At 66.8% G+C, this 47,373-nt stretch carries 46 protein-coding genes, 1 tRNA gene and 1 pseudogene; 28 read left to right on the top strand and 20 right to left on the bottom strand.

Annotation, left to right across the window (positions count from 1 at the left end):
- The 3 genes from ACPEH1_RS16055 to ACPEH1_RS16045 all read left to right on the top strand — a co-directional run.
- A partial coding sequence (locus ACPEH1_RS16055) for a sigma-70 family RNA polymerase sigma factor (RefSeq protein WP_423716050.1) occupies window positions 1-237 on the top strand: 237 nt, incomplete at its 5' end.
- Between the two features lie 339 nt (window positions 238-576).
- Window positions 577-1,977 carry a type II toxin-antitoxin system HipA family toxin YjjJ gene (gene yjjJ, locus ACPEH1_RS16050; RefSeq protein ID WP_423716049.1) on the top strand — a complete coding sequence of 467 codons (1,401 nt, stop codon included), beginning with the start codon at window positions 577-579 and terminating at the stop codon, window positions 1,975-1,977.
- Window positions 1,978-2,045: 68 nt separating this feature from the next.
- Window positions 2,046-2,121 (top strand) — tRNA-Ile (locus ACPEH1_RS16045).
- Window positions 2,122-2,236: 115 nt separating this feature from the next.
- Here the strand turns inward: ACPEH1_RS16045 and ACPEH1_RS16040 are convergent.
- The 9 genes from ACPEH1_RS16040 to ACPEH1_RS16000 form a co-directional block, all read right to left on the bottom strand.
- Entirely contained in the window at window positions 2,237-2,920 is a 684-nt protein-coding gene (locus ACPEH1_RS16040) for a GAD-like domain-containing protein (protein WP_423716048.1), read from the bottom strand.
- Window positions 2,917-3,465, bottom strand: coding sequence for a polymorphic toxin type 15 domain-containing protein (locus tag ACPEH1_RS16035; protein ID WP_423716047.1), 549 nt, complete (start codon window positions 3,463-3,465; stop codon window positions 2,917-2,919). Before ACPEH1_RS16035 ends, ACPEH1_RS16040 begins: the two co-directional genes overlap by 4 nt.
- A gap of 195 nt (window positions 3,466-3,660) precedes the next feature.
- On the bottom strand, window positions 3,661-3,960 hold the full coding sequence (locus tag ACPEH1_RS16030) for a PAAR domain-containing protein (RefSeq protein WP_423716046.1): 300 nt from the start codon (window positions 3,958-3,960) through the stop codon (window positions 3,661-3,663).
- A 283-nt stretch (window positions 3,961-4,243) separates the two neighbouring features.
- The gene (locus ACPEH1_RS16025) at window positions 4,244-5,899 is read right to left on the bottom strand and encodes a phosphoethanolamine transferase (protein ID WP_423716045.1); all 1,656 of its coding nucleotides are present in this window, start codon (window positions 5,897-5,899) and stop codon (window positions 4,244-4,246) included.
- A 93-nt stretch (window positions 5,900-5,992) separates the two neighbouring features.
- Window positions 5,993-6,403, bottom strand: coding sequence for a diacylglycerol kinase (locus ACPEH1_RS16020; protein WP_026070571.1), 411 nt, complete (start codon window positions 6,401-6,403; stop codon window positions 5,993-5,995).
- A gap of 111 nt (window positions 6,404-6,514) precedes the next feature.
- Entirely contained in the window at window positions 6,515-7,768 is a 1,254-nt protein-coding gene (locus ACPEH1_RS16015; RefSeq protein WP_313242526.1) for a HAMP domain-containing sensor histidine kinase, read from the bottom strand.
- Window positions 7,769-7,793: 25 nt separating this feature from the next.
- A complete protein-coding gene (locus ACPEH1_RS16010; RefSeq protein WP_017354813.1) occupies window positions 7,794-8,489 on the bottom strand; it encodes a response regulator transcription factor in 696 nt (231 codons plus the stop codon).
- Window positions 8,490-8,628: 139 nt separating this feature from the next.
- Complete coding sequence (locus ACPEH1_RS16005; RefSeq protein WP_153164871.1) at window positions 8,629-9,576, bottom strand: hypothetical protein; 948 nt, start codon at window positions 9,574-9,576, stop codon at window positions 8,629-8,631.
- 134 nt (window positions 9,577-9,710) lie between these two features.
- Entirely contained in the window at window positions 9,711-10,274 is a 564-nt protein-coding gene (locus ACPEH1_RS16000) for a fasciclin domain-containing protein (protein ID WP_017354811.1), read from the bottom strand.
- A 226-nt stretch (window positions 10,275-10,500) separates the two neighbouring features.
- Here ACPEH1_RS16000 and ACPEH1_RS15995 point away from each other — a divergent pair, with 226 nt between their 5' ends.
- Window positions 10,501-10,896 (top strand): hypothetical protein, encoded by a 396-nt coding sequence (locus ACPEH1_RS15995; protein WP_423716044.1) that lies wholly within the window; start codon window positions 10,501-10,503, stop codon window positions 10,894-10,896.
- On the opposite strand, the pseudogene ACPEH1_RS15990 reads toward ACPEH1_RS15995, so the two are convergent.
- A pseudogene (locus ACPEH1_RS15990) lies at window positions 10,893-12,307 on the bottom strand (PLP-dependent aminotransferase family protein). The gene ACPEH1_RS15995 and the pseudogene ACPEH1_RS15990 overlap by 4 nt on opposite strands.
- A 120-nt stretch (window positions 12,308-12,427) precedes the next feature.
- On the opposite strand from ACPEH1_RS15990, the gene ACPEH1_RS15985 reads away from it, so the two are divergent.
- Window positions 12,428-13,291: a DMT family transporter gene (locus tag ACPEH1_RS15985; RefSeq protein WP_017354808.1), complete on the top strand. Its 864-nt coding sequence runs from the start codon at window positions 12,428-12,430 to the stop codon at window positions 13,289-13,291.
- A 4-nt stretch (window positions 13,292-13,295) separates the two neighbouring features.
- Here the strand turns inward: ACPEH1_RS15985 and ACPEH1_RS15980 are convergent, their stop codons facing one another.
- Window positions 13,296-13,595, bottom strand: coding sequence for a putative quinol monooxygenase (locus tag ACPEH1_RS15980; RefSeq protein ID WP_017354807.1), 300 nt, complete (start codon window positions 13,593-13,595; stop codon window positions 13,296-13,298).
- Between the two features lie 250 nt (window positions 13,596-13,845).
- Here ACPEH1_RS15980 and ACPEH1_RS15975 point away from each other — a divergent pair, with 250 nt between their 5' ends.
- From ACPEH1_RS15975 to arcD, 3 genes are all read left to right on the top strand, one after another.
- On the top strand, window positions 13,846-15,324 hold the full coding sequence (locus tag ACPEH1_RS15975; RefSeq protein ID WP_136005278.1) for a SulP family inorganic anion transporter: 1,479 nt from the start codon (window positions 13,846-13,848) through the stop codon (window positions 15,322-15,324).
- A gap of 169 nt (window positions 15,325-15,493) precedes the next feature.
- Window positions 15,494-18,034 carry a methyl-accepting chemotaxis protein gene (locus tag ACPEH1_RS15970; protein WP_423716043.1) on the top strand — a complete coding sequence of 847 codons (2,541 nt, stop codon included), beginning with the start codon at window positions 15,494-15,496 and terminating at the stop codon, window positions 18,032-18,034.
- A gap of 111 nt (window positions 18,035-18,145) precedes the next feature.
- A complete protein-coding gene (arcD, locus tag ACPEH1_RS15965) occupies window positions 18,146-19,570 on the top strand; it encodes an arginine-ornithine antiporter (RefSeq protein ID WP_423716042.1) in 1,425 nt (474 codons plus the stop codon).
- A gap of 39 nt (window positions 19,571-19,609) precedes the next feature.
- Here the strand turns inward: arcD and arsB are convergent, their stop codons facing one another.
- Together arsB and ACPEH1_RS15955 are read right to left on the bottom strand one after the other, a co-directional pair.
- Window positions 19,610-20,683 carry an ACR3 family arsenite efflux transporter gene (arsB, locus tag ACPEH1_RS15960; protein ID WP_423716041.1) on the bottom strand — a complete coding sequence of 358 codons (1,074 nt, stop codon included), beginning with the start codon at window positions 20,681-20,683 and terminating at the stop codon, window positions 19,610-19,612.
- Entirely contained in the window at window positions 20,680-21,006 is a 327-nt protein-coding gene (locus ACPEH1_RS15955; RefSeq protein ID WP_423716040.1) for an ArsR/SmtB family transcription factor, read from the bottom strand. The genes arsB and ACPEH1_RS15955 overlap by 4 nt, the downstream gene beginning before the upstream one ends.
- A gap of 42 nt (window positions 21,007-21,048) precedes the next feature.
- Between ACPEH1_RS15955 and arsH the strand changes: the two genes are divergently transcribed.
- Together arsH and arsC are read left to right on the top strand one after the other, a co-directional pair.
- Window positions 21,049-21,789 (top strand): arsenical resistance protein ArsH, encoded by a 741-nt coding sequence (gene arsH, locus ACPEH1_RS15950; protein WP_017354801.1) that lies wholly within the window; start codon window positions 21,049-21,051, stop codon window positions 21,787-21,789.
- Window positions 21,786-22,232: an arsenate reductase (glutaredoxin) gene (gene arsC, locus ACPEH1_RS15945; RefSeq protein ID WP_017354800.1), complete on the top strand. Its 447-nt coding sequence runs from the start codon at window positions 21,786-21,788 to the stop codon at window positions 22,230-22,232. The genes arsH and arsC overlap by 4 nt, the downstream gene beginning before the upstream one ends.
- A 128-nt stretch (window positions 22,233-22,360) precedes the next feature.
- Here arsC and ACPEH1_RS15940 read toward each other — a convergent pair whose 3' ends face one another.
- On the bottom strand, window positions 22,361-22,750 hold the full coding sequence (locus tag ACPEH1_RS15940) for a DUF2628 domain-containing protein (protein ID WP_017354799.1): 390 nt from the start codon (window positions 22,748-22,750) through the stop codon (window positions 22,361-22,363).
- Between the two features lie 192 nt (window positions 22,751-22,942).
- Here ACPEH1_RS15940 and ACPEH1_RS15935 point away from each other — a divergent pair, with 192 nt between their 5' ends.
- The 6 genes from ACPEH1_RS15935 (at window position 22,943) to hemC (ending at window position 29,048) form a co-directional block, all read left to right on the top strand.
- Window positions 22,943-23,119 (top strand): hypothetical protein, encoded by a 177-nt coding sequence (locus tag ACPEH1_RS15935; protein WP_153164817.1) that lies wholly within the window; start codon window positions 22,943-22,945, stop codon window positions 23,117-23,119.
- A 542-nt stretch (window positions 23,120-23,661) separates the two neighbouring features.
- Entirely contained in the window at window positions 23,662-25,569 is a 1,908-nt protein-coding gene (gene mdoH, locus ACPEH1_RS15930) for a glucans biosynthesis glucosyltransferase MdoH (protein ID WP_017354797.1), read from the top strand.
- A 41-nt stretch (window positions 25,570-25,610) separates the two neighbouring features.
- Window positions 25,611-26,285 (top strand): alpha/beta hydrolase, encoded by a 675-nt coding sequence (locus ACPEH1_RS15925; protein WP_017354796.1) that lies wholly within the window; start codon window positions 25,611-25,613, stop codon window positions 26,283-26,285.
- 4 nt (window positions 26,286-26,289) lie between these two features.
- A complete protein-coding gene (locus tag ACPEH1_RS15920; RefSeq protein ID WP_423716039.1) occupies window positions 26,290-27,336 on the top strand; it encodes a sensor histidine kinase in 1,047 nt (348 codons plus the stop codon).
- A gap of 10 nt (window positions 27,337-27,346) precedes the next feature.
- A complete protein-coding gene (locus tag ACPEH1_RS15915) occupies window positions 27,347-28,075 on the top strand; it encodes a LytR/AlgR family response regulator transcription factor (protein ID WP_017354794.1) in 729 nt (242 codons plus the stop codon).
- 61 nt (window positions 28,076-28,136) lie between these two features.
- A complete protein-coding gene (hemC, locus tag ACPEH1_RS15910) occupies window positions 28,137-29,048 on the top strand; it encodes a hydroxymethylbilane synthase (RefSeq protein ID WP_287253198.1) in 912 nt (303 codons plus the stop codon).
- 142 nt (window positions 29,049-29,190) lie between these two features.
- Here the strand turns inward: hemC and ACPEH1_RS15905 are convergent, their stop codons facing one another.
- Window positions 29,191-29,967, bottom strand: coding sequence for a DUF481 domain-containing protein (locus ACPEH1_RS15905; RefSeq protein ID WP_017354792.1), 777 nt, complete (start codon window positions 29,965-29,967; stop codon window positions 29,191-29,193).
- A 118-nt stretch (window positions 29,968-30,085) separates the two neighbouring features.
- A complete protein-coding gene (locus ACPEH1_RS15900) occupies window positions 30,086-30,709 on the bottom strand; it encodes a LolA family protein (protein ID WP_017354791.1) in 624 nt (207 codons plus the stop codon).
- 88 nt (window positions 30,710-30,797) lie between these two features.
- Between ACPEH1_RS15900 and ACPEH1_RS15895 the strand changes: the two genes are divergently transcribed.
- Together ACPEH1_RS15895 and ACPEH1_RS15890 are read left to right on the top strand one after the other, a co-directional pair.
- The gene (locus ACPEH1_RS15895) at window positions 30,798-31,763 is read left to right on the top strand and encodes a helix-turn-helix transcriptional regulator (RefSeq protein ID WP_017354790.1); all 966 of its coding nucleotides are present in this window, start codon (window positions 30,798-30,800) and stop codon (window positions 31,761-31,763) included.
- Window positions 31,764-31,897: 134 nt separating this feature from the next.
- Window positions 31,898-32,692: a MetQ/NlpA family ABC transporter substrate-binding protein gene (locus ACPEH1_RS15890; RefSeq protein ID WP_166473473.1), complete on the top strand. Its 795-nt coding sequence runs from the start codon at window positions 31,898-31,900 to the stop codon at window positions 32,690-32,692.
- A gap of 36 nt (window positions 32,693-32,728) precedes the next feature.
- Here the strand turns inward: ACPEH1_RS15890 and glpK are convergent, their stop codons facing one another.
- The 3 genes from glpK to ACPEH1_RS15875 all read right to left on the bottom strand — a co-directional run bounded on the left by glpK (window position 32,729) and on the right by ACPEH1_RS15875 (window position 36,559).
- On the bottom strand, window positions 32,729-34,237 hold the full coding sequence (gene glpK / locus ACPEH1_RS15885) for a glycerol kinase GlpK (RefSeq protein WP_017354788.1): 1,509 nt from the start codon (window positions 34,235-34,237) through the stop codon (window positions 32,729-32,731).
- Between the two features lie 47 nt (window positions 34,238-34,284).
- A complete protein-coding gene (gene glpD / locus ACPEH1_RS15880) occupies window positions 34,285-35,778 on the bottom strand; it encodes a glycerol-3-phosphate dehydrogenase (protein WP_423716038.1) in 1,494 nt (497 codons plus the stop codon).
- 145 nt (window positions 35,779-35,923) lie between these two features.
- Complete coding sequence (locus tag ACPEH1_RS15875) at window positions 35,924-36,559, bottom strand: OmpW/AlkL family protein (RefSeq protein ID WP_017354786.1); 636 nt, start codon at window positions 36,557-36,559, stop codon at window positions 35,924-35,926.
- Window positions 36,560-36,750: 191 nt separating this feature from the next.
- On the opposite strand from ACPEH1_RS15875, the gene ACPEH1_RS15870 reads away from it, so the two are divergent.
- The 4 genes from ACPEH1_RS15870 (at window position 36,751) to lpdA (ending at window position 41,373) form a co-directional block, all read left to right on the top strand.
- Window positions 36,751-37,272, top strand: a complete 522-nt coding sequence (locus tag ACPEH1_RS15870; RefSeq protein WP_287251490.1) for a DNA-deoxyinosine glycosylase — start codon at window positions 36,751-36,753, stop codon at window positions 37,270-37,272.
- A 212-nt stretch (window positions 37,273-37,484) separates the two neighbouring features.
- Window positions 37,485-38,885: a dihydrolipoyllysine-residue acetyltransferase gene (gene aceF / locus ACPEH1_RS15865; protein WP_153164812.1), complete on the top strand. Its 1,401-nt coding sequence runs from the start codon at window positions 37,485-37,487 to the stop codon at window positions 38,883-38,885.
- 44 nt (window positions 38,886-38,929) lie between these two features.
- Window positions 38,930-39,556 (top strand): hypothetical protein, encoded by a 627-nt coding sequence (locus ACPEH1_RS15860; protein WP_312711173.1) that lies wholly within the window; start codon window positions 38,930-38,932, stop codon window positions 39,554-39,556.
- Window positions 39,557-39,573: 17 nt separating this feature from the next.
- On the top strand, window positions 39,574-41,373 hold the full coding sequence (lpdA, locus tag ACPEH1_RS15855) for a dihydrolipoyl dehydrogenase (protein WP_166473471.1): 1,800 nt from the start codon (window positions 39,574-39,576) through the stop codon (window positions 41,371-41,373).
- 550 nt (window positions 41,374-41,923) lie between these two features.
- On the opposite strand, the gene ACPEH1_RS15850 is transcribed toward lpdA, so the two are convergent.
- Complete coding sequence (locus ACPEH1_RS15850) at window positions 41,924-42,733, bottom strand: hypothetical protein (protein WP_026070584.1); 810 nt, start codon at window positions 42,731-42,733, stop codon at window positions 41,924-41,926.
- A gap of 540 nt (window positions 42,734-43,273) precedes the next feature.
- Between ACPEH1_RS15850 and ACPEH1_RS15845 the strand changes: the two genes are divergently transcribed.
- The 6 genes from ACPEH1_RS15845 to atpA all read left to right on the top strand — a co-directional run.
- Window positions 43,274-43,642, top strand: coding sequence for a hypothetical protein (locus ACPEH1_RS15845; protein WP_026070583.1), 369 nt, complete (start codon window positions 43,274-43,276; stop codon window positions 43,640-43,642).
- 31 nt (window positions 43,643-43,673) lie between these two features.
- Complete coding sequence (gene atpB / locus ACPEH1_RS15840; protein WP_017354884.1) at window positions 43,674-44,504, top strand: F0F1 ATP synthase subunit A; 831 nt, start codon at window positions 43,674-43,676, stop codon at window positions 44,502-44,504.
- Between the two features lie 66 nt (window positions 44,505-44,570).
- On the top strand, window positions 44,571-44,873 hold the full coding sequence (gene atpE, locus ACPEH1_RS15835; RefSeq protein WP_017354883.1) for a F0F1 ATP synthase subunit C: 303 nt from the start codon (window positions 44,571-44,573) through the stop codon (window positions 44,871-44,873).
- 111 nt (window positions 44,874-44,984) lie between these two features.
- Complete coding sequence (locus ACPEH1_RS15830; RefSeq protein ID WP_017354882.1) at window positions 44,985-45,455, top strand: F0F1 ATP synthase subunit B; 471 nt, start codon at window positions 44,985-44,987, stop codon at window positions 45,453-45,455.
- Window positions 45,456-45,458: 3 nt separating this feature from the next.
- Entirely contained in the window at window positions 45,459-45,986 is a 528-nt protein-coding gene (locus ACPEH1_RS15825; RefSeq protein ID WP_017354881.1) for a F0F1 ATP synthase subunit delta, read from the top strand.
- Between the two features lie 44 nt (window positions 45,987-46,030).
- Window positions 46,031-47,373: F0F1 ATP synthase subunit alpha (gene atpA, locus ACPEH1_RS15820; protein ID WP_423716037.1), on the top strand; the 1,343-nt coding region annotated here is incomplete at its 3' end.

Raw genomic sequence — 47,373 nt, 5'->3', positions numbered from 1 at the left:
AACATCAATCTGTCTGAAACCGTGCGCGACGTGCTGGCCGGCCTCACCCCGAGGGAAGCCAAGGTGCTGCGCATGCGCTTCGGCATCGACATGAACACCGACCACACCCTTGAGGAAGTCGGCAAGCAGTTCGACGTCACCCGCGAGCGCATCCGCCAGATCGAAGCCAAGGCGCTGCGCAAGCTGCGTCACCCGAGCCGCTCCGAGCAGCTGCGCAGCTTCCTGGATATCGATTGATCTCCGCGTTGGTGCGTTGATGAAAAAACCCCGCTTCGGCGGGGTTTTTTTATGGGGTGGCGGGAGCGGGTGCCCCGACGGTGGAGCCGACCGTCGGTCGGCTGCCCGCGTGCAGCGCGGCAGTCGGGGGGGCGTACGCACGCGACCCGGACGCTCCTCGCATGGTACCGTTGCAGCCTCCCATTTATGTAACATGATTCGTAACATAAAAACGGATCGATGGCCGGACAACACGATGAAAGTAGCTCTGTTATCAGTAAGATAGACGTACACGTCCTTGCGAAGCTTCGTGTTTACGTCTATATATTCGTAACATAATCAGTCCGGATGTCCGCCAGCATGGCCCGTCCCACCCGCCACACCGTGCAGGATCTGCTCGACCGCCTTCCGGCCGGTGAGGTGGTAGCGGCCGCCGCGCTCGCCGAGCGTCTGGGCGCCACCCGGATGACGTTGAGCCGACTGGTGGCCGACGCCGGCGACCGCGTGGCCCGCCTGGGCCGGGGCCGCGCTACTGCCTACGCCGCCCGCCGAGCTATTGCCGCAGGCAGCGAATGGCCGCTGTTCCGCCTCCGCCCCGATGCCAGCCTGGAAGAGCTGGGCACGCTCATCGCCCTCAGCGGTGATGCCTTCCACCTGGACGTCGGCACCGCCCGGCCCAACCTCAACCGCGCCCCGGACGGTGCCATCGACGGCTGGTTCCCCGATATCCCGTGGTTCCTGGATGACCTGCGCCCGCAGGGGTTTCTCGGCCGCACCTTCGCCCATCGCCGCGCACGCAATCTCGGCGTGCCGGACGATCTCAACCGCTGGCACCAGGGCGACATTCTGCAGGCGCTGGTGCGCGCCGGAGGTACCGGCATCGGCGACCTGCTGCTGGGGGGCGACGCCGTCGCCGCAGCCCTGGCCGAACTGGATGCGCCGCCGGACGGTGTCCAGGCCGACCAGCGTGTCCGCGACTATCCTGCGCGCGCTGCGGCCGTCCTGGAGGGCGAGGATGTCGGTTCATCACCCGGCGGGGAGCAACCCAAGTTCACCGCCACCGTGACGCACAACGGTCATCGCCAGGCAGTGCTGGTGAAGTTCGCGCAGCCCACCGCCGGTGAGGCTGCCGAGCGCTGGGCCGACCTGCTCGTGTGCGAGCACCTCGCGCTGCAGTGCCTGCGCGATGCAGGCCTGGATGCGGCCGTTTCCGAGCTGCTCCAGACCAGCACGCATGCCTTCCTCGAGGTACAGCGCTTCGACCGCACGCCGGACGTGCTTGGCCGCCGCGGCTTCGTGTCACTGATGTCGCTGACTGCGGCGTTCGTGGGAGACGTCACGCTGGACTGGGCGCGCGCGGGCGAGCAGCTGCACGCGCAGGGCTGGCTGACGGCCGCCACCGCCACGCACATAGCCCGGCTGCATGCCTTCGGCCGCCTCATCGGCAACAGCGACATGCACCACGGCAATCTCGGCTTCCATCTGGTCGACCACGGTCCGTTGCCGCTGGCGCCGGTCTACGACATGCTGCCGATGTCGCTGGCCCCCTCGCGCACCGGGGTGCTGCGCGCGGCAGCGCCGCTCGGGCCGGTTGCGCCAGAGCGCAGCGGCCAGCTCGCCCACCTGCAATGGGCCGCGCCGGTGGCGCTCGACTACTGGCAGCGGGTGGCGGGCTCGTCCCTGCTGCGCTCGCCCGCCTTGCGCGCCTTGGCGGCGGACAATGCACGGCAGGTCGATGCGATGCGCCACCGGTTCGGATGAGGGGTGCGTGGCATGCCCGCAGGCAGTGGCAGGGCCGGGCGCGGCTCTACTACACTGTGCGGCCGCAAGGGCCTATAGCTCAACGGTTAGAGCAGAGGACTCATAATCCTTTGGTTCCAGGTTCGAATCCTGGTGGGCCCACCACTTGATGATCCCATGTAGTCCAGCAAAGGCTGAACTCTCAAAAAAAATAGGGGTTTTGGCCTTGAGGCAGTGGCTTGGGGGCCGATGACAGTCCGACAGGATGACCGGGCATGGGCTACTTCCAGACACCGCGGTCTTTCGCTTCTTTCACGATGTCCACCATGATTCTGCGTTCTCCAAGCTGGGCGAGGAACATTAGGTGCTCCACGGCCTTGACCTTCTTCAAGTGATCGAGGCGGCATGACCCGCCTAGAGCTAGTGCCGGGACGAAGCCATACATTTCGTCGTGGGAAAGAGGGCCTAGAAGTCTCTTTGCTCGATCAAAGAGAGGCACGTCCTTCTCATCAGTTTGATCCAGTCCATCGGACTGCATTCCGGACAGCCAAGTTGAAATCAGAAAATCTCCTTTACCTTCTCTCATCCAGGCGACGTTGTCGTCCGGAAAGATCATCGCCCACGGGCAATCGATGGTCAGGCTAGGACCGGTCTTCGTTCCCCACAGCGTCAGATCACCGAACGCGCTACGGCCGATGACGTAGTAGTTGTCGGTTCCGTAGAATTCGGTCCCGTACAGCCAGGCGTTGAGGACCTCGGAGTAGTCATCCGGATCGGTCATCCAGAATAGACCGCCGCCGTAACCGGCGAAGCCGTACGCCTGCCAATACTCCAGTAGCCTATCTGGCACCTTACCCCTGTAGTGGTCCAACTTGGATTTCGGCACAGGCTGGGCGTCAACCGCCGGTCCGAATTCCTTTTTTCTATAGAAGTATTCGAAATCTTCATCGAGCATTTTGATCATTTGCAACGCTCCAGTCCGCCGTTCATTTTAGTTCCCTTTCGCTCGCCGACCGGCACCTTGCTTGCTGCGTCATCCAAGTCCTGGATCCGCGTTGTCTGGCCTTTCTTCTTATGATTCCATTGACGGCCGATGGTCTGGTTCACCTCGCCATCCCCAAAATCAGCGATTTTATCCTTACCCCCTGCAACAAGATCGGGATTGTGAAGGGCGTTCATTGTTTCCATCGTTGCATCAGCATGCTCTTGGGCAAGTCGCTCCGCTTCCTCCAGCGAACTACCCGACGACCTCAACTCCTTGAACGTTTTAGCTTGGGTCTTCTGTTTGAAGCTTGCTCTTGCAGCCTTGGCAGCCTTCTGATCCCGATTCTTCGGATCAAGCGCCTTGCGCGCCTCAAGGTACTCTTCAACGCTCATATCATTGAGCCCTTGCTCCTGACCTTTCCATTGCCGATCCATCTCCTTGGATTTGGACGCTGGCAGCGTCTGCGGACTGAAGCACAGTGAATCCTTGCGTGGCATGCGCTTGGACAGCCGCTTGGTTGCCACCGTCCTGTTGCCCTCAGGCGTTCGGTTCCCATCACGCTGGCGCCGCTTGCGTGCGCGTCATGCCTTCGCCAAGCCCTTGAAGGCGTCTTCCACTTTCTCCATCACGTGCAGCAACCGCTTGCCGATACGGGCGCCGGTGTTGTCGGCCTTCGCGGCTGCATAGCCAAACCCGCCCGCGCGCCCCCAACTCCACGGTCACGGCGGCCAGCAGATGGAGACCACCACCTGTTTGAGCGGGGGCGAGGCTGTGGTTGCCTGCGCGGTCGTGCCCTTCGCCACAAACCCGGCGGGCGAGGCCATGACGGTAGATGCGGCAGCAGAGCCGCTGCGTGCACCACCGCTGCCGCCTGAGTCCACCGAAACTGTGCTCTGCCTGACCGGCAGTACCTGACAGCCGCAGGCCAGGTAGGCACCGTGCCTGGCCAGAGGCTGGCCATCGACAATGAAGGTCGGGTCGCCCGTGACGATGGGGAAGGGGCCCACCACGAAAATCACGCACCTGGAGTATCCCCGAAGTACCTGATAAGAGCTTGCGGAACACTGGCCGGAACAATCAGCGCCCTCGCGGCGGTTTCACGGCAGGCAGATCGGGGTGGTAATGCCCGGTCGTCGCCGGCGATTGATGGCCGGCGGCGTCCTGCTTGTCGCCCCCGTACCAGACGGCAGCTGTGACGCCGCGATGCTTCAATCCGTGCAGGGGGAAACGATCCTGCTGCTCGAGCACGCCCAGGCGGTTATCCGCCTGCGGCGAACGTGACGGCGCAGGTGGCAAGGGCGGTCACGCCCCGGAGCGGCAGCCGGCAAACAGATCAAGATCGCGCTGGTAGACACTGCTCCTGACATCGAACAGGCCCAGGACGGCGTGGTAGATGTTGTCATGGCTGTACGGGGTTCCCTCGGCATGGTAACGAAGGCAGGCCAGGTTGAGGTTGGCGTGAAGTGCGAATGCCGGCGAGAACCACATCAACATGGGCACGCGCGTCTGCTCCGGCGGCGCAATGACGTACGGCGTGCCGTGCAGATACATGCCGCGCTCGCCGAGCGACTCGCCATGATCGGAAACGTAGATCATGGCCACGTCCCGCTGGTCCGAATAGCTTTCGAGCATCTCGATGGTCCTGCCCAGCATGCGGTCGGTGTAGCGCAGCGTATTGTCGTACGTGTTGATCAGCGCCTCGTTGGTGCACTTCTGGATCTGATTGCTGTTGCAGGTCGGGGTGAAGACGGCCGCGTCCGGCGGGTAGCGTTCAAAGTAGGTGGGGCCGTGGCTGCCCAGCTGGTGAAGCACGATCAGGGCATCGCCCTGCATGGCATCGATGCGCGCATTGAGTTGATGCAGCAGCACCTCGTCGTAGCAGGTGCCGTCCCTGTTGACACAGTGTTCGGCCACCTTGAGCGTGGGCATGTCATCGGTGGGCACGCGTGCGCACACCCCTTTGCAGCCACCGTTGTTGTTGTTGCGCCAGAGGATGTTCACGCCGGTGCGCTGCAGGATATCCAGCAGATTCTCCTCGGTTGCGGCGCGCACGTCGTCGTACTGGCTGCGTGCCATCCGGGAAAACATGCAGGGCACGGAAATGGCGGTGGCGGTGCCGCAGGATGAGACGTTCCTGAAGGCGATGATATCCCCTCGCTCCGACAGTACCGGATTGGTTTCGCGCGGGTAGCCAGTGAGCTGGACGTTCTGTGCGCGCGCGGTCTCGCCCACGACGGCAATCACCAGTCTCGGCCGCCTGCCGGCGACCATCGCCGGCCGGGTGGCGTCCCCGGCAACGGCCTGCAGCGGTCGTGACACCGTGAGATATCTGCGTTTGAGGTAACCATTGGCATTGCGTACGACGTTGACCGGCAACACCTGGTCCCTGAGCTCACGATTGTTGCGCAGCAGGGAGGCGTAGTCCTTGTAGAACAACATGGACACTACGGTCAGGATCACCAGTGTTGCCACTGCATTGATCAGCATCCAGCCGGCGGTCTTTCCCGCCGATGCGCTGCCGATGCGCAGCGACACCATTGCCGCAGCCGGAAGGACACCGAGCACCACGATGGTGAGCAGCAGGGGAACGGAGACGTAGGACCCGAGCTCGGCCTGGTTGGTCTCGAAGACGTTCTGCACCATGCTGCGGTCGATCAGCACGTTGTAGTGCAGCATGAAGTACGTGCAGGCGGCGCTGATGATCACCAGCAGCGCCAGCAGGGGCTTGCGCAGATACGGAAGCGCGAGCACCGGCATGAGCAGCAGGTTGAACAGGCAGAAGAAGAACACCGGCAGGCTCAGGGCGAACAGCACGCCGCGCAGGCCATCCAGCTCCAGGTGGGTCCATAGCGTCTGCCACAGTGCGATGTTGCCGAGGGTGGTGAAGAACAGTGCGGCTACCCATGTCAGTTGTACCGGGTTGAGCCGCACAGAGGTCAGGCGTTGAAGCACGCGCATTCGTCCAATGAATGAAGAGTGCGCGCAGTATCAAAATGCTCGTATCAGGAAGTTGTCAGGAATGACGCGGTGCGTCCCGGTGGTCCGTGTGGATCAAAGCGCCGTGGCGTCCTGTCCCAGCAGGATGGCCATCCACACGGCACCCACCATCATCAGTGCGACGGTTTGTGCTGCACTGCCCATGTCCTTGGCATTCTTGGACAAGGGGTGGCGCTCAAGCGAGATGCGGTCAACGACGGCTTCGATGGCCGAGTTGAGAAGCTCCACGATCAGGCTGATGAAGCTGGCGGCCAGCATCAGCGCACGCTCCACCGGGGTGACATCAAGCAGCAGCGTGCCTGCCATCAGTGCGCCATGCAGAGCCAGGAGCTGCCGAAAGGCGGCCTCGCCGCGCACGGTTGCCAGGAAGCCATCCCGCGAATGAATCAACGTGTGGAGAATCCGGTTGAATCCGGTTCTGCCGTGGCGATACTTGCCGGTTCCGACGGGGTCTGGCGCTTGCATCTGCTTCTCATCAAGGACGTGATCGAGGCAGATCATTGAGAAGGCGGCGTCAGGAAGCTGTCAGGACCGGCGCGGCATGGCGCGCTTTCCTGGCCGCGCGTGGACGCGCGGCTATCGGCTCTGCGCTGCTCCGTGCCCGGTGCCGGACATGTCCACGGTAAATCGACAGCCGGTCTGCGAGCTTTCGACCGCCATGTGCCATCCCAGGTGGTCCACGATCCGCTGCACGATCGACAGGCCAAGCCCTTCGCCACTCTCGCGCAGGCTGGGCGCGAAACGCTGGAACTGCTGCGGGTCGATGCTGGCTGGCAGGCCCGGGCCGGTGTCGGCAATGGCCAGTGTGGCACCCTGGACGGCGATGCGTATCTCGCCCTGATCGGTGTACTGGCATGCATTGCGCAGCAGGTTCCAGACCACGCTGCGCGCCAGTTCGGCATTGGTATGGATGGACGGCGCCTGTGGCGCATCCAGCCGCACGGTCACCGGCTTTCCCGCCAGCCAGGGGTGGCAGCGCGTCATGCATTCTTCGATCAGCGGGCGTAGTGGCACGTCTTCCTTGGCGAGGCGCTGCGGGTCGCGCGAGAGCAGCAGCAGGCAGGTGAGCTGGCGCTGCATCTCCTGCGTGGTGCGCACGATGCGCTCGCCACTCGCTTTCAGGTGGCTGTCGTCGGGCAGCTGGTGAACGATGGTCTCCGCTGCCCCGGAGATGACGGCCAGTGGGGTGCGCAGTTCATGGCTCGCATCGCCCACGAAGCAGCGTTCGCGCTGCAGAAACTGCTCCGCCTCGTCGCTGTGCCGGGCAAAGGCGCGTGCCAGCACCCCGATCTCATCGCGCGCATCCTGGAACGGGAAGGGGGTCTGCTTGCGTTGCACCGCATCGGCCAGAAGGGTGATCGGGGCGATGACCCGCGCCGCGGTCAGCCGTCCGATCCAGAACGCGCACAGGATGCACAGCAGAATGACCACCAGCGCATAGCCGTCAATCACGTGCTCCAGGTACTGGTAGCGCTCTGCATCCTGCCGGAGGTAGTAGCGCTGGCCATCGCCGTCGAACACCAGCAGGTGCCAGACGTCGGGCGGGTCGGCGCTGTAGTAGCCCGGTGCAAACCTGCGCAGGTCATCGGGTACGCTACGGCTGTCATAGAGCTGGCTGCCGGGGGAGAGGGTTGGCGTCGTGCCGTTGGCGAGCTCCGACTGCAGCCGATGCATCTCGTCGTGCAGGCTTCTGGAGATGACGTATGCGCGCAGTTCGTCATAGTCCAGCTGCTCGGCGGCGACCACAAACCCCATGACGGCGACCATCAGCAGCACGAACGACACGATGATGCGCGCTCTGAGCGTCATCTGGCGGTAGATCGCTTTCATGGTGGCAACGGGTCTCCCTGCATGGTCATTCCGGGGCGGGCGTCCGGGGCGCGTTCAGACGCCAGCCGATGCCATGCACCGTTTCGATGAGCGGATTCGCAAACTGCTTGTCGGTGTGCTGGCGGAGCTCGTGGATGTGCGTCCGCAACGCACCGCTTTCCGGCGGATGGTCGCCCCAGAGCAGGTATTCCATCTCCTGCTTTCTCACCACGTCAGGCGCGGCACGCATCAGGCACAGCAACAGCTTATGGGTGCTCGGAGTCAGCGTGATGGTCTGGCCCTGCCGCCACGCCTGAGGCGCCCGGGTGTCCACGCGCAGGTCCTGCCAGGTGAGCGTGCCTTGGACGTTGCGGCCCTGGGCACGGCGGACGAGCGCCTGGATGCGCGCATCGAGCTCCTTCAATGAGAAGGGCTTGACCAGGTAGTCGTCCGCACCCTGCGCCAGGCCCTGCACCCGGTCGTCCACCGGGTCGCGCGCGGTCAGCATGATCACCGGCACGGGATTCTGGAATTCCTCGCGAAGCTTCTGGCACAGCGTCATGCCGTCCAGTCGTGGCAGCATCAGGTCCAGCAGGATGGCATCGTAGTCATTCTGCGTGGCCAGGCGCAGGCCGGTGGCGCCATCGCGTGCATCGTCCAGCACATAGCCCAGTGGCTCCAGGAAGCCGTACAGGTTGGCCACCAGCTCGGGGTTGTCCTCGATGATGAGCAGGCGTGTCATGGGGCATCGGCATCCTGGGGCAGAGGGGAACTGTGCGGGATCGGCGCAGGGTTGCCAAGCGTCGCCGGACTCTGCCGCTGGGGGGACGTCGAATGCGTACCTGTCGACAGGGCGCGCACCGCCGTGGACGTCGTTCGGATCAGCGCAGGTAGCCGGATCGTTCGATCACTGCGTCCACTGCCTGCACATCGTCATAGCGCAGCTCCAGCAACGTCGCGATCGCTGTGGCCTTGTCCGGCTGCGCGGCGTAGTACGCGCTCGCGATGCGGTATCCCACGTAGTACCCCAGGTCGCTCACCCCGAACCGGTTGTTGCTGCTGTTGTACAGCCAGTCGCGGTAGTCGTTCCCGCGCCGGTCGGCCTGGAACCGTGCCTTCAACTCGGCCTCGTGTGCCGGCCCGTACACGTACAGCGGCAGATCGGGCTTCTTCCCGGTGACCAGCTCGGCCACCAGCTCCGCCACGCCTTCGCGCAGTGCGTACTGGGCGAGGGTATCGCCGGCCTCGGCCTGCTGGGTGTGGATGTACTCGTGGATGTTGTTCTGCCCGTTGTTGTGGAACGGCTGAGATGCATAAAAGGTGCGCAGCCGGGTCTGCAGAGGCTCGGGAAGCTCCGAGACATCGACGCTGTCGTCGCCCAGGGCGAGTTCGGCGCCAATCAGCACCTTGTCGTCAAGCGTAGTGCCGCCGGTGCGCAGCACGCCGATGGCGTAGGTGATGCCCGCTGGGCGCAGGGCGGGGTACAGGCGGCTGAGTGTGGCCAGATCGGCCTCGAGTGGGGCGGTGGCGGCGAAGGCGCGACCGGTCAGCGGGCGTACCGACGCCCAGTAACGCGGCCAGGCATCAATCGCTGCGACGTACTGGTCGTCGGTGTAGCCGCGCGCCCGCATCAGGGCATGCAGGCCGGGCGTGCCCTTGCCGATGTAGAGCGTGTTGATCAGCGCCTTCCTGCGCACCGGATCGGTTTCGGCACGGATGGCGTCGTACGCGATCCAGAAATTCGCGATGTCGCGTGTCTCCACCTGCGGCGCGGCGGCCGTGGCTGCCGGCACCGTGCCTGCAGCCAAAAGAGCCACGAGCATCCACATCCATGCCTTCATATCGGTCGCCTTGTGGTGATATCCAAGGTTGGATGCAGAAGGCGGTGAGAAGGTTTACACGTCGGCCCTGGTAACGCCGACCCGCAGCGGGCATTCCCGTGAATGCCCGCCCGGCCGTGCGGTTACTTGGGCATCAGCACGCTGTCCACGACGTGGATGACGCCGTTGGACTGGGTAACGTCGGCGATGCTGATCGCCGCCTTGCCGCCCTTGGCATCCACCACCCAGAGCTTGCCATCATGCAGCTTGATGGTCAGCGGCTCGCCTTGAACGGTCTTGAGCGTTGCCGTGCCGCCGTGCTTTCTGGCGTCGGCGGTGAGCTGCATGGAGGTGTAGGTGCCGGGGACGACGTGATAGGTGAGGATCCTGGTCAGGTCGGCCTTGTGCTCGGGTTTGACCAGGGTATCGACGGTGCCCGCCGGCAGTTTGTCGAAGGCGGCGTTGGTGGGCGCAAAGACGGTGAAGGGGCCTTTGCCGTTGAGGGTGTCGACCAGACCGGCGGCCTTCACGGCGGCGACCAGGGTGGTGTGATCCTTGGAGTTGATGGCGTTCTCAACGATGGTCTTCGTCGGGTACATCGCCGCGCCGCCGACCATGACGGTGTCGGCGGCAATGCTGAGCAGAGGGGTGGTGCCGAGTACGGCGAAGCTGGCGGCGACGGCGATGCGTTGAAGAAGAGCGTGCATGGTGCTTCTCCTGATCTGGTGTGCCCTCGGAATGAGGGGTACTGAAGGTACGCAGCGGGCAGGCAAGCGGATGCACGTGGGAGCGACTGTTTCCAGCGGACCGGTGCCATGTACCCGTTATGCGTATTCAGATTCCTTGGTCGTGGCGACGCTCTAGAATGGACGAACCGCCCGGTGGCGGGATCAGCCGCATAGGGAGCGTGCGATGCGTGTGGGCAGACGTTCATTGACGCAGTTGCGTGCAGACCGCGATGCGCTTCAGTACGCGATCGATGTGGAGGCGGCGCGGTTGGCGGCGCAGCAGACACCGGCCGACCGTTACGCGGAGGCCTTGATGCCGCTCACGTCGCGACTGGTCGAGATCCGCCATCAGATTCTGCTGAAGACGCCCGCGCGCGAATTGATGGCCCGCTGCCGCGAACTGGAGCGGCTCACGTCGGCGCCCGGAAGGCGCTCGGCGACCGGACACTACGCGCTGGAATCGGAGCTGCGCGACCTGCACCTGCATTTCAGCCATCCCCGGCGCCGGCCGCTGACGCTGAAGGTACTGATGATCTTCGTGGCCGTTGTCGCCGCGATGGTCTTTCTGCCGCGCCTGATCGTGGACTGGCTGGTGGGTTAGTCCCCGGCGACGGCGCGCGCGTCGGCGGGCCGCTCCCGCAGCGCCCGGCGCAGCACGTCGAAGATGCGCGGATCCTGCGCCTGGGCGGCATTGAAGCGCAGCAGCCCACCCGCGCTCAGCGATGGACTGAACGCATTGCCCGGCGCAAGCACCACGCCGTCGGCCAGGCAGGTGCGCGCCAGGGTGGCCGCATCACGGCCGTCGGGCAGGTGGCACCACAGCAGCATCCCCGCCTGCGGCACCAGCCAGGGGTGGATGCCCAGCGCGGCCAGCCGCGCCAGGGTGTGCTCGCGTGCTACGGCCAGGCGGGTACGGATGGACTCCACATGGCGGCGGTAGCCGCTGTCGGTCAGCGCGGTGTGCAGGATGTCGGCGGCCAGGCGCCCGCCGCCGAAGCTGGTGGCGATCTTCAGGTCGGCCAGCCGCTCGATCCAGTCGCCGCGTGCGGCGATGAAGCCGCAGCGCACCGCCGCCGACAGCGTCTTGGAGAAGCTGCCCACCTGGATCACCCGTGACAGCCCATCAAATGCGGCCAGGCGCGGTGCGGGCGTGTGCTCGAAGTCCGCGAACAGATCGTCCTCGACGATCACCAGGTCGCTGTGCTCGGCCAACGACAGCAGGCGGTGCGCGGTGGCCGGCGACAACACCGCACCGGTCGGGTTGTGGATGCCCGAATTGGTGATGTACAGCCGTGGCGAATGTGCTTCCAGTGCGGCGGCGAAGGCAGCCACGTCCGGCCCGTTGGCGGTATAGGGCACGCCCACCACCTGCACCCGGTGCGCCTTGAGCAGTGCCAGGAAGTTGAAATAGCACGGGTCATCGATGAGCACGGTGTCGCCGGGTTCCAGCAGGAAACGGCAGATCAGGTCGATCGCGTGCGATCCCGATTCGGTCAGCATGATCTGCTCGGGTGCGGCATCGATGCCGTGGCCGGCCAGGCGCCTCGCCAGCAGCTGCCGCAACGGCGGCAGTCCAAGCGGGGTGGCGTAACCGGCCAGTGCCGATGCGCTGCTGCGCGCGGCATGGCGCAGGCCACGGCGGATCCCGTCCACGTACATCCAGTCGTCGGGCAGCCAGCCGCAGCCCGGTTTGAGCACGCTGGCGTCCTGCTCCAGCGACTGCCGCGCCAACCACAGCGGGTCCACCTGGCGATCGCGCGGCGGCCCCATCTCGGCCAGCGCCAGCGGTGCCACCGGCCCGATGACGTAGAAGCCCGAGCCGGGCCGGGCCACGATGAGCCCTCGGCCGCCAACCGCTCGTAGGCCTCCACGATGGTGGACACCGACAACTGCAGTGCCCGGGCCTGGGCACGTACCGAGGGCAGGCGCATGCCGGGCAGATAGGTGCGCGCGGTGATCTTCGCGCGCACGGCGGTCATCACCGCATCGATGCGGGTGGCGGGCGGCGTCATCGGTGTGTGCATCCGTAGGGGAGGTCAAGGCATAACAGTTACGTCGAAGTGTACTGGACTGTCTCTGGGGGAAGGCCGGGTCGGCGTGATCCACTGGCCGTCCCCTACAAGGATTGGACGATGGACAACGCGACACGCGGCTGGATGAACGGGTTGATTGGCGTGGTGATCTTTGCCGGCTCGCTGCCGGCCACCCGTCTGGCAGTGGCGGATCTGGACCCGCTGTTCCTGACCGCCGCGCGCGCCAGCGTCGCCGCCGTGCTCGGGTGGGCGCTGCTGCACGCGCTGGGCCAGCGGCGACCGGCCGCAGCGGTGTTGCCTGCACTGGCGGTCGTAGCGCTGGGGGTGGTGGTCGGGTTTCCGCTGCTCACCGCCTTGGCGCTGCAGCATGTCTCGTCGGCGCACTCGATCGTGTTCCTCGGGCTGCTGCCCCTGAGCACGGCGGTATTCGGCGTGCTGCGCGGCGGCGAGCGGCTGCGCCCCGCGTTCTGGGGGTTCTCGCTGCTCGGCAGCGTGGTGGTGGTTGGCTACGCGCTCGGCAACGGTATCGAGGCTTCGCTGCAGGGCGATCTGCTGATGCTGGCAGCGGTGGTGGTATGCGGGCTGGGGTACGCCGAAGGGGCGCGGTTGGCGCGCACGCTGGGTGGCTGGCAGGTGATCAGCTGGGCGCTGGTGGTGTCGCTGCCGGTGATGCTGCCGCTGATGCTGCTGCGCTGGCCGGCATCGTGGGCACAGGTGGGCGCGCCCGCCTGGTGGGGGCTGGGCTACGTGTCGGTGTTCAGCATGTTGATCGGTTTCATGTTCTGGTACCGCGGCCTGGCCCAGGGCGGGATCGCCGCCGTCGGCCAGCTGCAGTTGCTGCAGCCGTTCTTCGGCCTGGCCCTGGCCGCGCTGCTGCTGCACGAAACGGTGAGCCCGATGATGCTGGTGGTCACGCTGTGCGCGGTGGCCTGCGTGGCGGGCGCCCGGCGGTTCGCACGCTGAGGCGTCAGCCGCTGACCAGGCCGTGCCCGCCCACCGGGGCGGTCTCGAAGCGCTCGCCGAAGCCGGTGATCATCGGGCGCGCCTGGGCGATGGCCGCCTGCACGGCCGGCAGGGCGAGGGAGGCGCGGTGCAGGTCGGCGCTCTCCCATGCCTCGGTGATCCAGATCGCGTCCGGATCGGCCGGGTCGGTGGCAACCACGTAGCTCAGGCAGCCGGGCATGGCGCCGGTACCGTCGAGAAGAATCGCGATCACCCGATCGCGCTCGCCGGCCGCAGTCTTCATCTTGCCGATCAATCCGTACATGGTGCACTCCCAAACAGGTCCGGCGCCCATGCTGGGCATGCGGGCGGTACAGGTCAACGCCCGCCGCATTGAGGAGCTGGCGGCGCTGCGGTATCCTGCGCGCCGCTTTCGCCTCCGGGCCGGACCTGCTGTGATGACGCCACCCTGACAACGCGCTGACGACGCGCCCGTGCCAGTGCCGGGTCCAGGGAGTGCCTTGTTTCCATCACACAACGCGCCGCGCGCCGCGCCGGTGCGTGGAGTTTTTTTCATGTCCGTTTCCTATCCGCTGCGCCAGCAATGGCTCGGCAATATCCGTGGCGACCTGCTGTCCGGCGCCGTCGTGGCACTGGCGCTGATCCCCGAAGCGATCGCCTTCTCGATCATCGCCGGCGTCGACCCCAAGGTCGGTTTGTACGCGTCGTTCTGCATCGCGGTGGTCACCGCCATCGCCGGCGGCCGCCCCGGCATGATTTCGGCGGCCACCGGCGCGATGGCCCTGGTGATGGTCGACCTCGTCCGCGACCACGGCCTGCAGTACCTGCTGGCTGCGACGATCCTGGCCGGCCTGCTGCAGGTGGTGGCCGGCGCATTGAAGCTGGGGGCCCTCATGCGCTTCGTGTCGCGTTCGGTGATCACCGGTTTCGTCAACGCCCTGGCCATCCTGATCTTCCTGGCGCAGATGCCCGAGCTGATCGGACGGTCCTGGCAGGTATGGGCGGTGTGCGCGGCCGGGCTGGCGATCATCTACCTGTTGCCGCGGCTGACCCGTGCGGTGCCGTCGCCGCTGGTGGCGATCGTGGTGCTGACCGCGCTGTCGATCGGATTTGGCTGGGAGGTGCGCACGGTCGGCGACATGGGCGCACTGCCGGACAGCCTGCCGACGTTCCTGTTCCCGGATGTTCCGTTGACCTGGGACACGCTGCGCCTGCTGCTGCCGGTGTCGGCGACGCTGGCGGTCGTGGGTCTGCTGGAGTCGATGATGACCGCACAGATCGTCGAGGACATGACCGACACCCCCAGCCAGCGCAACCGCGAATGCGCCGGACAGGGCCTGGCCAACATCACCGCCGGGCTGTTCGGCGGCATGGGCGGCTGCGCGATGATCGGGCAGTCGGTGATCAACGTGTCCTCGGGCGGGCGCGGGCGGCTGTCGTGCCTGGTCGCCGGTGTGCTGTTGCTGCTGCTGGTGGTCTATGGCGCCCACTGGGTGCGGCAGATTCCGATGGCCGCGCTGGTGGCGGTGATGATCATGGTCAGCATCGGCACCTTCCATTGGCGCTCGTTCCAGGAACTGCGGCTGCACCCGAAGAGCTCGTCGCTGGTGATGGTGGCCACCGTGGTGGTCACCGTGATCACCCACGACCTGGCCAAGGGCGTGTTGACCGGGGTGCTGCTGTCGGCGCTGTTCTTCGCCCGCAAGGTGGGCCGCATGCTCGATGTCCACGCCGTCGCGCAGGCCGATGGCAGCTGCACCTACACCGTCGCCGGGCAGGTGTTCTTCGCGTCGGCCGGGCAGTTCGCTGCCAGCTTTGATCTGCAGCATGTTCCCGCGCGCGTGGTGATCGACCTGTCGAACGCGCACTTCTGGGACCTCAGCGCGGTGGCTGCGCTGGAACGGGTGGTGGCCAGGCTGCGTGCGCATGGCGCGCAGGTCGAGGTCCGCGGGCTCAATGCGGCCAGCCAGACCCTGGTCGAGCGCCTGGCGCGGACACCGGGCGTGGATGGGCTGCCACCGGGCGGACACTGAACCCGGTCAGGAAAAGCGGCTAAACATCGGCGCGGCAAGGCCGTTATCCAGCTCAATGCCCGGTGCGTGAGTGTCACCGTCCCGGGCTGGACCGCAATGGACTGCGCGATGCCGTAGTGGCGCTCGATGGCGTCCGCTGACCCTGTACCCTATTTCCGGAACCGCCCCCATGCCTGCGTCCCGCTCGACCGCTTCCAAGCGCCCCGGCAGCATCGCCAACCGGCTGATGCTCGGTACCGCACTGATTGCCATGCTCTGCTTCGGCGTCACCGCGGCCATCAGCTACCGCGAAGCCAGCCAGGCGCTGGTGGAGTCCTCGCGGCGGACCATGCAGAGCCAGGCCGAGGCCGAGGCGCGCCGGGTCAATACCGACCTGTCCGCTGCGTTCGCCACCAGCCAGGCACTGGCCGACAGCCTGGTGGTGCAGCATGCCGCCGGCACGCTGTCGCGCGGCACCGCCGCACAGATCCTGCAGCAGCAGCTGCGCTCGCACCCGGAGTGGGTGGGCCTGGGCACGCTGTGGGAACCGCAGGCGTTCGACGGCAAGGATGCCGATTTCGTCGATGCCGAGGCCCACGATGCCACCGGCCGCTTCATGAGCTACTGGGCCTGGCAGGACGGCAACCCGGTGCAGGACGTGCTCAAGGGCTACGACGTGCCTGGCGACGGCGACTGGTACCTGCGCCCGCGCGAGCTCAAGCGCCCCACCGTGGCCGAGCCGTACCGCTATGAGATCGGCGGCAAGCCGGTGCTGATGACCACGCTGTCCACGCCGGTGCTGGACAACGGCACCTTCCTCGGTGCGGTGACCGTGGACTTCGGCCTGGCCGCACTGCAGGAGCGCCTGGCCGCGCTGCGTCCGATGGGCGAGGGCCATGTGGAGCTGATTTCGCCGGCCGGCATCGTGCTGGCCGCCGCCGACGCCAAGGAGATCGGCACGCGCCGCGAGGACGCGGCGACCCGCCGCCTGCTGGCGCAGATCGCGGCGGACAAGCCGTACGAGGATTTCCACCAAGACGCCGCCGGCAACGTCAAGGCGTACGTGCCGCTGCGCATCGGCGGCAGCCAGGAGCGCTTCGCGCTCGGCGTGATCGTGCCGCACGACCTGATCACCGCGCAGGCCCGCGCGCTGCTCTGGATCATCCTGGCCGTGGGCCTGGGCGCGGCGCTGGTGCTCAGCGGCAGCGTCTATGTGCTGCTGCGCCGCCAGGCGATCCGTCCGCTGGCCGATGCGGTGCGGCTGTCGGCCGAGGTCGCCGACGGTCGCCTGGATACGCCGTTGCCGGCGGTGCGCGATGACGAAGTGGGCCGCCTGCTGCAGTCGATGCAGCGCATGCGTGACCAGCTGCAGGCGGTGATGACCGCCCAGGCCGAGATGGCACGGCGCCACGGAGCCGGCGAGCTGAGCTACCGCATGGATGCCGAGGGGTTCCCCGGCGCGTACGGCCGCATGGTGCACGACACCAACCACCTGGTGGGTGCCAACATCGGCGTGACCCGGCGCCTGGTCGAAGTAATGCAGCGCTATGCGGTCGGCGACCTCACCCCGGACATGGACCGCCTGCCCGGTGAGCAGGCCGCGTTCACCGCGGCGATGGATACCACCAAGGGCAACCTGCGCGCGATCAACACCCAGATCCAGGATCTGGCCGGCGCGGCGGCCATCGGCGACTTCAGCCAGCGCGGCGACGTGGTGCGGTTCGACCACGACTTCCGCCTGATGGTGGAGAACCTCAACACCATGATGCAGGTGAGCGACGACAACCTGCAGCAGATTTCCGACCTGCTGCAGGCGATCGCGGCGGGCGACCTGACCGCGCGCATGCACGGTGAGTTCCACGGCGTGTTCGCCCGCATGCGCGACGATGCCGATACCACCGTGAGCCAGCTCACCGACATCGTCGGCCGTATCCAGCAGGCCACCGACAGCATCAACCTGGCCGCCGGCGAGATCGCCTCGGGCAACAGCGATCTGTCGCGCCGCACCGAGCAGCAGGCCGCCAGTCTGGAGGAAACCGCGGCATCGATGGAAGAGCTGACCTCCACCGTGCGTCAGAATGCCGACCATGCGGTGCAGGCCAACCAGCTGGCCGCCGGCGCTGCCGAGGTAGCGTCGCAGGGTGGCCTGGTGGTGGGCCAGGTGGTGACGACGATGGCCGGTATCGAAGCGTCGTCCAAGCGCATCGCCGAGATCATCACGGTCATCGACGGGATCGCCTTCCAGACCAACATCCTGGCCCTGAACGCAGCGGTGGAAGCGGCGCGCGCGGGTGAGCAGGGCCGTGGTTTCGCGGTGGTCGCCTCTGAAGTGCGCGCCTTGGCGCAGCGCTCGGCCGGCGCGGCCAAGGAGATCAAGACGCTGATCGACGATTCGGTCGAGCAGGTCAGCCAGGGCTCGGCGCTGGTGCAGACCGCCGGCCGAACGATGGAGGACATCGTCAGCGGCGTGCGCCGGGTCAACGACATCATGGCCGAGATCTCGGCGGCCTCGAAGGAACAGTCGGCCGGCATCGAGCAGGTCAACCAGACCATCACCCAGATGGACGAAACCACGCAGCAGAACGCAGCGCTGGTCGAAGAAGCGACGGCAGCGGCACGTGCGATGGAAGAGCAGGCACAGCAGCTGGGCACCGCAGTGTCGATCTTCCGCCTGCAGGCGCCGGCCGCACCGGTGCAGCGTGCGAGCGGACGCGCACCGGCAACGGTGTGAGCCAGGCGTCCGGCATGCGCGTCGGTGCATGCCGGCACCGGCGCGCTTCACCCTGGAATCATCGGGCGGTCCTAGACTTGCGGGCGTTCCCCTGACCGCGCAGGCACCGTCATGACAGCGTCCTCCGACCGCCTCGGTCTTTCCGCACTGACCGCATTGGTGGTCGGCTCGATGATCGGGGCCGGCATCTTCTCGCTGCCGCAGAACATCGCGCGCAGCGCCGGCCCCGGGGCCGCGTTGATCGGCTGGGCGATCAGCGGGCTGGGCATGCTGATGCTGGCGTTCGTGTTCCAGAACCTGGCCAACCGCAAGCCCGGGTTGGACACCGGCATCTACGCCTACGCCAAGGCTGGATTCGGCGACTACATCGGGTTCTCATCGGCCTGGGGCTACTGGGTCTGCTCGCTGCTGGGCAATGTCAGCTACTTCGTGCTGATCTTCAGCGGCCTGGGCTACTTTGTGCCTGCCTTCGGCGAAGGCAACACCTGGCAGGCGGTGGCATGTGCATCGGTGCTGCTGTGGTCGATGCACGCGATGATCCTGCGCGGCATCCGCGAGGCGGCGCTGGTCAACGCGGTGGTGACGGTGGCCAAGATCGTGCCGATCGTGGTGTTTCTGATCATCGCCGCGATCGGTTTCAGGGCCGACATCTTCACTGGTGATTTCTGGGGTGCCGCCACGCTGGGCAGCCTGGGCGAGCAGCTGCGCGGGATGATGCTGATCACCGTCTGGGTGTTCATCGGCATCGAGGGCGCCAGTATCTACTCGCGGCGTGCAGGAAAGCGCGCCGACGTCGGGCGCGCCACCGTGATCGGCTTCCTGTGCGTGCTGGCGTTGCTGATGCTGGTGAATCTGCTGTCGATGGGCGTGCTCGGCCACGAGAAGCTGGCGCACCTGCACAACCCCTCGATGGCGTTCGTGCTGGAGGCCATTGTTGGCCCGTGGGGAGCCACCCTGATCATCATCGGCATGATCGTGTCGGTGCTGGGCGCGCTGCTGGCCTGGGTGCTGCTGTGTGCCGAAGTGCTGTACGCCGCGGCCGGGGACGGCACGATGCCCGCTTTCCTGGCCCGCCAGAACGCCAACGACGTGCCCGCCAACGCGCTGTGGCTCACCAACGGATTGATCCAGCTGTTCCTGGTGATCACCCTGTTCAATGCCGGCACTTACACCAGTCTGGTGTTGCTGGGCGCCTCGATGGCGCTGGTGCCGTACCTGTTCTCGGCCGGTTACGGGGTGCTGATCGCGTGGCGTGGCGAAGGCTACACCGACCCCGCCGCGCCGCGCCGGCGCGACCTGTTCGTGGCGTTGCTGGCCACCGTGTATGCGGTGTGGCTGGTGTATGCCGGCGGCGTGGCGCAGGTGATGCTGTCGGCGCTGCTGTACGCACCGGGCATGCTCATGTTCGCCCTGGCCAAGCGGCAGCACGGGCAGCCGGTGTTCACTCCGGTGGAGTGGGGGATCGCCGGGGGCGTGCTGGGCGTGGCGCTGTGCGGGGTATGGGGGCTGTGGCACGGCAGCCTGACGCTGGCCTGAGCTGCGGCAGCGGTTGCCGGCCCGGTCCTGTCGTCCCGTTCATGCCGCGCTGTCGACACGGCTGCCGGCAGGGGCGAATTCACGGCGCCCCAGCCACAGCGCCAGGTGGACCAGCAGGATCAGCACCGGTACCTCCACCAGCGGCCCGATCACCGCCGCGAACGCCACCGGCGAGGCCAGGCCGAACGAGGCGATGGCCACCGCGATCGCCAGTTCGAAGTTGTTGCCGGTGGCGGTGAAGGCGATGGCCGTGGTGCGTGGGTAGTCCTTGGCGATCCACCGGCCCATGAAGAAGCTGATCAGGAACTGCAGCAGGAAGTAGAGCGTCAGGGGGAGCGCAATGCGGATCGCATCCAGGGGCAGGCGCAGCACATCACTGCCTTTGAGGCTGAACATCAGCACGATGGTGAACAACAGCGCGGCCAGCGTCAGCGGGCTGATTGCGGGCAGGAAGCGCGTTTCGTACCAGTCCGCACCGCGCATGCGGGTCAGCAGCACCCGCCCCAGCCATGCGGCTGCAAACGGAATGCCCAGATACACCAGCACGGCGCTGGCGATGGTCCAGGGACTGACGTCGATCACGCTGCGCTCCAGGCCGAACAGCGGTGGCAGCACCGACAGGAACAGCCAGGCGTACAGGCTGAAGAACGCGATCTGGAACAGTGAATTGAACGCGACCAGGCCGGCGACATACCGGTTGTCGCCACGCGCGAGCTGATTCCAGACCAGCACCATTGCGATACAGCGCGCCAGCCCGATCAGGATCAGGCCGGTCATGTAATCGGGATGGTCGCGCAGCAGCAGGGCGGCCAGCGCGAACATCAGCACCGGCCCGACCACCCAGTTCTGCACCAGCGACAGCAGCAGCACGCGCTTGTCGGCAAACACGGTGGGCAGGGTATCCATGCGCACTTTCGCCAGCGGGGGATACATCATCAGGATCAGGCCGATCGCGATGGGGATGTTGGTGCTGCCGATACTGAGGGCATCCAGGGCGGCGGGCAGGCCCTCGAACCAGGCGCCCAAGGCAATGCCGAGCGCCATCGCCGCGAAGATCCACAGCGTCAGCCAACGGTCCAGGAAGGACAGGCGGGGGGCGGCGGGAGACGTCATGGCGTCGGCATGCACCGGGCATCCGGTCCGCAGGCGGCGTCGCCGGCGCAGCAGTTCTCGGTCAGGTAGCCGATCAGTCCGTTCATCGCGTCGAACTCGGCGCGGTAGCAGATGCTGCGGCCCCGCGCTTCGGCCGTCACCAGCCCGGCAGCCGCCAGTTCCTTGAGGTGGAAGGAGAGGGTGGCCCCGGGCAACGACAGTTCAGCGGCGATCTCGCCGGCGAGGCGGCCGCTGTGGCCCGCCTGGACCAGCAGGCGGAATACGCTCAGGCGGGTGGCGTGGCCCAGCGCGGCGAGGGCGGTGGTTGCGGTTTTTTGTTCCATGTTTCTAGAATAGTGGAACAATAGCGCCGGAGCAACGCCCTCATGTCCCGCCTTCCCCACCTGACCCCGGCGGCGGCCCCGTCGCCCGATCTGGACGCATTGCGCCAGGAGGGCGGCGACCACCCGCCGCGGATCCTGATCCTGTACGGATCGCTGCGCCCACAGTCCTACAGCCGGCTGCTCGCACGCGAAGTAGAGCACCTGCTGCAGCACTTCGGCGCCGAGGTACGGGTCTTCGATCCGCACGCGCTGCCGATGTGCGATGCCGTCGGGGCCGACCATCCGCAGGTGCAGCAGCTGCGTGCCTGGTCACAGTGGTCCGAAGGGCAGGTCTGGATCAGCCCGGAGCGCCACGGCAGCATGAGCGCGGTGTTCAAGAACCAGATCGACTGGCTGCCGCTGTCCGAGGGCAGCGTGCGCCCGACGCAGGGTCGCACGCTGGCGGTCATGCAGGTCTGTGGCGGCTCGCAGTCGTTCAATGTGGTCAACGCGCTGCGCGTGCTGGGCCGCTGGATGCGCATGGTCACCATCCCGAACCAGTCGTCGGTGCCCAAGGTCTGGCAGGAATTCGACGACGCGGGCCGGATGCGTGCCTCGCCGTACTACGACCGCGTGGTCGATGTGGTGGAGGAGCTGGTCAAGTTCACACTGCTCGTGCGGGGGCGCACCGACTACCTCACCAGCCGTTACAGCGAACGCAAGGACGTCGCGGCGATGCACGCGCTGGCGGTGGCCGCCGGTGCCGTTGCAGCACCATCGCCGACGGCCGGGAGCGCGCCATGAAGGCAACAATTCTCCACAACCCTGCGTGCGCCACCTCGCGCAACGTTCTTGCCTTGATCCGCCATGTCGGCATCGAGCCGGAGGTGATCGAGTACCTGGTGACGCCGCCGACGCGCGAGCGGCTGGTCTCGCTGATCCGGCGCGCGGGCCTGGAGGTGCGCCAGGCGCTGCGGCAGAACGTGCCGCCCTACGCCGCGCTGGGTCTGGATGACCTGCGGCTGGATGACGACCACCTGCTCGATGCGATGCTGGCGCACCCGATCCTGATCAACCGTCCCTTCGTCGAGACGGAGCGTGGTGTCCGCCTGGCGCGGCCATCCGAAGCGGTCCTGGCGCTGTTGCCGCCGCTGCGCACCGATTTCACCAAGGAAGACGGCCAGGTGGTGCCGGCCGTGTCCGTGGCCGATTCGGCCGACGGCGATGTCACCCGACCGCCGCGCTGATCGCCTGCAGACCCGGCGTGCCGGAAAGCCGCATCCTGTTCGGCGCGCGCCGGGCCGCGATGCGGGAGGTGAACCGCAAAAAAAAGCCCGGTCGATGACCGGGCCCGAAGGGCAGTGCAGGGCGCCGATTACCAGCGCAGACCTTCAAAGGGGTTCCAGCTGGTGTTGCCCTTCACGCGATCCAGGTAATACGCGTAGTTGGTCGTGATCGCGACCAGCAGCGACCACACCACCAGCAACGTACGGCCGATGAAGCCCGGCAGGATCATCGCCACCACATACAGCGCCACGGTCACGGCGAGGACCACGATCGCCTTGCGCCACAGGCCGAGGATGAACAGGTAGATCCAGGTGAAGAACAGGGCGAAGAAGTTGAAGTTGACCTTCACTTTTTCGCCGAACGGCAGCTTCTGCAGGGCTTCCTTGAAGCCCGGGGCGTTGGGCGCGCCATGCTTCTCGAAGAAGTTGAAACGGAACTGCCACTTGGGGCTGTACTGCGAGGTGTTGAAGGAGTCCATATCCATTTTCTAGGTTGTAAACGCTTTCATCATAGCTTTCGTATATGCCAGTACGCCAGTGTATCGACGCGGACGTGTCGAAAAACCGGCGCGACCGGGCCGTCACACATTGCGGTGAATTTTCAGATAGGGTGCGCACTCCCCACGGCGGATGCCGTTGGGAACGACCGCAGGACACAGGACACGGAGACCATGTCGAGTACTTCCTCGCGCCACGGTGCGGGCCCCGCCAATCGCCCGATCGCACCGTGCCCGGTCGCGACCCAGGCCCAGCAGTTGCTGGCCCAGCAGCAGTTGACCCAGGCCGCCTCGCGCGCGCTGGCGATCGCCGCTGCCGCGCTGGTCACGCCCGAGCCCGAGCTGCGCTGATACCCCCCGCTGCCCACGCGCTGCCCGATCGGGACAGCGCACGTCGGGCGTGGCCGTCAGGAAGCGCTTGGACATGCCACGGCGCCCGGTCCCGCGCTTGGCCGGGGCAGACGAGGCGCGCGCGGGCTGCGCACGGAACGACACGGCCCCGGTGGATGGCGCTGCGATGGTCATCGACCGTTCGGATGATGCGAATGACGCCCGCTTACAAGATGAATGGGGAAAACCCCGTGGCACAAGGGCTGCGACCTCATGTCGCGATCAGCCACCCCGGTGTCGGGGCCGGTTGGCTGAATGGGGAGAAATCACGGGGATTGGCCTTCGCACCCGGCTTACATTTGGCCCCATAGACTGAGCCGCATTTTTCGCCTCAAGCCTGTTGGAGAGTTCGTGGGTTCCGGTAGTGACAGACATCAGCTGCGTACCGGTTGCCGGTCCACGCAGGCAGGACGCAATCGTGCCGCTGGGCGCGCCGGGATCGGGATGATCCACCTGGTACCGGGTTCGCCCGGCTTGGCACGCCCCACCACGGGACGCCGCGCATGACCACGCAGACCCTCAACGCCGTTGTGGACGCCGGGCGGGCAGTGCTGCCGGTCGAAACGCCGATGGCCATGCCCGAACAGTCGTTCCGCGAAGGACGCCTGCAGGTGCCGCGCCAGCGTACCGCGCCGCGGTTGATGGCGCTGCGCCGCTTCTACATCCTCGGCGGCACCGCAGCGATGACCATTGCCGCCACCACCATGATGTGGAAGGTGCTCGCGGTGAACGGCGTCAGCGTGCTGGAGGCCTGCCTGCTGTGCCTGTTCGTGGCCCTGTTCGCCTGGATCGCGCTGTCCTTTGCCGGGGCCGTCGCCGGCTTTCTGACCGCCGTGTTCGATCGCGGCTACAAGCTGGGCATCGATCCGGATGAGCCGCTGCCGCAGGTGCATACCCGCACCGCGCTGCTGATGCCCACCTACAACGAAGATCCGCGCCGCCTGCTGGCTGGCCTGCAGGCGATCTACGAGTCGGTTGCCGCGACCGGGCAACTGGCGCAGTTCGATTTCTACGTGCTCAGCGACACCCGCCGCGACGACATCGGTGCGGCCGAAGAACAGGCGTTTGAAGCACTGCGCGATGCCGTGCAGGGGCACGACCGGCTGTTCTACCGTCGCCGCGGCGACAACAGCGGACGCAAGGCCGGCAACATCGCCGACTGGGTGCGCCGCTTCGGTGGCGGCTACCCGCAGATGCTGATCCTGGATGCCGACAGCCTGATGACCGGCGACACCATCGTGCGCCTGGTGGCCGGCATGGAACACAATCCGGACGTCGGCCTGATCCAGACACTGCCGGCGGTGATCGGCGGGCGCACCCTGTTCGCACGCATGCAGCAGTTCGGCGGGCGCGTGTACGGGCCGGTGATCGGGCGCGGCGTGGCCTGGTGGCATGGTGCGGAAAGCAACTACTGGGGCCACAACGCGATCATCCGCACCGAGGCCTTTGCCGAGAACGCCGGCCTGCCGCCGCTGCCGGGACGCCAGCCGTTCGGCGGGCACGTGCTCAGCCACGATTTCGTCGAGGCCGCGCTGATGCGCCGTGGCGGCTGGGCCACCCACATGGTGCCCTACCTCAAGGGCAGCTACGAGGAAGGCCCGCCCACGCTGACCGACATGCTCGTGCGCGACCGTCGCTGGTGCCAGGGCAACCTGCAGCACGCCAAGGTGGTCGGCTCCAAGGGCCTGCACTGGGTCAGCCGCATGCACATGATGATCGGCATCGGCCACTATTTCACCGCGCCGATGTGGGCGATGCTGATGCTGATCGGCATCGCGATCCCGCTGTTCCAGGGCGGCATCGATTTCAATGCGCTGCTGCATCTGTCGCCCGGCCAGTACTGGCGGCACCAGGACGAAGAAAAAGTGGTGCGCATGTTCGCCCTCACGATGGTCGTGCTGCTGTCGCCCAAGGTGCTGGGGTACCTGGCCATGCTGCTGGACCCGGTGGAGCGGCGCGGATGCGGCGGTGCCTTCCGTGCGCTGATCTCGATGCTGCTGGAAACCGTGCTGGCCGCGCTGATGGCACCGGTGGTGATGTACGTGCAGTCGCGTGGCGTGGCCGAAGTGCTGGCCGGCAAGGACTCGGGCTGGGATGCACAGCAGCGTGACGACGGTGGGATCTCCTGGCCGGCGCTGATCCGCGGCTACGGTGGCCTGAGCGTCTTCGGGCTGTTCATGGGCGCGCTCGCCTACGCGGTGTCGCCGTCACTGGCGGCATGGATGGCGCCGGTGGTGGTCGGCATGGTGCTGGCCGTGCCGGTAGTGGCCCTGACCTCCGGGCGCCGCGCCGGCGACCTGCTGCACCGCTGGGGCCTGATGGACATTCCCGAGGAACTGGCCCCGCCGCCGGTGCTGGTGCGCGCCGCGCAACTGCGTCGGGCCGCGCTGGAGAACGCTGCGCCGCAGTGAGTTGTGCGCATAATGCGGCGCCCCTGTTCTGGAGTCACCGCATGCAGCACCGCTTGGAAACCGTCATCAACGAAACCGGCACCGACCCGCAGTGGGCGGTGCTGTGGCTGCATGGACTGGGCGCTGACGGCCATGATTTCGCTCCGATCGTCCCCGAACTGCTGCGTCCGCACTGGCCGGCGATCCGCTTCGTGTTTCCGCATGCACCGGTGCAGCCGATCACGATCAACAACGGCGTGCCGATGCGCGCCTGGTACGACATCGTCAGCATGGACTTCCGCTCGCGTGCCGACGCCGCCGGCGTGGACGCCTCGGTGCTGGCCCTGGACGGCCTGATCGAGGACGAAATCGCCCGCGGCATTCCGGCCGAACGGATCCTGCTGGCCGGCTTCTCGCAGGGCGGCGCCATCATCCTCAGCGCCGCCTTGCGCCGGACCCGCCCGCTGGCCGGCCTGATCGCGCTGTCGACCTACCTGCCGGATCCGGAGACGGCCGCCGCGCAGCGTGCGCCGGACGGCATCCGGCCCCCGGTGTTCATGGCGCACGGCGCGCAGGACCCGGTCATTCCGCAGCCCATCGCCGCGCATACCGCACAGACGCTCACCGCGCTGGGCTTCCCGCTGGAATGGCATTCCTATCCGATGGCCCACCAGGTCTGTGGCGACGAGCTGCAGGCGCTGGGCGATTGGCTGGACGCGCGGTTCCAGGCCGCCTGAGCCGATGAGCGACCCGCGCCAGCTGCCGTGGCTGCCCGACCTGTGCCGCCTGCCGCGGCTGGCGGCGATGCTGGGGCTGGCCGAGCTGGTGGTGCTGGTGGTGGCCCTGGCGCCGGATGGCAGCCGGCAATGGTTGGTGTCGGACTTTCTCAGCGCCAGTGGCTTTGCCCTGTGGCTGGCGTTGGCCACCACGGTCTGCCTGTGCAGCGCCCGGCAGCAGTTGTCGCGGCTTCCCGAGTTTCCCGGCACGCTGCTGGCGGTGGCGATGACTGCGGTGATCGCCAGTGCCTGCGCCGGCATCGTGCATGGGCTTTACAGCGCGCTGGGCGGAAGCAGTTTTGCCAGCGGCGTCGGCTTCTGGCGCTTCACCCTGGGCAGCGCGGCGATCACCGCGCTGATGGTGGCGCTGGCTCTGCGCTATTTCTATGTCAGCGACCGCTGGAGCGCGCAGGTGATGGCCAACGCACGCGCGCAGGCCGATGCGTTGCAGGCGCGGATCCGTCCGCACTTTCTCTTCAACAGCATGAACCTCATCGCCGGCCTGCTGCGCCGCGATCCGGCGGTGGCCGAACGCGCGGTGCTGGATCTGTCCGATCTGTTCCGGGCCGCGCTTGGGGCGGGCGAGGGCGATGCCACCCTGCGCGAGGAATGCGAGCTGGCCGAGCGCTATCTCTCGATTGAATCGCTGCGCCTTGGCGAGCGCCTGCAGGTGCAATGGCAGCGCGAGGAACCGCTGCCGTGGGACCTGCCGATGCCGCGCCTGGTACTGCAGCCTCTGGTGGAGAACGCGGTGCTGCACGGCATCTCGCGGCTGCCGGCGGGGGGCACGATCGTCATCGGGCTGGGCGTAAAGGACCAGCAGTTGCACATCCGCGTGCACAACCCGGCTCCCGATCCCAGCGCGCGCAGCCTGCCGCTGGCGCACGGTGCCGGCCACGCCCAGCGCAGCATCGCGCACCGCCTGGCCTGGCGTTTCGGGCCGGGCGCGCGGATGACGGGAGGATGGAGCGACGGCTACTATGCTTGCGACATCACGGTCCCGATTCCATGAGGATGCTGTCTTGAAAGTGGTCATCGCCGACGACGAACCGCTGGCCCGCGATCGGCTGCGGTCACTGCTGGCCGACCAGGCCGGGGTCGAGGTCGTGGCCGAGGCGGAGAACGGCGAACAGGCGCTGCACGCCTGCGCCGACCTGCAACCGGACCTGGTGCTGCTGGACATCGCCATGCCGGGCCTGGACGGGCTGGAGGCCGCCCGTCACCTGGCCACCTTCGATCCGCGTCCGGCGGTAGTCTTTTGCACCGCCTACGACGCGCACGCGTTGTCCGCGTTCGAGGCGGCCGCCATTGATTACCTGATGAAGCCGGTGCGTCCCGAGCGGCTGGCCGCCGCGCTGGAGCGCGCGCGGACCTTCCTGGCGGGCCGCGGTGGCCAACCCGTTGCCGCCAGCCAGCAGGCACGCACCCTGCTGTGCGCGCGCCTGCGCGGCAGCCTGCGGCTGATCCCGATCGACGACATCCACTACCTGCAGGCCGAGGAAAAGTACGTGGTGGTCCACCACGCACGCGGCGAGGACCTGATCGAGGAGTCGCTGAAGTCGCTGGAGGAGGAGTTCACCACGCGCTTCGTGCGCATCCACCGCAACTGCCTGGTTGCCCGGCACGAACTGATGGAGCTGCGGCGCAACAGCGCCGGCCAGGTGCAGGCCGTGCTTCGCCACGGCAAGCAGCCGCTGGAGGTGAGCCGGCGCTGCGTGGCCAGCATCAAGCAGGACCTCAAGCACCTGTGAGGGAGCAGCGGCGTACCGGCCGTGGGTCGGTACGCGTGGCCGGCTTTGACATAATGGCGGCATGAAGACCCTGCGCATCGCCACCCGAAAGAGCCCGCTTGCCCTGTGGCAGAGCGAACATGTCGCCGATCGCCTGCGCCAGGCGCATCCTGGCCTGGACGTGGTGCTGGTGCCGATGAGCACGCGTGGCGACGAGGTGCTCGACCGCTCGCTGGCCGCCATCGGCGGCAAGGGCCTGTTCCTCAAGGAGCTGGAACTGGCGATGCTGCGCGGTGAGGCCGACTGCGCGGTGCATTCGCTCAAGGACGTACCGATGGAGCTGGACGCACCGTTCGCGCTGCCGGCGATGCTGACCCGCCACGATCCGGCCGACGGCTTCATTTCCAATCTGTACGCCTCGCTCGATGCGCTGCCGATCGGCGCGCGCGTGGGGACCTCCTCGCTGCGCCGCCAGGCGCAGCTGCGCGCGCTGCGTCCGGACCTGGAGCTGCTGGACCTGCGCGGCAACGTCAATACCCGGCTGGCCAAGCTCGACAACGGCGGTTACGACGCGATCGTGCTGGCCGTGGCCGGGCTGGAGCGGTTGGGCCTGGGCGAGCGGATCGTGTCCCGGCTGGCCGCGCCGGCATGGCTGCCGGCCCCGGCGCAGGGCGCGGTCACGGTGGAATGCAATGGCGAGGATGCGCAGGTGATGGCGCTGTTCGCCGCACTGGATGATGCCCGCACCCGCGCCTGCGTGGAGGCCGAGCGCGCGATGAACCGTGCGCTGCACGGCAGCTGCCATGTGCCGGTGGCCGGCTTCGCGCAGTGGGAGGGAGAAGACCTGTTCCTGCAGGGGCTGGTCGGCGGCGTGGCCGACGGCCGCCTGATCCGCGCCGAGGCGCGGGGGCCCGGAGCGGACCCGGATGCCTTGGGAAAAGCAGTGGCGCAGGGGCTGCTCGACGGCGGCGCCGGCGAATTGCTCGCCGTCTGAGCTGCAGGCCGACCACTCCTCCGGTGTGGAGCCCCCTGACTCAGGGGGCGGCCGCGAAGCCGTGGGGGTCCGGGGGGGGAAGGGGCCCACGATTCGCGCAGCGAACCGTGGAGCGTCAGCGCGAATGCGACGGCGCGTACCCTTACTTGAACTTGTAGACCACGTTCATGGTGGTCAACGTGTCGGTCTTGCGCTTGTCTTCGGCGACGTCGCTGTTGTAACGGGCCTGCCAGCCGGCTTTCAACGCCAGGTGCTCGTTCATGCTGACCGACACGCCGAAATCGTTCTGGCCGAAGGTGTTGTACGAGCCCGATTCGACCAGCAGCGTGTTGACCAGGTCGGTATTGGGGGTCAGCGTGTACTTGACGTCGAACAGGCCGCGGCCGATCAGGCCGGTGCGGGTCTCATCGTCCTCGGTATTGTGCGTGCGGCGCACACCGGGGCCGATCTGCGCGTCGATGTAGAAGCGGTCGCTGTCCACCACGCGGGTACCGTAACCGAGACCGAACGAGCTCTGGCGGTCGTAGGTGGCGAAATCGTCGCGCTCGTAACGCACGGTGGCGGTGAGCTGGCGGTGTTCGCCCAGCTGCAGCGCGCTGCCGGCGCTGCCGGTATAGCGGTTCGCGGTGGTGTTGCGGCGGCGCACGGTGCTGCCGTCATCGTTGGTTTCGGTGTACTCCGAGCGCGAGCGCAGGCCGAACAGGTCCATGCTGTGCACCCAGTCGTCATCGGTGTAACGCAGGCGCAGGCGACCGTTGGCGCTCTCGGTGTTGCTGTTGCCGCGGGCCGAGGCAAAGCCCAGTTCGCCGCCGCTGCCGCTCCAGGGCGAGGTCATCGCGGCCAGCTCGGAAACGTCTTCCGCCCAGGCCACCGGGGCGCAGAGCAGCAGGGGAACAAGCAACGAGACGCGCAGGGACATCAACGGTTCTCCGGATCGGACAGGGGGGAGGGACAGGCCGGTGATGATACTTGAAGCGTTCAGCGCGACATCCGCGCCTGTGCCCCGGCTTTAGCAGACGTTCGGCCTTTCCGCCTGTTCAGGGTAGATCGACGCGCAGCGTCGGATCGTCGAAGCGCGCGTACGACACCGTGATGTCGAAGGCCTGTCCCTGGGTCTGTCCCTGCCGACGGATGCGCACGGGCAGCCCCTGCGCGTTGATCCAGTACAGCATGCCGTCCGGCGCCGCGGTGGCATGGCGGACGCGGAACCTGCGCGCGACCTGACCGTCGATGCGGTCGCTGCCCAGCGCTTCCACCTGCAGTTGCGCCGGTGCCAGATCGGGCGGCAGCGGATTGCGCCACTGTGCCAGCAGCCCCGGCGGCACCGGAACCTGGCGGACCTCGCCATCGCGCTGCAGGAAGAAGGTGTCGCCAATGATGGTCTGCGCGCCCTCCCCGGTGGTCAGCCGGTAACGGTCCGGTGCGACGAAGTCCATCCGCGCCTCGAGCGGACGCGGCCCCTGCATCTGCATGTGGGCCTGGAAGCTGCGCAGCTGGCCGAACCGGCGGCTGGCGGCAAGCACCTCACCGGCCGGATCGGCGGCCGGCACCGTCGCGGCCAGTGATGGGCCCGGGGTGGCCGGCTCGGCGCTGCGCTCGCATGCCCCCAGCAGCATGACGAGCAGGGCGGCGGGGAACAGGCGCACGAGGGGCGAGGACATGGCGGGGACGGCCGGGCAGGGGGCACCACGATAGCCGAAGATGCCGACGATGCCGCCACAACGACGGCGACTCGGACATAATCGGCTCATGGACCGATATGAACGCATCAATGCCCTGCATCGCCTGCTCAAGTCCGCCCGCTACCCGGTGACGGTGGCGACGCTGCAGGAGAAACTGGCGTGTTCCCGCGCCACGGTGTATCGCGACCTGGCCTTCCTGCGCGACGCGCTGATGGCCCCGGTGGAGGGCGACGGCGAGGCCGGCTTCCGCTACCAGGCCGATGAAAGCGACCGCTTCGAGCTGCCGGGGCTGTGGCTCAGCTCGGAGGAGCTGCACGCGCTGCTGGCCTCCCAGCACTTGTTGGCGCGTACTGGCGGTGGCGTGTTGTCCTCCGTGCTTGCGCCGCTGCAGCAACGCATCGAAGGCCTGCTGGCTGCCCAGGCCGGGGTCTCGACCTGGCCGGTGGACCGGGTGCGGGTGATTCCGCACCGCGGCCGTAAATTCGACGAGGCCAGCTTCCGTGCGGTGGCGTCGGCGGTGCTGGAGCGCAAGCAGCTGGCGTTCGAGTACCGTGCCCGCTCCACTGACGAGGCCACCAAGCGCACCGTCTCCCCGCAGCGCATGACCCACTATCGCGACAACTGGTACCTGGATGCCTGGGACCACGGGCGCGAGGGACTGCGCAGTTTTGCGGTGGACCGCATCTACAAGGCGCGGGTGGTCGACACCGTGGCCCGCGACGTGGACGACAGCGAGCTGGACGAACAGCTCGGCGCGAGCTACGGCATCTTTTCCGGCGCGCCCAAGGGCTGGGCCACCATCGTGTTCAGCGCCAAGGCGGCGCGCTGGGTGGCCGACGAACACTGGCATTCCAGGCAGCAGGGTCGGTTCCTGCCGGACGGCCGCTATGAACTGAAGGTGCCGTACAGCGTTTCCCGCGAGCTGCTGATGGACGTGCTCCACTACGGGTCGGATGCCGAGATCATCGAGCCGACCGTGCTGCGCGAACAGGCCAAGGCGCTGCTGGCTCTGGCGCTGAGCAACTACGAGTAGCAACGCCTGCGGTCGCCGCACCCGCCTGCTGCGGCCGCCGCTCATGCCCCACCGTCATGTGGCCCCGGTACCCGGGGGGGCGGTGCCTGCGGTATCGTTGAAGGCTGTCGCAGCCCCCCCCGGATTGTCCCCCCATGAAAAAGTACCTGTTGCTCCCGCTGCTGGCCGCGTCGCTGGCCCTGGCCGCCTGCGGTAAGTCCGGCAACGACACGAAGAAGCTGGTGGTCGCCGCCACGGCCGTTCCGCATGCCGAGATCCTGGCCCAGGTCAAGCCGATCCTGGCCAAGGAAGGGCTGGAACTGGACGTGCGCGTGTTCAACGATTACGTGCAGCCCAACGACCAGCTCGTGCAGAAGCAGGTGGACGTCAACTACTTCCAGACCGAGCCGTATCTGGATGCCTACAACCGCGACCGCAAGACCGATCTGGTCAAAGTGATCGGCGTGCACATCGAGCCGTTCGGCGCCTACTCGCGCCGCTTCAAGACGCTCGATGAGGTGCCCACCGGTGCGGACGTGGTGATTCCCAATGACCCGAGCAACAACAGCCGCGCGCTGATCCTGCTGCACAAGGCCGGCCTGATCACCCTCAAGGACCCGACCAATGCGCTGGCCACCCAGCGTGACATCATCGCCAACCCCAAGCAGCTCAAGTTCCGCGAGCTGGATTCGGCGATGCTGCCGCGCGTGCTCGACCAGGTCGATCTGGCCCTGATCAACACCAATTACGCGCTGGATGCCGGGCTCAATCCGACCGAGGACGCGCTGGCCATCGAGAGCCGGGATTCGCCGTACGTGAACTTCCTGGTCGCGCGCCCGGACAACAAGGACGATGCCCGCGTGCAGCAGCTGGCCAAGGCGCTGACCAGCCCCGACGTGAAGGCCTTCATCGCCGAGAAATACAAGGGCGCGGTGCTGCCGGCGTTCTGATGGCGATGGGGACGCAATGCCGGCCGGCGGCCGGCATTACGCCGGTGACGTGACCCGGAAGCCCATCGTCGCTTCCACGGCCTGCTGCCAGCCGGCATACAGCGCCTCGCGGCGCGCCGCCGCCATCTGCGGTTGGAAACGGCGGTCCACGGCCCATTGTTCGGCGATCTGCGCGCGGCTGGTCCAGAAGCCGGTCGCCAGCCCGGCCAGATAGGCCGCGCCCAGCGCGGTGGTTTCGGCCACCTGCGGGCGAAGCACCGGCACGCCAAGCAGGTCGCTCTGGAACTGCGCCATGAAGTCGTTGGCGATCGCACCGCCGTCGGCGCGCAGCTCCTTCAGCTCGATGCCGGCATCGGCCTGCATCGCGGCCAGCACGTCGCGGGTCTGGTAGGCCATCGACTCCACCGCCGCGCGGATGAAATGTTCCTTGGTGGTGCCACGGGTCAGCCCGAACATCGCCCCGCGCACATCGCTGCGCCAGTACGGCGCGCCCAGCCCGACAAAGGCCGGCACCAGGTACACGCCGCCGTTGTCCTCGGCGCGCTCTGCATACGCCTGGCAGTCGCTGGACTTGCCGAACATGCGCAATCCGTCGCGCAGCCACTGCACCACCGACCCGGCGACGAAGATCGAGCCTTCCAGGGCGTACTCCACCCGGCCGTCGATGCCCCAGGCCAACGTGGTCAGCAGGCCATTGTGCGATTCCACGGCCTTGTCGCCGGTGTTCATCAGCATGAAACAGCCGGTGCCATAGGTGTTCTTGGCCATGCCCGGCTCGAAGCATGCCTGGCCGAACAGCGCGGCCTGCTGGTCGCCGGCGATGCCGGCAATGGGAATGTGCTGATCGAAGAAGAACTGCGACCGCGTGGTCGCGTAGACTTCGCTGGAGCTGCGGACCTCGGGCAGCATCGCGCGTGGAATGTTGAACAGCGCCAGCAGTGCATCATCCCAGCGCCGCGCGTGGATATCGAACAGCAGGGTGCGTGCGGCATTGCTCGGATCAGTGACATGCGCCTGACCGCCGCTGAGGTTCCAGACCAGCCAGGTGTCGATGGTGCCGAACAGCAGTTCGCCGCGCTCGGCCCGCGCCTGCGCACCGGGAACATGGTCGAGGATCCAGCGGATCTTGGTGGCCGAGAAGTACGCGTCGATCACCAGACCGGTGCGCTGCCGGATCAACGGCTCATGGCCGTCGGCTTTGAGTCGTTCGCACAGCGGGTGGCTCTGCCGCGACTGCCACACGACCGCATTGTGGATCGGTTGCCCGGTGGCCTTGTCCCACACCACGGTGGTTTCGCGCTGGTTGGTGATGCCGATGGCGGCGATGTGGCGCGGCTCGACCTGCTGGCGGTTCAACAGCTCGGTGATCGTGGTGTAGACGCTGGTGAGGATCTCGCGTGGATCGTGCTCCACCCAGCCCGGTTCGGGGAACAGCTGGGTGAACTCGCGTTGGGCGCTCCCGGCCATGCGGCCGTCGCGGTCGAACAGGATCGCGCGCGAACTGGTGGTGCCCTGGTCGATCGCGAGCACGTACTGCTTGTCCATCACTGACTCCCTGGCAACCCTGCGCATGTCGCAGCGATCCGCCCAGCCTACGCCATCGCCGCGCGGGCCTGCAGGTGCGCGGCCAATGCCTCGCACTGGGCTGGCTGCATGCGGAGCCCGAGGTGCGTGCGTCGCCACAACACATCATCGGCCGTCCGCGCCCACTCGTGCGCGACCAGATAGTCCAGCTCGCGCTGATACAGCCCGCCGCCGTGGTCGTGGCCCAGCGCATCCAGCGACTGCGCACCGCCCAGCAGGCGTGTGGCGCGGGTGCCATAACTGCTGGCCAGACGCTGCAGCAGGGCCGCCGGCAGCTGCGGATGGGACTGCTGCAGGCATGCGGCGACCGCCGCGCCATCACCGCCATCGCCGCCGGGCAAGACCGCGCCGTGTGCGGTCCACGCCGGCCCGGCGTGGGGCAGGTGGGGGCCGAGCCGGTCCAGCGCTTCCTCGGCCAGGGCGCGATAGGTGGTGAGCTTGCCGCCCAGGACGCTGAGCAGCGGCGCTCCGCCGGTATCCAGGTCCAGCCGATAGTCGCGGGTCACCTTGGACGCATCGCGGTGATGGTCCGCCAGCAGCGGGCGCACCCCGCTGAAGCGCCACACGATGTCCGCGTCCCGCACCGGGACGCGCAGGTAACGGTTGACCGCCGCCAGCAGATAGGCCTGTTCGTCATCGCGTGGACGCACCTGGGCGGGGTCGTCGTCGTAGTCGGTGTCGGTGGTGCCGATCAGCGTGAAGTCGTCCTCGTACGGGATGGCGAACACGATGCGCTGATCCGGTTGCTGGAACACATAGGCGCTGTCGTGCGCGAACAGGCGTGGCACGACCAGGTGGCTGCCCTGCACCAGGCGCAGGCCGATCGGTGCATCCAGGCCGGCACGCTCCAGCAGCTGGCCTGCCCACGGCCCGGCGGCATTGACCACGCACTGCGTGCGCACGCGCTGCACATCGCCGTTGGCGTCGCGCAGCACTGCCCACCAGTGGTCACGGTGGCGGATCAGCTGCTCGCAACGCGTGCGTACCCGGATCCGGGCGCCGCGTTCGTGCGCATCCACCGCATTGAGGACCACCAATCGCGCATCGTCCACGCGCGCATCGGCGTAGCTGAAACCGGTACGGTACTGCGGCTGCAGCGCTGCGCCGGCCGGATCGGTGGCCAGCCGCAGGCGTCGCGACGGCGGGAAATGGGCGTTGGCCTGGCCAAGGTGGTCGTAGAGCCACAAGCCGGCGCGCAGCACCCAGGCCGGTCGCAGCAGCGAGGCATGCGGCAGCACGAACGTGGTGGGGCGGACCAGATGCGGCGCCAGCCGGCAGACGGTTTCGCGTTCGTTGAGCGCCTTGCGCACCAGGGCGAACTCGCCGTTGCGCAGGTAGCGCAGGCCGCCGTGGACGAGCTTGGTACTGGCGCTGGAGGTATGCGCGGCGCGATCGTCCTGCTCGCACAGGCAGACCGACAGCCCGCGCCCGGCGGCATCGCGGGCGATACCGGCGCCGTTGATGCCGCCGCCCACCACCAGCACGTCGAAGGTATCGCTCATCGCTTCCCCGGGATGGACCCGGATGGGTCCGTGCCGGCAGTGTCGATCACGCGCGGACAAGACCCGATGAAAGTGCACGGTCCGGAAACGACAACGGGCCCCGTTGAGGGGCCCGTCGCGAACGTACCTGGATGCGGGGTGGCGCTTAGAAGCGGGCACCGATGCCGAAGCCCACGGTCCACGGGTCCAGCTTGGCCTTGTCGCCGGTGCCGTCGCCGTTGACGGTCAGTTCCGGACGCGAATGCATGTAGCGGGCATCGGCGCGGGCAAACCAGGTGCTGTTGATGTTCATGTCCACGCCGACGGTGCCGATGGCGCCCTTGGCGGTTTCCAGGCCGATGTGGCCGACATCGCTGGCCAGCTTCTCATTGCTGAAATTGGACTCGTAGTAGCCCACGCCCACGAACGGACGGAACACGTTGTCGGCCTGGCCGAAGTGATACTGGCCGCTCAGCGCGATCGGCTGCTGCTCGACGGTGCCCAGACGCGCGCCATCGGTACCGCGCACGCGGTGGTCGAACTTGTCGGCGGCGCCCCACAGTTCCACGGCCCAGTTGTCGTTGATGTAGTAGCTGAAGCTCAGCGTGGGGGCCGGGCCGCCATCCACCTTGCGCACGCCGTCGAGCGGGTCGTTCTTCGGCTGCAGCAGCGAGACGCCGCCGACCACGGCAAAATGCTTGCCCGAAGCGGTGTCAGTGGTGGTGGTGTCCTGCGCGAATGCGGCCGGTGCGAAGGCCAGCGCGGTCAGGGTTGCCAGGGTCAGGGTGCGGATGGAGCGCATGGGGGAATCTCCTCGGTGTTTTTTTGTTCTGGACCCCTTGTTCCGGGGTGGGCCAAACGTAGTCCCCGAAACATGAATCGCATCCGACGCGCGTTAAAAATTGGTTTGTTCCGTTCAGCGAACAGCGCGGAACCGCTGCGCAGACGGGTGATCATGCGACGCTGGACATTCATGCAGTTGGACGTGGAGTGATGAACACCATGCAGTGCCAAGGGCTTCCTGCGCAGGTCGATGCGCATGCGCGCGTGCTGGTGCTCGGTTCCATGCCCGGCATCGCCTCGTTGCAGGCGGCGCAGTACTACGCGCATCCGCGCAACCGGTTCTGGCCGCTGATGGCGGCGTTGTGCGATGTCGATGCGACGCTGCCCTACGCCGCGCGCATGGAGGCGCTGCTGGCCGCAGGCGTGGGCGTGTGGGACGTGATCGGCCGCTGCGAGCGCGCCGGCAGCCTGGATGCGTCGATCGTGCGCGGCAGTGAAGTGGCCAATGCGCTGCCGGTCCTGATTGACACGCTGCCGGCCCTGCGCGCGATCTGCTGCAACGGTGGCACGGCGCACCGTGCGTTCCTGCGGCATATCGCCCCGTCGCTGTCGGCGCGGGCGCAGGCATTGCCGGTGTGGTCGCTGCCGTCGACCAGCCCGGCCAACGCGGCCTGGCCGCTGCCGCGCCTGCAGGTGGCGTGGGCGCCGTTGGCCGCGGCGTTGACCGGTTGAGGGCGGCCTCTGCCGGCAGGGACGCGGGGGACAAGGCGGACAATACGGCACCGACTGGTCACGCGGCCACGGGCGGCGGCCGTGCATGTAACGCGCGCTGAAACAGCCTGTCCCGGGACAGGGGCATTGAAATTGGCACAAGCAGGTTGGCGCTAGCGCCTCCTGCCCCCACAATAGAGGATTCCCTACACCAGATTGCCGGAGTTATCCCCATGGCCGAAATCAAGGAAGCACTTGTCCCCGATATCGGTGACTACAGCGATATCCCGGTAATCGAGGTGCTTGTCGCCGTTGGTGATACCGTCAAGAAGGACCAGGGTCTGGTGACGCTGGAGTCGGACAAGGCCACGATGGAAGTGCCGTCCTCGGTGGCTGGCGTGGTCAAGGAAATCAAGGTCAAGGTCGGCGACAACCTCTCCGAGGGCAAGGTCGTGGCCCTGATCGAAGTGGCCGAAGGCGAGGCCGAGGCCAAGCCGGCCGCTGCTGCTGCCGCTGCCGCACCGGCCGCTGCCGAGACCGCGACCAAGGTCGAGCCGGTCGCCGCCCCGGCGCAGCCGGACAAGCTGGCCGCGCGCGAGATCGAGCAGGCCGCGTCCAAGCCGACGCAGCCCGCCCCGGCCGCCGCCGCGCCGTCGGCCGGCGCCCCGAGCAGCCCGCCGGTGCAGTTCAGCGCCGACAGCGTGCTGCCGCAGAAGGTCCCGTACGCCTCCCCGGCGGTGCGCGTGTTCGCCCGTGAGCTGGGCGTCGATCTGAACCAGCTGACCGGTACCGAGAAGGGGGGCCGCATCACCAAGGGCGACGTGCAGAAGTTCGTCAAGTCCGCGCTGACCGGCGGCGTGCCGGCGGCCGGCGGCACCGTTGCCGCCGGCGGCGGGCTGAACCTGCTGCCCTGGCCGAAGGTCGACTTTGCCAAGTTTGGTGAGGTCGAGGTCCAGCCGCTGTCGCGCATCAAGAAGATTTCCGGCGCCAACCTGGCGCGCAACTGGGCGATGATTCCGCACGTCACCCAGTTCGAGCAGGCCGACATCACCGAGCTGGAAGCCCTGCGCGTGGCGCTGAACAAGGAAAACGAGAAGGCCGGCATCAAGCTGACCATGCTCGCCTTCCTGGTCAAGGCCAGCGCCGCGGCACTGAAGAAGTTCCCCGAGTTCAACGCCTCGCTGGATGCCAGCGGCGAGAATCTGACCCTGAAGAAGTACTTCAACATCGGTTTCGCCGCCGACACCCCGAGCGGGTTGGTGGTGCCGGTGATCCGCGATGTGGACAAGAAGGGTGTGGTGCAGATCGCGCAGGAATCCGGCGAACTGGCCAAGAAGGCTCGCGACGGCAAGCTGGGCCCGGCCGACATGAGCGGTGGCTGCTTCTCGATCAGCTCGCTGGGCGGTATCGGCGGCACGGCGTTCACCCCGATCGTCAATGCGCCGGAAGTGGCCATCCTGGGCGTGTCCAAGTCGTCGATCCAGCCGGTCTGGAACGGCAAGGAATTCGCGCCGAAGCTGATGCTGCCGCTGTCGCTGAGCTATGACCACCGCGTCATCGACGGTGCGCTGGCCGCACGCTTCACCACCTACCTGTCGCAGGTGCTGGCCGACATGCGGCGCGTGCTGCTGTGAGGCAAGGCCTGGCATCGCAGCCGGGCAGAGTCCGGCTCCATGCGATGGCGCTGCTGGCGCTCCTGCCGGCGGCACAGGCAGGCGCTGCCGGCTGCAGCATCGACCTCGGTCGTGGCTGGCCGCCGGCCGTAGGCAACTACGGCCAGGCGGTGGAAACCCTGTTCGATGGCAAGGCGCAGCCCGCGCTGTCGCTGGTGACCCTGCCCAAGAGCGGTGTCGAGACTGGCGTGGCGCTGCTGCCCGGCACCGATGAGCAGGAATGGACCCTGCGCTTCAGCCGCGCCGACAAGCGCGTGTACAACTGGAACAACAGTGCGCGCCAGGGGGGCCTGGAGCTGCGCGTGGACCAGGAACCGGACCAGTACCAGGTGCGGATCCCGGCGGCGCTGGCGCAGCGCCTGGTGCGCAGCTGGAAGGCCGCGCTGGACGCCGGCGTCCCCGCCGACCGCAAGGCGCCCGTGCTGGATGGCGAAGTGCTGTCCTTCATGGTCGATGGCGAACGTTACAGCGGCACGCGGCCGGAGTGCGGCGCCGGCAAAGTGATCATGAAACAGGTGGCGCTGCTGATCGAAGCCAGCGACACCAAGGAAAAGAAGCTCGACCGTCGCTGGCAGGATCTGGACGAGTCGCTCGACGAACTGCAGCAACTGCTCGGCGGCAACGCCGGCTGAGCACCAGGAGAACACGAATGGCCGCTATTGAAATCAAGGTTCCCGACATCGGCGATTACAGCGATGTGCCGGTGATCGAACTGCTGGTCGCGGTGGGCGACACAGTGAAGAAGGACCAGGGCCTGGTCACGCTGGAATCGGACAAGGCCACGCTGGAAGTGCCGTCCTCGGCCGCTGGCGTGGTCAAGGAAATCAAGGTCAAGCTGGGTGACTCGCTGTCCGAAGGCGACGTGGTGGTCGTGCTGGAGGCCGAAGGCGCGGCTGCCCCGGCTGCCGCTGCGGCACCCGCCCCGGCTGCACCGGCCAGCAAGCCGCCGGTGACCCCCTCGCACCGCGCCCCGGCCGAACCGGCCGCGCCGCAGCCGGCGCTGTCCTCGGGCAAGCCGGCCGACATCGAGTGCAGGATGGTGGTGCTGGGCGCAGGCCCGGGCGGTTACACCGCAGCCTTCCGTTCGGCCGACCTGGGTGTGGACACCGTGCTGGTCGAGCGTTACGCCAGCCTCGGTGGCGTCTGCCTCAACGTGGGCTGCATTCCCTCCAAGGCGCTGCTGCATGCCGCCGCAGTGATCGATGAAGTCGCCCATGCCGGTGATTTCGGCGTTGAATTCGGCAAGCCGACCATCACCCTGGACAAGCTGCGCGGCTACAAGGAAAAAGTGGTCACGCAGCTGACCAAGGGCCTGGCCGGCATGGCCAAGCAGCGCAAGGTGCGCACGGTGCAGGGCCTGGCGAAGTTCGTGTCGGCCAATGAGCTGGAGATCGTCGGCGACGACGGCAAGACCCAGCTGCTGCGCTTCGAGCAGTGCATCATCGCCGCCGGCTCGCAGGCAGTGAAGCTGCCGAACTTCCCGTGGGACGACAAGCGCGTCATGGACTCCACCGATGCGCTGGAACTGGCCGAGGTGCCGGGCAAGCTGCTGGTGGTCGGTGGCGGCATCATCGGCCTGGAAATGGCCACCGTATACGGTGCGCTGGGCAGCGAAGTGACCGTGGTCGAGTTCATGGACCAGCTGATGCCGGGCGCCGACAAGGACCTGGTCAAGCCGCTGGCCGACCGCCTGAAGAAGCAGGGCATCATGGTGCACCTGAAGACCAAGGCGACCGACGTCAAGGCGGACAAGGCCGGCATCACCGTGTCCTTCGAGGCCGCCGTGGAAGGCGAAAAGCCGGGCCTGGAGGCCACCACCTTCGACCGCGTGCTGGTGGCGGTGGGCCGCTCCCCGAACGGAAAGAAGATCGATGCCGAGAAGGCCGGCGTGCAGGTGACCGAGCGCGGTTTCATTCCCGCCGACCGTCAGATGCGCACCAACGTGCCGCACATCTTCGCCATCGGCGACATCGTGGGCAACCCGATGCTGGCCCACAAGGCCACGCACGAAGGCAAGCTGGCGGCGGAAGTGGCCGCAGGCGAGAAGAAGGAGTGGGTGGCGCGGGTGATTCCGTCGGTGGCCTACACCAATCCGGAAATCGCGTGGGTCGGCGTGACCGAGACCGAGGCGAAGGCCAAGGGGTTGAAGGTCGGCGTGGCCAAGTTCCCGTGGGCCGCCAGCGGCCGCGCGATCGGCATCGGCCGTACCGAAGGCTTCACCAAGCTGATCTTCGACGAAGAGACCCACCGCATCATCGGCGGCGCGATCGTCGGTGTGCACGCCGGTGACCTGCTGGCCGAAATCGGTCTGGCGATCGAGATGGGTGCGGAGGCCGAAGACATCGGCCACACCATCCACGCGCATCCGACGCTGAGCGAATCGGTGGCGATGGCCGCGGAAATCTACGACGGCACGATCACCGATCTGTACATGCCCAAGAAGAAGTAAGCGCCCGCCATCTGTTGGTGGTGATGCGTGTTCAATGGAAAAACCCGGCGAAAGCCGGGTTTTTCTGTTCAACAGCAACGTCAACTTCAACTGCGTGGCGCCTCCGTTGTCACGTGGACGCGCGCCGGGCAGCCCATGCCGGGGCACGCCGTGAACCCATCCCTGGGGGCTCGTGGGCGGCATCCATGCCGCCCAACGGCCCCGGCATGGGCTGCCCGGCGCGCATTTCAGGGTGGGTCGCGACGCGGCCAACGCCATCCAACACGTGCTTCAGGGTGTTACGGCGTGGCGGTCGACCGCCCTTCTGTCCGCCCTCCGCCATCTGTGCAGAGGGCACCGGGCGGCCCATGCCAGGACCGTTGGCGGCATGGATGCCGCCATCGAGCCCCCACGGACGGGTTTACGGCGTGTCCTGGCATGGGCTGCCCGGTGCACTCCCCCGGTACGCCGTGGGCGCCGTGCCTTTGACGTCGCGCGCTTTTGCCGCGCCCAAACGAAAACGCGACAACAGGTCACCCTGTTGCCGCGTTTGGAGAGCCGTTGTTGCAGGTCAGAAGGTGACGCTGATACCGGCCACCGGGCCCTTGAATTCCTGCTTCAGGCCGATGGTGCCGTCGCTGCCCTTCTTGTCGGCGTCGAGCTTGAACCAGTCGTAGCCGGCGAAGAGGCCGAAGTTCTGGGTGAGGCGGTAATCGACGATGGCATTGGCGCGGCTCAGGTCGCCCTTGTAGTCGTCGAAGTTGCCCCAGTCGGTGTTCAGGTACTGGCCCTGGAAAGTGATCATCCACTTTTCCGACGGGGTGAAGCTCAGGCGTGCGCCGACCACCGGGGCCACGCCGTCGGTCTTCTCATCCAGGAAGCGGCCCTGGTACAGATCGCCCACGTCGGCGTAGGCCTTGGTGCTGACCTTGGCGTATTCGGCACCGATCTGCAGGCCCAGGTCGAACGTGTCGGTGTCCACGACCGAATAGTCGTACACCAGGCTGGCCACCTGATACTTCAGCTCGCCCTTGACGAAGCTGCCTGCCGGGACATTGACGCCGCCGAAGCTGATGCCGTCATCCAGCGTTTCGCGGCGATCCTTGTCGTACTTGAAGTAGTTGAACAGCAGGCGCTGGCGGTCGCTGATGCGGAACATCCCGTCCACGCGCGGTTCCCATTCCTTGCCGCCAAGCTTGAAGTCCTCATCGAAGCCCACGTCCTGGCCCGCCACCGTGGTACTGCCGCGGAGCGTGTTGTCCGAATCGATGTTCATCGCGCCCAGGCGGAGCGCGAAGCGGTCGTCGCCCTCGGCGGCACTGGCGGTCTCGGCATGGGTGATCGCAGCCACGGCCAGTGGCAGGGCGAGGAGGGAAAGCATCAGGCGCATCGGTGTGTGTCCTTGCAGTGATTCATTGATGTGACATCACTCTGCCCAGACCGGCGTCCACCATTCGTGAACGTATGGTGGACGCTGTGTGTACCGTTCATGCGCGCGGAATGACCCCCGGTCCGGCGCGGTGGCCGATACCGTGGTCCGATGGCGTTATGGCGCGGGTCAGGGCAGGACAAGGGGCGCCACCGCCGCAAAAAAAAGGGTGACCCCGAGAGGGCTTCGGGGTCACCCGGTACTGGCCTGCTCGCGGGACGCCGACGAGGATTCAGGAGCAGGCTGATCGATCAGACCGTGAGGTGCGACCAAAGTTCAATATGCTGCATCGCGTCATCGTCCACCCCTGTCCTGACGGGATTGGACCGTCGGTGGAACAGGCCTCTGGGCGCGTCCAACGGGTTGCTCACATCCGGGATGAACAGGGACCGGTTGTCTCTCAAATTGTCCCATTGCTATAATTTGGCGGCTCGACGAGGCGGTTGCTTGCGGCCTCGGCCTTTCCTTCTCACAACCATGCAGGACATTCACGTGCTGAACTCCGTTGACGCGGGTCGGCGACTGATGCTGCGCGCAGCGGTTTACCCGCTCGCTGCAGTGGCTGTCCTGGCTCTGGCCCTGCTTCTGTGGGGTGGCCCGAAGGCAGCCCTGGGGGCGCTGGTCTCCGGCGTGGCGGTCTCGGCGGCCGGTTGGGTGGCGGCGCGGATGGCGCTGGGTGGCGGCGTGCAGGCGGCAGGCTCGGCGATGACCCGCCTGATCCTGGCGGTCGTGGCAAAGTGGGTGCTCGTATTCGGCGTCCTGATGGTGGGGTTCCTGGTCTTCAAGCTGCCTGCATTGGCGCTGTTGGCCGGTATCGCCGTCGGGTTGATGTTCCAGGTCCTGGCTCTGGCCAGGCGCTGATCCAATTTATTTAACTCAAGGTTCCGGACACATGGCAGGCGAGGCGCTAACTCCCACCTCCTACATCCAACATCACCTGCAGAATCTTGTGGTGATGCGTGACAGCCCGTGGGCGTTGCATCTGGATACTCTCGCCACCTCGCTCCTGATGGGCCTGGTCATGGTGTTCGGCTTCTGGCTGGCCACGCGCAAGGCGACCGCCGGCGTTCCGGGCAAGTGGCAGGCGTTCGTCGAGATCTGCCTGGAGTTCGTTGACCGCCAGGCCAAGGACACCTACCACGGCACCAGCAAGCTGGTGACCCCGATCGCGATCACGATCTTCTTCTGGATCCTCCTGATGAACCTCATCAAGATGATCCCGGCCGACTTCATCGGTTTCCCGATGAACGCCTTCACCGAGTGGGCGGCAGGCCAGATGGGCGCTGCCCATCCGCATGATTACGCCTTCTGGAAGCCGGTCCCGACCGCCGACGTCAATGCCACCCTCGGCATGTCGATCAGCGTGTTCTTCCTGATGCTGTTCTTCGGCCTGCGCTCCAAGGGTCTGGGCGGCTTCACCAAAGAATTCCTGACCGCGCCGTTCGGCAAGTGGATGCTGCCGTTCAACCTGATCCTCAACATCGTCGAGTGGCTGAGCAAGCCGATTTCGCTGGCGATGCGACTGTTCGGCAACATGTTCGGCGGCGAGATCGTCTTCCTGCTGATCTGGGTGCTGGGCGGTGCCGGTATCGCCGGTGCCATCGCGGGCGGTGCATTCGGCCTGGGCTGGATGCTGTTCCACCTGCTGGTGATTCCGCTGCAGGCGTTCATCTTCATGATGTTGTCCATCGTGTACCTGAGCCTGTCGGAAGACGCTCACTGAGTTCCGCTTCACCCTTCATCCGTTTGTTTCTAAACCCTTAGCTATTCAAAGTTCCAGGAGAAAACCATGTACTTCGCCGTCCTGACCAACCTCGCCCAAGTCCAGAGCTCCACCGTCCTCGCCGTCGGCATCATGATCGGCCTGGCCGCGCTGGGTGCCGGTCTCGGTCTGGCCATCATGGCCGGTAAGTTCCTGGAATCGGCTGCCCGTCAGCCGGAACTGATTCCGGTTCTGCAGGTCCGCATGTTCATCACCGCCGGCCTGATCGACGCCGCGTTCATCATCTCGGTCGCCGTCGGCCTGCTGCTGGCCTTCGCCAACCCGATGATCGGCGAGTTCGTTGCACGCCTGCCGCAGGTTGCTGGTTAATCCAGCAACAGCGAAACGATCAGGCGCCTTGTGCGCCTGATCGCGGATGAAGGATCGGATGCGCCGCCCAGGCGGCCCATCCACCCCGTCACCCCCGATTGAGCGAACCCCATGGATATCGGTTTTACCCTCGTTGCCCAGGGACTGGCGTTTGCCGGTCTGATCTGGATCATCGCGACCAAGATCTGGCCGCCGTTGATGAACGCCATCGAAGAGCGTCAGCAGAAGATCGCTGAAGGCCTCGCCGCTGCCGACCGCAGCCAGAAAGATCTGGCCCAGGCGCAGGAAAAGGTCAACGATGCCCTGAAGGATGCGCGCACCAAGGCCAACGAGATCATCGATCAGGCCCATGCCCGCGCCAACCAGATCGTTGATGCTGCCAAGAACGAAGCCATCGTCGAAGCCAACCGCCAGAAAGAACTGGCCCACGCCGAGATCGAAGCTGCCGCCAACCGTGCCCGTGAAGATCTGCGCAAGCAGGTGTCCGCGCTGGCCGTGAGCGGTGCCGAAAAGCTGCTCAAGCGCGAAATCGACGCCAACGCCCACAAGGCGCTGCTCGACGAGCTGGCATCGGAGATCTGATCGATGAGCCAGGCCCTCACGCTTGCACGCCCGTATGCCCGCGCCGCGTTCGCGACCGCGCGCGACGAAGGCACGTTCGCGCCGTGGTCGGACGCGCTTGCGTTCTCCGCCCACGTAGCTGCCGACCCGCGCGTGGCGGCCCTGCTGTCGAACCCGGAGCTGGAGCGCGACGACGCCGTCGCGTTGCTGGCGCCGGAATCGGCCGGCGAGACCTTCGGTCGCTTCCTCGCCATCCTGGCCGAGGCGCATCGCCTGCCGCTGCTGCCGGAAATCGCCGGCATGTACGACCAGCTGCGCGCCGAAGCGGAACACGTGGTCAAGGCCACGGTGACGTCCGCCACTGAACTGTCCGCATCGGAACTGGACGCCATCAAGGCCGCGCTGCGCAAGCGCTTCGGCCGCGAAGTGGAGGTGTCGACCGCCGTCGATGCGTCGCTGATCGGTGGTGCCGTGATCGATGCCGGCGACGTGGTGATCGATGGCTCGCTCAAGGGCAAGCTGTCGCGCCTGCAGACCGCGCTCGCTAACTGAATTCATTTAACGTCCGGCGTGACCGCCGGCACTAGGACTTGACGATGGCAACCACGCTCAACCCCTCCGAAATCAGCGAACTGATCAAGAACCGCATCGAGAAGGTCAAGCTGGCCGCGGAATCGCGCAACGAAGGCACCGTGACCAGCGTGTCCGACGGCATCGTGCGCATCTTCGGTCTGGCCGACGTGATGCAGGGCGAAATGATCGAACTGCCGAACAACACCTTCGCTCTGGCCCTGAATCTGGAGCGCGACTCGGTCGGCGCCGTGGTGCTGGGCGGCTACGAGCATCTGCGCGAAGGCGATGTCGCCAAGACCACCGGCCGCATCCTGGAAGTGCCGGTCGGTCCGGAACTGCTGGGCCGCGTCGTGAACGCGCTCGGTGAGCCGATCGACGGCAAGGGTCCGATCGCCGCGCAGGCCACCGCACCGGTGGAACGCGTCGCCCCGGGCGTGATCTGGCGCAAGTCGGTCGACCAGCCGGTGCAGACCGGTTACAAGTCCGTCGACTCGATGATTCCGATCGGCCGCGGCCAGCGCGAGCTGGTCATCGGTGACCGCCAGACCGGCAAGACCGCCCTGGCCATCGATGCGGTGATCAACCAGAAGGACACCGGCATCAAGTGCGTGTACGTCGCGATCGGCCAGAAGGCCTCGACCGTGGCCAACATCGTGCGCAAGCTGGAAGAGAACGGCGCCCTGGCCCACACCGTGGTCGTGGCCGCCACCGCGTCCGAATCGGCCGCCATGCAGTACATCAGCGCCTACTCGGGCTGCACCATGGGTGAGTACTTCATGGACCGCGGCGAAGATGCGCTGATCGTGTACGACGATCTGTCCAAGCAGGCCGTGGCCTACCGCCAGATCTCGCTGCTGCTGAAGCGTCCGCCGGGCCGTGAAGCCTACCCGGGCGACGTGTTCTACCTGCACTCCCGCCTGCTCGAGCGCGCCGCCCGCGTCTCCGAAGAGTACGTGGAGAAGTTCACCAACGGTGCCGTCAAGGGCAAGACCGGCTCGCTGACCGCGCTGCCGATCATTGAAACCCAGGCGGGTGACGTGTCGGCGTTCGTGCCGACCAACGTGATCTCGATCACCGACGGCCAGATCTTCCTGGAAACCGATCTGTTCAACTCCGGCATCCGCCCGGCCGTGAACGCCGGTATCTCGGTGTCGCGCGTCGGTGGTGCGGCCCAGACCAAGATCATCAAGAAGCTGTCCGGCGGCATCCGTATCTCGCTGGCCCAGTACCGTGAGCTCGCAGCCTTCGCGCAGTTCGCCTCGGACCTGGACGAAGCCACCCGCAAGCAGCTGGAGCGCGGTCAGCGCGTCACCGAGCTGATGAAGCAGAAGCAGTACGCCCCGATGTCGATCGCCAACCAGGCGCT

The organism is Stenotrophomonas sp. NPDC077421 (assembly GCF_049545505.1).
In the GTDB taxonomy this organism is placed as follows: Bacteria; Pseudomonadota; Gammaproteobacteria; order Xanthomonadales; family Xanthomonadaceae; genus Stenotrophomonas; species Stenotrophomonas nematodicola.
Note: the sequence above shows the minus strand (reverse complement) of the source record. Positions and strands in the feature narration are given on the sequence as shown.

Coding starts and splice junctions, on each gene's coding strand:
- ACPEH1_RS16010 (WP_017354813.1), bottom strand. CDS start 8,489: ATGACACGCCTGCTCATCATCGAGGACAACCCCGAGCTGGTGGCCAAC.
- arsH (WP_017354801.1), top strand. CDS start 21,049: ATGTCCCGCCTTCCCCACCTGACCCCGGCGGCGGCCCCGTCGCCCGAT.
- atpE (WP_017354883.1), top strand. CDS start 44,571: ATGTACTTCGCCGTCCTGACCAACCTCGCCCAAGTCCAGAGCTCCACC.
- ACPEH1_RS16020 (WP_026070571.1), bottom strand. CDS start 6,403: ATGCAAGCGCCAGACCCCGTCGGAACCGGCAAGTATCGCCACGGCAGA.
- ACPEH1_RS15905 (WP_017354792.1), bottom strand. CDS start 29,967: ATGTCCCTGCGCGTCTCGTTGCTTGTTCCCCTGCTGCTCTGCGCCCCG.
- ACPEH1_RS15895 (WP_017354790.1), top strand. CDS start 30,798: ATGGACCGATATGAACGCATCAATGCCCTGCATCGCCTGCTCAAGTCC.
- ACPEH1_RS15940 (WP_017354799.1), bottom strand. CDS start 22,750: ATGGACTCCTTCAACACCTCGCAGTACAGCCCCAAGTGGCAGTTCCGT.
- ACPEH1_RS15830 (WP_017354882.1), top strand. CDS start 44,985: ATGGATATCGGTTTTACCCTCGTTGCCCAGGGACTGGCGTTTGCCGGT.
- arsB (WP_423716041.1), bottom strand. CDS start 20,683: ATGACGTCTCCCGCCGCCCCCCGCCTGTCCTTCCTGGACCGTTGGCTG.
- ACPEH1_RS15890 (WP_166473473.1), top strand. CDS start 31,898: ATGAAAAAGTACCTGTTGCTCCCGCTGCTGGCCGCGTCGCTGGCCCTG.
- glpK (WP_017354788.1), bottom strand. CDS start 34,237: ATGGACAAGCAGTACGTGCTCGCGATCGACCAGGGCACCACCAGTTCG.
- ACPEH1_RS15920 (WP_423716039.1), top strand. CDS start 26,290: ATGAGCGACCCGCGCCAGCTGCCGTGGCTGCCCGACCTGTGCCGCCTG.
- aceF (WP_153164812.1), top strand. CDS start 37,485: ATGGCCGAAATCAAGGAAGCACTTGTCCCCGATATCGGTGACTACAGC.
- ACPEH1_RS15935 (WP_153164817.1), top strand. CDS start 22,943: ATGTCGAGTACTTCCTCGCGCCACGGTGCGGGCCCCGCCAATCGCCCG.
- ACPEH1_RS15860 (WP_312711173.1), top strand. CDS start 38,930: ATGGCGCTGCTGGCGCTCCTGCCGGCGGCACAGGCAGGCGCTGCCGGC.
- hemC (WP_287253198.1), top strand. CDS start 28,137: ATGAAGACCCTGCGCATCGCCACCCGAAAGAGCCCGCTTGCCCTGTGG.
- ACPEH1_RS15850 (WP_026070584.1), bottom strand. CDS start 42,733: ATGCTTTCCCTCCTCGCCCTGCCACTGGCCGTGGCTGCGATCACCCAT.
- ACPEH1_RS15900 (WP_017354791.1), bottom strand. CDS start 30,709: ATGTCCTCGCCCCTCGTGCGCCTGTTCCCCGCCGCCCTGCTCGTCATG.
- yjjJ (WP_423716049.1), top strand. CDS start 577: ATGGCCCGTCCCACCCGCCACACCGTGCAGGATCTGCTCGACCGCCTT.
- ACPEH1_RS15980 (WP_017354807.1), bottom strand. CDS start 13,595: ATGTACGGATTGATCGGCAAGATGAAGACTGCGGCCGGCGAGCGCGAT.
- ACPEH1_RS16000 (WP_017354811.1), bottom strand. CDS start 10,274: ATGCACGCTCTTCTTCAACGCATCGCCGTCGCCGCCAGCTTCGCCGTA.
- lpdA (WP_166473471.1), top strand. CDS start 39,574: ATGGCCGCTATTGAAATCAAGGTTCCCGACATCGGCGATTACAGCGAT.
- ACPEH1_RS15875 (WP_017354786.1), bottom strand. CDS start 36,559: ATGCGCTCCATCCGCACCCTGACCCTGGCAACCCTGACCGCGCTGGCC.
- ACPEH1_RS15825 (WP_017354881.1), top strand. CDS start 45,459: ATGAGCCAGGCCCTCACGCTTGCACGCCCGTATGCCCGCGCCGCGTTC.
- ACPEH1_RS15870 (WP_287251490.1), top strand. CDS start 36,751: ATGAACACCATGCAGTGCCAAGGGCTTCCTGCGCAGGTCGATGCGCAT.
- ACPEH1_RS15970 (WP_423716043.1), top strand. CDS start 15,494: ATGCCTGCGTCCCGCTCGACCGCTTCCAAGCGCCCCGGCAGCATCGCC.
- ACPEH1_RS16025 (WP_423716045.1), bottom strand. CDS start 5,899: ATGCGCGTGCTTCAACGCCTGACCTCTGTGCGGCTCAACCCGGTACAA.
- ACPEH1_RS15955 (WP_423716040.1), bottom strand. CDS start 21,006: ATGGAACAAAAAACCGCAACCACCGCCCTCGCCGCGCTGGGCCACGCC.
- arsC (WP_017354800.1), top strand. CDS start 21,786: ATGAAGGCAACAATTCTCCACAACCCTGCGTGCGCCACCTCGCGCAAC.
- ACPEH1_RS15985 (WP_017354808.1), top strand. CDS start 12,428: ATGGACAACGCGACACGCGGCTGGATGAACGGGTTGATTGGCGTGGTG.
- mdoH (WP_017354797.1), top strand. CDS start 23,662: ATGACCACGCAGACCCTCAACGCCGTTGTGGACGCCGGGCGGGCAGTG.
- glpD (WP_423716038.1), bottom strand. CDS start 35,778: ATGAGCGATACCTTCGACGTGCTGGTGGTGGGCGGCGGCATCAACGGC.
- arcD (WP_423716042.1), top strand. CDS start 18,146: ATGACAGCGTCCTCCGACCGCCTCGGTCTTTCCGCACTGACCGCATTG.
- ACPEH1_RS16015 (WP_313242526.1), bottom strand. CDS start 7,768: ATGAAAGCGATCTACCGCCAGATGACGCTCAGAGCGCGCATCATCGTG.
- ACPEH1_RS16040 (WP_423716048.1), bottom strand. CDS start 2,920: ATGATCAAAATGCTCGATGAAGATTTCGAATACTTCTATAGAAAAAAG.
- ACPEH1_RS16005 (WP_153164871.1), bottom strand. CDS start 9,576: ATGTGGATGCTCGTGGCTCTTTTGGCTGCAGGCACGGTGCCGGCAGCC.
- ACPEH1_RS15975 (WP_136005278.1), top strand. CDS start 13,846: ATGTCCGTTTCCTATCCGCTGCGCCAGCAATGGCTCGGCAATATCCGT.
- ACPEH1_RS15925 (WP_017354796.1), top strand. CDS start 25,611: ATGCAGCACCGCTTGGAAACCGTCATCAACGAAACCGGCACCGACCCG.
- atpB (WP_017354884.1), top strand. CDS start 43,674: ATGGCAGGCGAGGCGCTAACTCCCACCTCCTACATCCAACATCACCTG.